Source organism: Rhizobium fabae (assembly GCF_003985135.1).
Taxonomy (GTDB): Bacteria; Pseudomonadota; Alphaproteobacteria; order Rhizobiales; family Rhizobiaceae; genus Rhizobium; species Rhizobium pisi.
Genome location: NZ_ML133659.1, coordinates 109628 through 151789, shown reverse-complemented (window position 1 = coordinate 151789; position 42162 = coordinate 109628). Strand labels below are relative to the sequence as shown.

General features: G+C 61.3%; 39 protein-coding genes and 3 pseudogenes (1 of these 42 running past the window's edge). 12 read left to right on the top strand and 30 right to left on the bottom strand.

What is annotated here, in order from left to right; translation table 11 throughout:
• From EFB14_RS27305 to EFB14_RS27285, 4 genes are all read right to left on the bottom strand, one after another.
• On the bottom strand, positions 1–507 hold a 507-nt coding region (locus EFB14_RS27305; protein ID WP_164737593.1), incomplete at its 3' end, for a porin.
• Positions 508–1190: 683 nt separating this feature from the next.
• Positions 1191–1679, bottom strand: coding sequence for an Lrp/AsnC family transcriptional regulator (locus EFB14_RS27295; RefSeq protein WP_004678404.1), 489 nt, complete (start codon positions 1677–1679; stop codon positions 1191–1193).
• 70 nt (positions 1680–1749) lie between these two features.
• Positions 1750–2382, bottom strand: a complete 633-nt coding sequence (locus EFB14_RS27290) for a uracil-DNA glycosylase family protein (protein ID WP_126829609.1) — start codon at positions 2380–2382, stop codon at positions 1750–1752.
• A 4-nt stretch (positions 2383–2386) separates the two neighbouring features.
• Positions 2387–2944 (bottom strand): thermonuclease family protein, encoded by a 558-nt coding sequence (locus EFB14_RS27285; RefSeq protein WP_126829608.1) that lies wholly within the window; start codon positions 2942–2944, stop codon positions 2387–2389.
• Positions 2945–3050: 106 nt separating this feature from the next.
• Here EFB14_RS27285 and EFB14_RS27280 point away from each other — a divergent pair, with 106 nt between their 5' ends.
• Positions 3051–4586 carry a sensor histidine kinase gene (locus EFB14_RS27280; RefSeq protein WP_125848033.1) on the top strand — a complete coding sequence of 512 codons (1536 nt, stop codon included), beginning with the start codon at positions 3051–3053 and terminating at the stop codon, positions 4584–4586.
• A gap of 48 nt (positions 4587–4634) precedes the next feature.
• Here EFB14_RS27280 and EFB14_RS27275 read toward each other — a convergent pair whose 3' ends face one another.
• Both EFB14_RS27275 and cobT read right to left on the bottom strand, forming a co-directional pair.
• Positions 4635–5024: a diacylglycerol kinase gene (locus EFB14_RS27275; protein ID WP_126829607.1), complete on the bottom strand. Its 390-nt coding sequence runs from the start codon at positions 5022–5024 to the stop codon at positions 4635–4637.
• Between the two features lie 99 nt (positions 5025–5123).
• Positions 5124–6140: a nicotinate-nucleotide--dimethylbenzimidazole phosphoribosyltransferase gene (cobT, locus tag EFB14_RS27270; protein ID WP_125848037.1), complete on the bottom strand. Its 1017-nt coding sequence runs from the start codon at positions 6138–6140 to the stop codon at positions 5124–5126.
• 174 nt (positions 6141–6314) lie between these two features.
• On the opposite strand from cobT, the gene EFB14_RS27265 reads away from it, so the two are divergent.
• From EFB14_RS27265 to EFB14_RS27255, 3 genes are read left to right on the top strand one after another with little or no spacing between them, the layout of a single operon-like run.
• Positions 6315–7097 carry an adenosylcobinamide-GDP ribazoletransferase gene (locus tag EFB14_RS27265; protein WP_126829606.1) on the top strand — a complete coding sequence of 261 codons (783 nt, stop codon included), beginning with the start codon at positions 6315–6317 and terminating at the stop codon, positions 7095–7097.
• A gap of 18 nt (positions 7098–7115) precedes the next feature.
• Entirely contained in the window at positions 7116–7334 is a 219-nt protein-coding gene (locus EFB14_RS27260; RefSeq protein WP_126829621.1) for a DUF1289 domain-containing protein, read from the top strand.
• Positions 7331–8032, top strand: coding sequence for a TIGR02281 family clan AA aspartic protease (locus EFB14_RS27255; RefSeq protein ID WP_126829605.1), 702 nt, complete (start codon positions 7331–7333; stop codon positions 8030–8032). The genes EFB14_RS27260 and EFB14_RS27255 overlap by 4 nt, the downstream gene beginning before the upstream one ends.
• Positions 8033–8039: 7 nt before the next feature.
• Here EFB14_RS27255 and EFB14_RS27250 read toward each other — a convergent pair.
• The 7 genes and pseudogenes from EFB14_RS27250 to EFB14_RS27220 all read right to left on the bottom strand — a co-directional run.
• Positions 8040–9320 (bottom strand): annotated as a pseudogene (locus EFB14_RS27250) (MFS transporter); the annotation flags it as partial.
• A 358-nt stretch (positions 9321–9678) separates the two neighbouring features.
• A complete protein-coding gene (locus EFB14_RS27245; RefSeq protein WP_164737592.1) occupies positions 9679–10440 on the bottom strand; it encodes an aspartate/glutamate racemase family protein in 762 nt (253 codons plus the stop codon).
• A gap of 45 nt (positions 10441–10485) precedes the next feature.
• Positions 10486–11718 carry a MalY/PatB family protein gene (locus EFB14_RS27240; protein WP_126829603.1) on the bottom strand — a complete coding sequence of 411 codons (1233 nt, stop codon included), beginning with the start codon at positions 11716–11718 and terminating at the stop codon, positions 10486–10488.
• Between the two features lie 157 nt (positions 11719–11875).
• On the bottom strand, positions 11876–13015 hold the full coding sequence (locus EFB14_RS27235; RefSeq protein ID WP_126829602.1) for an amino acid ABC transporter permease: 1140 nt from the start codon (positions 13013–13015) through the stop codon (positions 11876–11878).
• A 1-nt stretch (position 13016) separates the two neighbouring features.
• Positions 13017–14204: an amino acid ABC transporter permease gene (locus EFB14_RS27230; protein WP_126829620.1), complete on the bottom strand. Its 1188-nt coding sequence runs from the start codon at positions 14202–14204 to the stop codon at positions 13017–13019.
• 55 nt (positions 14205–14259) lie between these two features.
• Positions 14260–15273, bottom strand: coding sequence for an amino acid ABC transporter substrate-binding protein (locus tag EFB14_RS27225; protein ID WP_126829601.1), 1014 nt, complete (start codon positions 15271–15273; stop codon positions 14260–14262).
• A gap of 202 nt (positions 15274–15475) precedes the next feature.
• Positions 15476–16441 (bottom strand): LysR family transcriptional regulator, encoded by a 966-nt coding sequence (locus EFB14_RS27220; RefSeq protein ID WP_125848055.1) that lies wholly within the window; start codon positions 16439–16441, stop codon positions 15476–15478.
• Between the two features lie 144 nt (positions 16442–16585).
• Between EFB14_RS27220 and EFB14_RS27215 the strand changes: the two genes are divergently transcribed.
• The gene (locus EFB14_RS27215) at positions 16586–17509 is read left to right on the top strand and encodes a LysR family transcriptional regulator (RefSeq protein WP_125848057.1); all 924 of its coding nucleotides are present in this window, start codon (positions 16586–16588) and stop codon (positions 17507–17509) included.
• Here EFB14_RS27215 and EFB14_RS27210 read toward each other — a convergent pair.
• From EFB14_RS27210 to EFB14_RS27155, 12 genes are all read right to left on the bottom strand, one after another.
• A complete protein-coding gene (locus tag EFB14_RS27210) occupies positions 17472–18209 on the bottom strand; it encodes an SDR family oxidoreductase (protein ID WP_125848059.1) in 738 nt (245 codons plus the stop codon). The two genes, EFB14_RS27215 and EFB14_RS27210, sit on opposite strands and share 38 nt — an antisense overlap.
• Positions 18210–18317: 108 nt before the next feature.
• A complete protein-coding gene (locus tag EFB14_RS27205) occupies positions 18318–19079 on the bottom strand; it encodes an ABC transporter permease (RefSeq protein WP_126829600.1) in 762 nt (253 codons plus the stop codon).
• Entirely contained in the window at positions 19076–20002 is a 927-nt protein-coding gene (locus EFB14_RS27200) for an ABC transporter ATP-binding protein (protein ID WP_126829599.1), read from the bottom strand. The genes EFB14_RS27205 and EFB14_RS27200 overlap by 4 nt, the downstream gene beginning before the upstream one ends.
• A 542-nt stretch (positions 20003–20544) precedes the next feature.
• On the bottom strand, positions 20545–22158 hold the full coding sequence (locus EFB14_RS27195) for a glycoside hydrolase family 43 protein (protein WP_126829598.1): 1614 nt from the start codon (positions 22156–22158) through the stop codon (positions 20545–20547).
• Between the two features lie 96 nt (positions 22159–22254).
• Positions 22255–23286 carry an L-glyceraldehyde 3-phosphate reductase gene (gene mgrA, locus EFB14_RS27190; protein ID WP_126829597.1) on the bottom strand — a complete coding sequence of 344 codons (1032 nt, stop codon included), beginning with the start codon at positions 23284–23286 and terminating at the stop codon, positions 22255–22257.
• Between the two features lie 354 nt (positions 23287–23640).
• Entirely contained in the window at positions 23641–24774 is a 1134-nt protein-coding gene (locus EFB14_RS27185; RefSeq protein WP_126829596.1) for a Gfo/Idh/MocA family protein, read from the bottom strand.
• Between the two features lie 8 nt (positions 24775–24782).
• Entirely contained in the window at positions 24783–25544 is a 762-nt protein-coding gene (locus EFB14_RS27180) for a sugar phosphate isomerase/epimerase family protein (protein WP_126829595.1), read from the bottom strand.
• A gap of 38 nt (positions 25545–25582) precedes the next feature.
• Positions 25583–28042, bottom strand: coding sequence for a beta-mannosidase (locus EFB14_RS27175; RefSeq protein WP_126829594.1), 2460 nt, complete (start codon positions 28040–28042; stop codon positions 25583–25585).
• 240 nt (positions 28043–28282) lie between these two features.
• Entirely contained in the window at positions 28283–29389 is a 1107-nt protein-coding gene (locus EFB14_RS27170) for an ABC transporter ATP-binding protein (RefSeq protein WP_126829593.1), read from the bottom strand.
• A gap of 4 nt (positions 29390–29393) precedes the next feature.
• Positions 29394–30338, bottom strand: a complete 945-nt coding sequence (locus tag EFB14_RS27165; protein ID WP_126829592.1) for a carbohydrate ABC transporter permease — start codon at positions 30336–30338, stop codon at positions 29394–29396.
• The gene (locus EFB14_RS27160) at positions 30331–31236 is read right to left on the bottom strand and encodes a carbohydrate ABC transporter permease (RefSeq protein ID WP_126829591.1); all 906 of its coding nucleotides are present in this window, start codon (positions 31234–31236) and stop codon (positions 30331–30333) included. The genes EFB14_RS27165 and EFB14_RS27160 overlap by 8 nt, the downstream gene beginning before the upstream one ends.
• A gap of 162 nt (positions 31237–31398) precedes the next feature.
• The gene (locus EFB14_RS27155) at positions 31399–32634 is read right to left on the bottom strand and encodes an ABC transporter substrate-binding protein (RefSeq protein ID WP_126829590.1); all 1236 of its coding nucleotides are present in this window, start codon (positions 32632–32634) and stop codon (positions 31399–31401) included.
• A 454-nt stretch (positions 32635–33088) separates the two neighbouring features.
• On the opposite strand from EFB14_RS27155, the gene EFB14_RS27150 reads away from it, so the two are divergent.
• The 4 genes from EFB14_RS27150 (at position 33089) to EFB14_RS27135 (ending at position 36527) form a co-directional block, all read left to right on the top strand.
• Positions 33089–34132, top strand: coding sequence for a LacI family transcriptional regulator (locus EFB14_RS27150; RefSeq protein WP_126829589.1), 1044 nt, complete (start codon positions 33089–33091; stop codon positions 34130–34132).
• A gap of 139 nt (positions 34133–34271) precedes the next feature.
• Positions 34272–34886, top strand: coding sequence for a C39 family peptidase (locus EFB14_RS27145; protein WP_126829588.1), 615 nt, complete (start codon positions 34272–34274; stop codon positions 34884–34886).
• A gap of 31 nt (positions 34887–34917) precedes the next feature.
• Positions 34918–35994, top strand: a complete 1077-nt coding sequence (locus EFB14_RS27140; protein ID WP_126829587.1) for a D-alanine--D-alanine ligase family protein — start codon at positions 34918–34920, stop codon at positions 35992–35994.
• 2 nt (positions 35995–35996) lie between these two features.
• Positions 35997–36527, top strand: a complete 531-nt coding sequence (locus tag EFB14_RS27135) for an AAA family ATPase (protein WP_126829586.1) — start codon at positions 35997–35999, stop codon at positions 36525–36527.
• Positions 36528–36549: 22 nt separating this feature from the next.
• Here EFB14_RS27135 and EFB14_RS27130 read toward each other — a convergent pair whose 3' ends face one another.
• The 5 genes and pseudogenes from EFB14_RS27130 to gndA all read right to left on the bottom strand — a co-directional run bounded on the left by EFB14_RS27130 (position 36550) and on the right by gndA (position 40569).
• Positions 36550–37164 (bottom strand): class I SAM-dependent methyltransferase, encoded by a 615-nt coding sequence (locus EFB14_RS27130; protein WP_126829585.1) that lies wholly within the window; start codon positions 37162–37164, stop codon positions 36550–36552.
• 81 nt (positions 37165–37245) lie between these two features.
• Complete coding sequence (locus EFB14_RS27125) at positions 37246–37755, bottom strand: GNAT family N-acetyltransferase (RefSeq protein ID WP_126829584.1); 510 nt, start codon at positions 37753–37755, stop codon at positions 37246–37248.
• Between the two features lie 15 nt (positions 37756–37770).
• Positions 37771–38265 (bottom strand): GNAT family N-acetyltransferase, encoded by a 495-nt coding sequence (locus EFB14_RS27120; protein ID WP_126829619.1) that lies wholly within the window; start codon positions 38263–38265, stop codon positions 37771–37773.
• A gap of 42 nt (positions 38266–38307) precedes the next feature.
• A pseudogene (locus tag EFB14_RS27115) lies at positions 38308–39036 on the bottom strand (carbon-nitrogen hydrolase family protein); the annotation flags it as partial.
• Positions 39037–39117: 81 nt separating this feature from the next.
• On the bottom strand, positions 39118–40569 hold the full coding sequence (gndA, locus tag EFB14_RS27110) for an NADP-dependent phosphogluconate dehydrogenase (RefSeq protein ID WP_183605075.1): 1452 nt from the start codon (positions 40567–40569) through the stop codon (positions 39118–39120).
• 210 nt (positions 40570–40779) lie between these two features.
• On the opposite strand from gndA, the pseudogene EFB14_RS27105 reads away from it, so the two are divergent.
• From EFB14_RS27105 to EFB14_RS27095, 3 genes and pseudogenes are all read left to right on the top strand, one after another.
• Positions 40780–41550: pseudogene (locus EFB14_RS27105) on the top strand (helix-turn-helix domain-containing protein); the annotation flags it as partial.
• Between the two features lie 82 nt (positions 41551–41632).
• Entirely contained in the window at positions 41633–42031 is a 399-nt protein-coding gene (locus tag EFB14_RS27100) for an SRPBCC family protein (RefSeq protein WP_126829581.1), read from the top strand.
• A protein-coding gene (locus tag EFB14_RS27095; protein ID WP_125848103.1) for a VOC family protein crosses the window boundary here: on the top strand, positions 42032–42162 show its beginning. 238 nt of this gene lie beyond the right edge of the window; 131 of the gene's 369 nt are visible here — the first part of the coding sequence; the start codon lies at positions 42032–42034; the stop codon falls past the right edge of the window.

Sequence of the window (42162 nt, the reverse complement as noted above, 5' to 3'; positions counted from 1 at the left end):
GAAGTCGCCGCTTTCATACTGATAGCGGATGGAGTTGTGCAGCGTTTCGACCGAACCGATGTCATCGGTTTCACCCGAGAGGCCATCGTCCCACCAGCTGTAGAACAGACCAGCGCGGAAGCCCGCGATGTCGAGATAAGCGGAGTCGAGCTTGGCTTCCTGAGTCGACGCATTGTCAGCATTGAACTGCATGACGATGACGCCGGTCAGCGGACCATACTCGGTGTCGCTCTTGGCCGTGAACTGAACCTGACCGCGGGTCACTGCATCCCAGTCAGAATCGCCGCCGACGTCTTCGCCAACGTTAACCTGGAAACGGATGTAGCCTTCGATCTTGAGGCAGGTTTCGGTGCCCGGGATGTAGAAGTAGCCGGTGCCGTAAGCGTCGCAGACGCGAACATATTCAACCGGTTCCGGCTCAGCAGCAACAATAGCGTCAGCTGCAAGAACCGGCGTCGATGCAGCAAATGCTGCTGCTGATGCTAGCAAAACCATTCTGATGTTCATTTACCAATCCATTCCTTTGTCGATCGGGGCTAGCTTCCAATCGGGTAGTCGATTTGAAGCCGGCCCAGTTTGAACAGCCATCTCGGCGTGCGGATCGATCGAACCGCCAAACCGTCATCACATACAAGGCGCTATCAAGCAATTCTCGATACACGCCAGACGGGCCTCCCTAGGCAACTTTACCCGACGCCGTGATTTTTATACAACAATATCAGAGAATTAGGCAGAAAACACAACAAACGGCTCCGCGACGGAAATCCTCCATCGCAAGCCGCAACCGCTACACCCATCATCGAATTCTTCACCGTTCGAACCCTGTCGAACACATTGGTGAATGTTCATAAGTTCTACCGCCGGCTAATGAACACAAGCAAGGCGGCGGTTTGGAACACGGTGTTCTAATTTCGGTACCAATGAGACAAAATGATGACATAGCGCCCACTGGTTCTACGCAACATACGCCCGCAATTGTTATCAGGCTATATATTTTTCCAGGATTTCGCCGCGATTGGCGCATTTTTTTGCTGTTTTTGGGGCTTTTCTAGACCGAGGCGGCATATTTCACCCCTCAGCGTGGCAACGTCGGGCGGCATTCCCGCTTGTCATGGGAATGCCGCACGCGATGCTACTCTTCGTCCGATCGTGCTCTCACGCGCCTGGGCAAGCAGGCCGCACGTCGAGACTCAGTCTTCGTTGGACTTGGCGTTCTCAAGGATCATGTAGTCGAGCGGCAACTGAGTCGAATACTTGATCTGCTCCATCGCAAAGGCGGAGGAGACGTCGCGAATCTCGATCTTGGCGATCATCCGCTTGTAGAAGGCATCATAGGCGGCGATGTCAGGCACGACGACTCGCAGGAGATAATCGACATCACCGCTCATCCGGTAGAATTCGACCACTTCGGGGAATTCGGCGACCACCTCGGAAAAGCGCCGCAGCCATTCGATCGAATGGGTTGCCGTGCGAATCGACACGAAAACGGTGACCTTGGTATTGACCTTCTCCGGATCGAGGATGGCGACCCGACGCTTGATGACGCCGTCTTCCTCCATCTTCTGGATGCGCCGCCAGCATGGTGTCGTCGAAAGCCCTACTTTCTTGGCGAGATCGGCAACGGCAAGGGTCGAGTCTTCTTGCAGCAGACGTAGTATTTTGCGGTCGAGGCGGTCCATGCGCACAACAGTCCTTTCGAATTATTTTTCTTTGTATAACGCGATTCCGCGCAACGAAAAGAATTTTGTTTCAGAAAAGCAGCATTCTCGTCCGTTCCCGCAAGACCGGGAGCAATTCTTCCTCAAACCAAGGATTGCGCTTCAGCCAGCCGCTGTTGCGCCAGCTCGGATGCGGCAGCGGCAGCACGGCCGGCGATCGGTTGGAAAGAAGGCTGTCGCGCCATGCCCGCACCGTCTCCGTCATGTTGTCCCGCCTGGCGCCAGCCATATGCCAGGCCTGCGCATATTGGCCGATGACCAGCACCAGCTCGATCTGCGGCATGGCCAAAATCACCCTCTGCCGCCAGATCGGCGCGCATTCGCGACGCGGCGGCAGATCCCCGCCCTTGTCGTCGTAGCCAGGAAAGCAGAAGCCCATCGGCACGATGGCGAATCGGTCGCGGTCGTAGAAACTTGCCCTGTCAACGCCGAGCCATGATCGCAACCGGTCGCCAGAAGCGTCGTCGAACGGCAGGCCGCTCTCATGCACTCGAAGTCCCGGCGCCTGGCCGGCGATCAGGATGCGCGCGTTCGACGAGATCACAGCCACCGGCCGCGGCTCATGCGGCAGTCGATCCTCCGGGCCTCTTGCCGGCGCGTCACGACAGATGCGGCAAAGGGCGATCTCCTGCCGCAGCGCCTCTAGCATGGCTTCGTCGATCATGTCTCTACTCCCATCCGGCAATCTTCTCGAGGAAGCGCAGGGTGCGGTCGAAACCGGAAGCCGCGCGCGCATGGTCGCGCACATCGCGCGGCCGCTCGAAAGTCCCGGCCCAAAGCCCTGCCTTCGCAGCTCTCGCCTCGGTCTCTTCCTTGCCATATCCACCATAGGAGATGGCCATACCCCGGCGCACCATGGCGGCATTGATGTCCTCGCCCGTTCCGCTCCGGCAGACGACGAGCAACCTGTCGTAGCGATCGCGACGGCTGCCCTGACATACCGTTCCCGATGCCAGCACCATGTCCTGGAGTGTCTCGCGCGCCACCCGCCCGCAGGTCCAGGCCTTCCCGTCCCGCTCGCAGCTCTGGTTAAGCTCCGGCGCATCGATGCCTTCGAGACGCAAACGATCTGTTCCCAATGTCAGGCTGTCTCCGTCTGCCGCGCGGAAGGCGCCGGTATGCTCGATTTTATCAGCATCGTTGAGCTTGGCGGCGATCAGTGCGACGAGCGCCAGCAAGGCAAAGGCAGTCACGCCGTCGCGAATCAGGCGCAGGCCCCGTGTCACGCTTTTGCCTCCTTAAAAAACAAATCCTTGGCAAAGATGGCAAACATCTTCTTAAGAATTGTCGGTTAAGCTCTTATCCACCCTGGGATGAAGTTTCAACGTGCACATGAGTACCGGCGTAAGCACATCGACCGACAAGATTATCGTCGACAAGTCGCGCAGCCACCGCAACAAGGCCGTCTCCAAGGCTGTGCGGCAGACGCGCGAACGTCTTCAGTCTGGTCATGCGTCCAATTCCTCCTTCGACCGCGATGTACTTAAAATGTACGTGACGTCGGTGCTGCAGGGCGCGACGATCATGCCGCTCTTCGTCGTCATCATCACCGCGCTCGGCGTTTACTTCACCCAGAACACGCAATTGCTTTTCTGGGCGCTGCTGACGCTCACCTGCCACGCCGGCAACATCCTGCTTGCCCGGCGCGCCCGCAGGCAGGAAATCACCGCCGAAAGCGCTCGCAGATGGCGCCGCCTGCTGCTCTTCGGCCAGTTCCTGCTCGGCTGCTGCTGGGCGATCTTTGCGCTGCAGGGCTGCGACACCTGCGAGCCGTCGAGCTTCATTCTTTATAAGGGCGCGACGCTGTTGATCGCGCTCTCCGTCACGGCGATGTCGAACTTCATGCTGACACCGTCCGTGCTCGTCGCCTTCTCTCCGGCGGTTCTGGCGCTCGGCGCCAAGAGCGGCCTGTCGCGCGACCTTCTCGAAATCAGCCTGACGGCGGTCTTCACCACCACAGTCGTCTTCTTCAGCTACATCAGCGACCGGCTCTTCAAATCGAACCTCATGATCCTCTCCTACCAGTCGGAAAAGGATGATCTGATCGCCGAGCTGGAAGTGGCGAAATCCATGTCGGACGAGGCCCGCCGCCGCGCCGAAGAAGCAAACCTCGCCAAATCCCGCTTCCTCGCCTCCATGTCGCACGAGCTCAGAACCCCGCTCAACGCCATCCTCGGTTTCTCCGAGGTAATGTCGGCCGAAGTGTTGGGCCCGCTCGCCAACCCGACCTACAAGGAATATGCCGGCGACATTCATCGCTCCGGCCAGCATCTGCTCGATCTCATCAACGAGATCCTCGACCTCTCGCGCATCGAAGCCGGCAAATACGAGCTGAGCGAGGAAGCGATCTCGCTTCTCGATATCACCGAGGATTGCATCGGCATGGTCCAGCTGCGCGCCCGCGCCAAGAACATTGCCATATCGGATCAGTTCGAGCGGCAATTGCCGGCCATCTGGGCGGACGAGAAGTCCATGCGCCAGGTGGTGCTCAATCTCCTCTCCAATGCCGTCAAGTTCACGCCGCAGGGCGGGGAGATCCATGTCAAGGTCGGCTGGACCGCCGGCGGCGGACAATATATCTCGATCAAGGACAACGGCCCCGGCATTCCGGAAGACGAGATTCCGGTGGTGCTGTCGGCCTTCGGTCAGGGTTCGATCGCCATCAAGAGCGCCGAACAGGGCACGGGCCTCGGCCTGCCGATCGTCCAGGCGATCCTTGCCAAACATGACGGGCAATTTCTGCTGAAATCGAAGCTGCGCGAAGGCACCGAGGTCATTGCCATCCTGCCGGCGAAGCGCGTGCTCCAGAGCCTGCCGGCCGTGGAAGAAGCACATGCGGTCGCCCGCAAGCGCCGGAGCTTTGCCTGATTCAGCTACAGCATGATGCCGAAAAGTGGGAGCGGTTTTCGGACAACATCATGCGGTTCCAAAGAACAGATGCTTGCCGAGAACGAAGCCGAGATAAAGGCAGCAGGCGGCAATCATGCAGGTCACCGCGAAGGAACCGAGATCCTTGGCATGTTTGCCGACGATCGAAATCTCCGGCGAAATCCGGTCGATCACCTCTTCGACGGCGGTATTCATCGCCTCCATCGAAAACAGCCCGAGAAACAAAAGCACCGCGACGACGAGTTCGCCGGCACTCGCGCCCACCATCGCCAGCGCCGCGATCGAAACGACGAAGAAACCAAGCTCCTGGCGGAAGGCCGCCTCTTTCAGCACGCGCAGGAAGCCTGCCCAGGAATAGCTGGCGGCGGCGATGAAATGCCGAAGTCCGGTCTCCTTCGTCACCGCAGGCTTCGTCAAGACGACCTCTCCTCTTTGATGAGCGAATACGCAAATACAAAATCAGGCTGAGCGGCGCAAGCCGATCCGCCCGCGGCCGGCGCAGCACGCCAGCCGCTCTCAATGCTTGTTGGCCACACCCGCCTGGGCAAACGTCGCCATGCCGGAATGACAAGCGGCGGCCGCCTTGACGATGCCGGCGGCCAGCGCCGCGCCGGTGCCTTCGCCGAGCCGCATGCCGAGCGCCAGTAGCGGCGTCTTGCCGAGCATCTCGATCGAGCGCAGATGCGCAGGTTCCGCAGAGACGTGGCCGATCAGGCAATGGTCGAGCGCCGACGGATTGGCGGCTTTCAGGATCGCCGCTGCCGCAGTTGCGACGTAGCCGTCGATCAGCACCGGAATGCGTTCCATGCGCGCGGCGAGGATAGCGCCGGCCATTGCCGCGATCTCGCGGCCGCCGAGCCGGCGCATGATTTCGAGGGGATCGTCGAGATGGTCGCTGTGAAGCTCCACCGCTCTTTCCACCGCCGCGATCTTGCGCTCCAGCATCTCGCCTTCCGAGCCGGTGCCGGGGCCGACCCAGTCACGCGCAGAACCGCCGTAGAGCGCATAGTTGATCGCCGCGGCGATCGTCGTGTTGCCAATGCCCATCTCGCCGATGCAGAGCAGGTCAGTGCCGCCGGCGATCGCCTCCATGCCGAAGGCCATGGTCGCGGCGCAATCGCGCTCGGAAAGCGCTGCCTCTTCGGTGATGTCGCCTGTGGGATAATCGAGCGCCAGATCGAAAACCTTCAGCCCGAGATCGTAGGCGACGCAGATCTGATTGATCGCAGCGCCGCCGGCCGCGAAGTTCTCGACCATCTGCTGCGTGACAGCGGGCGGAAAGGGCGTGATCCCCTGCTTGGTGACGCCATGATTGCCAGCGAAGATCGCCACAAGCGGCCGGTTGACAGCAGGTGTGCGGCCCGTCCAGGCGGCAAGCCAGAAGGCGATTTCCTCAAGTCGTCCGAGCGCGCCCGGCGGCTTGGTCAGTTGCGCGTCACGTTCGCGCGCGGCCACCAGCGCACGGGCATCCGGCCCCGGCAGGTCGCGGAGCAGGGTACGGAAATCGTCGAACGGCAGGCCTGAAACGCTCATCTGTGCGGTTTTCCTATGAATCCAGGTATTCTTGTTTTCACGCAAACCACTTGTTTGCGTCGCGCAAATCAGCTTCTTTGCGGTGGCAACTCTCTTAAAGCCGCCGGACGAGGCGAACAACACCAAAAGCGCCGCCGCGACCATAAGCCGAGGCCTCCGGCAGAACGAAGCAGAATGAAGATCAAGGACTATGCGGTTGATACCGCCCGCGCCGTCGCCTTCTTGAGCCGTATTCCCATGCCGCAATCGATGTTTACGGGCTATGACGGCAGGCTTGGCCGGCTGGTGCGCGCCTTTCCTTTTGCCGGCATCGTTATCGGCTTTGTTCCCGGCCTCGCCCTCCTCCTGCTTTTGGGCCTGCGTGCCGATCCGTTGATGGCGGCGCTGATCGCTCTTTCCATCCAGGCCCTCGTCACCGGCGCGCTGCACGAGGACGGCCTTGCCGACACGGCCGACGGCATCGGCGGCGGCAAGAGCCGCGAGCAGGCCCTCATCATCATGAAGGACAGCCGGATCGGCACCTACGGCGCGATAGCGCTGATCCTCTCGTTTGCGATCCGCGCCGCCGCGCTTTCCGCCCTTGCCCGCCACTCCTCGCCCCTCGCCGCAGCCCTCGCCGTCCCGGCCGTCGCAGCGCTGAGCCGCGGCACCATCGCCTGGCACTGGCAGCGGCTTCCGGCCGCAAAGCTCGATGGCGTGGCCGCCTCCACCGGCCAGCCGGACGAGGCGGCGATGCAGTTTGCGCTCGTTGCAGCCTGCCTGCTCGCAGCGCTCCTGATCGGGCCGGCATTCGGCCTGCGGCCGCTCGTCGCAAGCCTGCTCGCCACCGGCATCGCAGCGGTTGCCTTCACAGCCTTCATCCGCCGCCAGCTTGCCGGTCACACCGGCGACACGCTCGGCGCGACGCAGCAGATTTGCGAGATCGCCGCCGTCTGCGCCCTTGCCACAGCTCTTTGAAATTCCGATATGTCTTTCATGCAAACACCGTGCATTCACGTCTGCTCCATGGATCCCACCTCCGGATTTTGCGCCGGATGCGGACGGACTCTCCAGGAAATCGGCGGCTGGATGAGCTTTTCCGACGCCGAGCGCCAGCGGATCATGACACTGCTGCCGGCAAGGCTGGCAGGCGCGGTCACGGTGTCAAACCACGCAAAGGCGAATTTCGCCGGCGGGCCGGAGAGGCCTTTATGATCCGTCTCATCATCCTTCTCGTCGTGATCGGCATCGGCCTTGCCGCGCTGATCATCAACAATGATAGCGGCCGTATCCTCGGCCTGCAGAGCGACGAGTTCGGCCGCGCCGTCTATCTGCTGCCGATTGCACTGATGCTGTCGGCCGGCATCTGGGGAAGCCGGCGCAACGTCGGTGAGACAATGCGCCAGATGATGATCTGGCTGGTCATCATCCTCGCCCTCGTCACCGTCTACCTCTACCGCCAGGAGGCGCTCGGCGTCGGCAACCGGCTGCTTGCCGGCCTCGTTCCCGGACGGGCCGTCGTCGTCACGACCAGCGGCGGCGGCCAGGAAATCATCCTTCACAAGCTGCTGAACGGCCATTTCGAAGCCGACGTCAGCGTCAATGGCCGGACGATCGAAATGCTCGTCGACACCGGCTCGAGCATGGTGGCACTCTCGCAGGAGGATGCCAGGCGGATCGGCATCGACCTCTCCCGCCTCACCTATTCCATGACCGTGATGACCGCCAATGGTCGCGGCCGCGCAGCTCCCGTCACGCTCGACCAGGTGGCGATCGGCCCGATCGTCCGCAACAATGTCGCAGCCAGCGTTGCCGAGGACGGCAGGCTCGATCAGAGCCTGCTCGGCATGAGCTTCCTGGAAACCCTCGGCTCCCTGCAGATGCAGACTGACGAACTCCGCATTCGCGATTGAGGCCGCGGCCCGCCTCACCGCTTTCGGCGGGTTCTCCATCAGGAAGCCGGCCCGCGAGCCGCCGGTCGACAAGAGCTGTAAGTAACGCTGCCGACAAGGCAAGCGATGCCGATGTCAGCGACATCAGGAAGAGGCTGGGAATTGCGCCCGCCTCCCGCAGAAACAGTCCGGCAATCGAGGCGATCAACGCGCCGCCGGCGATCGACATTGCGGCGGCAAGGCCCGCCGCCGTGCCTGCGAGATTGGCGCGAACGGACATGACACCCAGATTGGCGGCGGGAAAGGTCAGTCCGTTGCCAATGCCGATGAAGATGCACGGTCCGAAAAACGCCAGGACATGCGTGACGCCTGACATCGAGAGCACCAGCCCCAGCAACAGACCCATGCACGTCGATAGGCGCGCAATGACGAGGGTCGTGCCGAGCGATTTGCCGGTGAAACGGGCGGCGAGATAGCTGCCCAGAATGAACCCTGCCGGAACCATTCCCATGAAGAAGCCCAGTTTCGCACTGGATCCGCCGAGCGAACTGCCAACGGCCAGCGATGCGCCGCCAAGGAAGATATAAAGCGTGCCCATGGAGCAGGCCATGCACCGGGCATAACCCCAGAACCGCGTTGAACTGAGCAACTGCCCATAGGAGACGAAGTAGTTACCCCGCGGCTTCGGCATATGCCCGGACGTTTCCTTCTACTCGCGCATGGATAAGGCGAGGATGGCCGCGCCGAGTAATGCAAGGCTAACGAAGATCGCCCGCCACCCGAACATTTCGTCCAGGACGCCGCCGAAGGTGGGACCGAGCATGGGGGCAATCGCCCATCCCATGGCGGCGTAGCCGATCCTGCTGGCAGCCTGGCGTTCGCCCGCCGTCTCCTTGATAACGACGAGAGCAACACAGAAGCAGGCGGCGATAGAGGCTTGCATCACGCGAAACAGAAGGAAAATGCCGATATTGGGCGCAAGGGCGCAACCGATGGACGCAACGATGAAAATCGAAACGGCCGTCAGCGCGACCGGCCTGCGCCCATATCGATCCGACATCGCGCCAGCGATGATTTCCGTCAGGGCACTGACGATCGCATAGCCCGCAATCGAAAGATAGACGAGCGCGAAATCGGCCCGGAATGCGACTGCGATGTTTGGCAACACGGGCAGATATATGGTGACCGGCAGCACGGAGAGTGCGGTCAGCAGAAGGAGAATCGAGCGTCGGGGAGCCGCCGTCGAAGGCGCGGCCGCTTCCCCGGTCATGCGGCCGGCGGAAGTCTGAACGGAATTATCGCGAGTCATGGTCTTGCCCGTCTTGTCAGCGAGATGGTGTGGGAAATCCGACGGGGGCGAAGCGCAAATTCAGGGCACAAAAAAAGCCCCGTCAGGAGCTTGATTGTCCGCGCATGGGGCTGATCGCCGGATGGTTACACCATCCTGCCCATGCGCCCTATCACCACGACAAGAACCATTGCGATCTTCATGACCGCTATAGCTAGACAGATATTTCCATCTCGTCAACGTGGGGTTTCAGCGCTCGTTGCAATACAAGTCCACGAAGTCAGGCCGCGGGAACGTCTGCGCGATACGGCTTTACGGCAGGTCGACATGGTCAAGCTCGCCGCCGGCACCCTCCTCATCCTGTCGGGCGCCCTCCTGGTCAGCAGTTCCTGACGGAATGCGCATGGCTGGCTGAACGTCCGGCTGTCCGCCTGTCGAGCAGGGTGCAAAGTGCACGAGACAGTCCCACGGGAGTTTGTGGCGATGGTTGCACGGCCTTTGAATGGCCCGCGCTTCTGCCCATTTCAACAGCCTTCCTGATCGCGATGCGGTGCGGATCGAGGACAGGAACCTCTGATGTCGCGATCACCTCCGGAAGGATTCCGATCAGCCCTGCCCCGCCAAGTACGATTCGGCTGGCTCCGATCTCCGCAGCCGTGGCGGCAAGAAACTTCGCGATTGAGCGGCCGTCGTCGAGATGCTCGACGGATCGTATGCCTGCGATTTTATCGCTGATCCCAAGCCCCTGAACCAATTCACCCAACATCTCGCACCATAGGCTTCCCTTTGTGGCAACGAGCGTCGTGCCCGGCTCCGCCGCGGCGGCTCGCAGTCCCGCTTCGGCGAAACCGACGACCGGAAGGCCGGTGAGTTCACTAAGCGCTTCCCTTCCGGGGTCACCAAAGCAGGCCAAGAGAATCGCATCGGGTATGAATTGATCGACGATGAATTTGGCGGCCGCGTCGAGAACGGCATGGGCTGCGATCGCAACGCCGCACCGCGTCGAGATATAGTCGAATCCATAGTCTGAAGTAACGACATGGATCTCGGCCGTCGCGCCGATCTCGTCTCGCACGAGGGCGTCGATTTTCTGGCTTACGCGTGTCGACGTGTTTGGATTAATCACAAGCAAACGGGCCATTGAACCCTCCATGTTTATTCCGGGAACGAGCGGTGAGTTATCGCGCTACAGGGATCTGAGCGCGCTTGTCATCCGTTCCAGCGCTTGCGCAAGAACCGTTCGAGGGCAACCGACATTGAGGCGAATGAAGCCCTCTCCACCGGGTCCATAGACGCGTCCATCATAGAGATTGACACCAGCCCGCTCGACGAAGAAGCGGTGCACCCCGTCAACTCTCGCATCCAGTTCCCGCGCGTCCAGCCACACCAGGAAGGAAGCGTCCGGCCGCATCGGAAGGACACCGGGCAGTGCACTTGCCGCAACGTCGCAGACGAGGCGCACGTTCTCGCGCACATAAGAGGTCAGGGCGTCGAGCCACGGGTCGCCCGAGGTATATGCAATCTCTAGGGCCAATCGCCCGAAGTAGTTCGCGTTCAGCATGAACGATGCCTGCATCACCTGAAACAATTCCTCGCGACGTTTCGGATCGGCAACGGAAAGCGTCGCGGCTGGCACGCCAGCCAGATTGAATGTTTTGGTGGGGGCCGTGCAGATGAAGGATCTCGCCGCCGCCCCGTCACTGATCGAGGAGTAGACAATGTGCGGTCGGTCGTTCAGCCGAATATCGCAATGAATGTCGTCGGAGATGACCAGAATGCCGTATCGCTCGCAGAGAGCGTCGAGACACTCAAGTTCCTCTCGCGTCCAGGCCTTCCCTGCCGGATTATGGGGGTTGCACAGCAGGAATGCCCGTGCGCCACTCGCGGCCTGGCGTTCAAAATCGTCCAGGTCCAGTTCATAGGCACCGTTCACAAGCTTGAGGCGGTTGATAAGAAGGTTCCTGCCATTATCCCTAATGACCTGGAAATATGGCGAATAGACCGGAGCCTGCACGATCACGCCGTCGCCAGGTTGGGTAAATGTGCGCAGAATGGCCGCTACCGAAGGCATGATTGCCGGGGCAGGAAGGAGCGTTTCAACACCCACGCTCCAACCATGACGCCGCTCGAACCACGATTTCACGATGTCGTAATGGGCCGGATCACGCTTGGTATAGCCGTAGATCCCATGGTCGACGGCCTCCCGAAGCCGCGCAATCACCGGCTCCGGTGCGCGGAAATCCATATCGGCCGTCCATAAAGACACCAATCCGTCGCCTTGCACGCGGGGAGAAAATTCGTCCCATTGGTTGGCCCATTTCGCAGATCCGAACTGGCTGCGATCATGGATGGTGTCAAAGCTCCGCTCTTCCGCGGCCAGCTTCCCGGCCGCCGGTACACTTGTCTCAGAGTATGTCATTGCTTCAGTTTCCTAGTAGAAATTCACCATGAACCACCGCGAGCAGGCAGCTGCCACCGCAGGATCCGCCGCAAGAATTGCTGCAATCGCTCTCAACGGGGACTGTTCTGACCCCGCCGGCTGGCGTGTGTTTTGGATTGTTCAACATCGACTTTTCCTATGATTTGTGGCCGCGCGCGAGGTGACGTTCCACCGAATGGGAGTACCGGGACATCCCGAAGCAGAAGATCCAGTAGAGGATCGCGGCGAACAGATAACCGGTTGACGAGATGGTCGGACCGGCCCAGTTTGGATCGATACGGGCGGTTTCGACCGCGCGCAGGAAGTCTGCGATGCCGACGATTGCGACGAGTGTCGTATCCTTGAAAAGCCCGATGAACGTCGAAACGATACCGGGAATGACGATCGTGAGCGCCTGGGGCAGGATGATGAGCCTCATCATCGTGAAATATCCGATGCCGAGGGCCTGAGCCCCTTCATATTGCCCTTTAGGCATGGCCTGCAGTCCGGCTCGAACCACTTCCGCCATGTAGGCCGCCGAAAACAGCGCAGTGCCGATCATTGGCCGCAGAAGTCTGTCCGGCGTCAGCGCCTCGGGCACGAACAGCGGCATCATGAAGTTCGCCATGAAGAGTACGGTGATGAACGGTACGCCCCGGACAACCTCGATATAGAAGACACAGACGGCCTTGATGATCGGGAGCTCGGAGCGTCTGCCGAGTGCGAGAACGATGCCGATCGGCAGCGAAAACACGATCCCGACGACCGACATCAGGAGCGTGATCATCATCCCGCCCCAGAGCGTTGTGTCTATGACAGGCAGACCGATCGTTTCGACGCCGCGAAGCAGCACAAACGCCGCAATCGGGTAGATTCCGAAGAACAGCACCGCCGCCATGTTCCGACGCGGGGCATTCCGCCACAGGAGCCAGCCGACCAGGGCAGCGCCCATCACCTGCGTTAAGTCAACGCGCCAGCGCTCGGATGCCGGATAGGCTCCGTACCGGAGATAGTTCAGCTTGGCGCTGATGAAGGACCAGCACGCACCGTCAGGATTGGCGCGGCAAGTCTCGCTGTCGCCGCTCCACACCGCCTTGATCAGCGCAAAGCCGACGAACTGGGAAATGAGCCATATCGCCAGCGCAGTGAAGCACACCGTCAAAAAGCATGAGAACGGACTTGAGAACAGATTCTCTCGCGCCCAGGATATGGGACCAGGCCGGATGCCCGCCGGCGGGGGAACGGCCGGAAGGTATTCGTATCGATATGTAGCCGCAGCAGGAAGAGTGTCGTTCATCTCATCTCTCCACGAGCGCGAAATACTGGTTGAAGGTGTTCATTGCGGCCGATGTGATCAGGGAAATGACCAGGTAGGCCGCAAGCGTTATGGCCATCACCTGGACTGCCGCGCCCGTTTGATTGAGAACCGATCCGGCAAAGACCTGAACCAGGTCCGGGTAGCCAATGAAGACGGCGAGCGATGAGTTCTTGATCAGGTTCAGGTATTGGCTGGTCAAGGGCGGGATGATGATCCGCAAAGCTTGCGGAACGATCACCAGGCGCAGCGTCTTGCCGTGCGAAAGACCGAGTGCGTGGGCCGCCTCTGTTTGCCCTTTGGAGACGGCCTGGATGCCGCCGCGGACGATCTCGGCGATAAATGACGCCGTGTAAACGGAAAGGCCGATCAGCAGCGCTGCGAATTCAGGATAAATCTGCTGGCCGCCGCGGAAATTGAAGCCCTTCAACTCCGGATAGGAGAAGGTCCACGGGCGACCCGCTGCCAGAGAGGCAAGCAGCGGCAACCCGATGAGAACAACGATGGCGACCCGCAGGACCGGAAGTTGGCGGCCGGTTCGCTTCTGGACGGTCCGGGCGTAGGCGCCAAATGCAACGGCGCCAGCGACCGCGGCAAAGATTGCCGCTCCCACCCAGCCGGCCCCCGCCTGAAACTCGACCGCGGGCATGATGATCCCGCGGTTGTTGAGGTAGATTCCTCCCGGGATGGAGATCGATGCCTTCGGAGCCGGCAGCGGCTTGAGGACCGCGTTGTACCAGAACAGGAGTTGAAGCAGCAGCGGGATATTTCTAACGACCTCGACATAGGAGGTCGCGACCTTGGCGGCGATCCAGTTGTTGGAAAGGCGTGAAATGCCAATCAGGAAACCGATGATCGTGGCAAGCACGATGCCAAAAGCGCTGACCAGCAGCGTGTTCGCAACGCCCACCCAAAATGCCTGTCCATAGGTGGAGAGCGTGTCGTAGGGGATGAGCGTCTGACTGATTTGGAAGCCTGCCGTTTGCTTCCAGAAATCAAAAGTAAGGGGAATGCCGCGCTGTTTCATGTTGGAAACAGTCTGGGTTGTAACTCCCGCGACAATCACCATCAAGCTGACAGCCAGTGCGGTCTGGTAGGCGATTCCACGAACTTTTTTGTCGTAGACCGAGAAGGTGCTGCGCACAGGCGCAGGCTGAGAAATGTCAACCATCCGTTCCTCCCAACAGGAAGGAGGCCGCGCTCCTCGCGACGGCCTCCCCGTCTTATCAACGGATGGGCGGCGCGTACTGGAGGCCGCCGGCGTTCCAGAGCGCATTCACCCCACGTTCTATCTTCAAGGGGGAGTCCTTGCCGATCGAACGCTCGAAAATCTCGGAATAATTGCCGACCTGCTTGATGATGTCCTGAGACCAGGTCTCTCCGAGCCCGATGTCCTTGCTGAAGCTTCCTTCAACGCCCAGCAGGCGGCGGATGTTCGGATTGTCGGAATTCTTCATTTCGTCGACATTCTTCGAGCTGACGCCGAACTCTTCCGCGGCGACCATGACATAGAGCGTCCACTTGGCGATGTTCAGCCACTGATCATCGCCTTGCCGGACCGCCGGCCCCAGCGGCTCCTTCGAAATGATCTCGGGAAGCACGACATTCTCGTCAGGCTTCGCCATGCGGATACGCGCAGCGTTCAGGCTCGAAGTGTCGGCGGAGAAAACGTCGCAACGCCCTTCTTCATAGGCCTTGATGACAGCCTCTTCATCCGCGAAACCGACAGCGCTGTAGGTCATGCCGTTGGTGCGGAAGTAGTCGGCGAGGTTCAACTCTGCGGTGGTTCCTTGTGAAACGCAGATCGATGCGCCATCCAGACCCTTGGCAGACTGAATATTTTCCGACTTGCGGACCATAAAACCTTGGCCGTCGTAGAAATAAGTGCCTGCGAAAAGGATGCCGAGCGAGGTGTCGCGCGAGGACGTCCATGTCGCATTGTGCGCCAGGATGTCGATCTCGCCGGACTGGAGCGCGGTGAACCGATCCTTTGCGTTGAGCGGGATAAATTTGACCTTCGTGGCATCTCCGAGGACGCCCGCGGCAACCGCGCGGCAGTAATCGACGACGAAGCCTGTCCATTTCCCGTCATTGTCAGGAATGCTGAAACCGGCCGTTGCCGGATTGGTCCCGCAGGTCAGGACACCTTTTGCCTTGACGTCGTCCAATGTTCCCGCCCAGACGGTGGACGCATAAGCGGCGAGTGCCGCGCCAAGAACGCCGGTCATTAATTTTCGCATGGAAGGATCCCCTTTTTTTGAAATTTGCAAAAGGAGGGTGGTTCGCGACCCATTAATTTGTCAAATTGATTATCATCATTCACTTTATGAACAGAATTCATTACCCGTTTTACAAGCTATAGCTTGAAACAAACGAAGTGCATTCACCGGACGACGATGGTAATTCCATAGAACAAATCAGATAAATTGCCAAAACAACAAATTAGACGATCACGTCTTTTGCCAATATTACTTCATTCTTTCTGATTTGAGCGGCGTGATATAATTCTGTTATTAAGCGACGCAGCCAAAGGACGCCCTGATCGCCAGCCATTTGCCGATGCATCACGAGATTTGCACTGACGGAAGAAATGGGAATGGGAGGCGAGAGAAGCGTCACCTCGCTTGCTTCATCGAGCATTTGAAAAATGCTGTCGCCGCAATGGGTGATAAGGTCGGTCCCTCTGAGCACCCAAGGCATCACGAGATAATTCGAGATGGTGGCTACCACCTTTCGCTTGAGGCCGCGCTCTCTAAGTGCACCATCGGCCAAACCTTCGGACTGACCATCGGCGGAAATCTGAAGGTGAGAAGCCGCAAGATATGTCTCCAGACTTAACGGGCTTCTGGCGATCGGGCTGCCGCTCCAAACGGCACAGAGCATCCTGTCCTGTCCAAGTTCTATTTTAGTCAGATTGGGGTCATCCTTGAGATTTGCGCCCGTTAAAGTGCAATCGACCTGTCGGAAATAATCCGTGCTTTCGGCCTCGACCCGGTTAGCCGGTATGACATTGAGCGTGGCATGCGGCGCCTGCTTTGAGAATTCGCGAATGAGGCCCGGGATGAAAATCATCGCATGATAATCGGTAAGCCCGACGCGAAACTTTCGCTCGGTCGTCGCAGGATCAAAGATCCTGTACCGCCCGATCGACGCGCGAATCTTTCCGAGAGCATCGGATAAATCCCCGACGAGCTCCAGTGCGCGAGGCGTTGGCCTCATCAATCCGCCGTCACGCGTAAAGAGTTCGTCCTTGAAAAGGATGCGCAATTTGGCAAGTGAGTGACTGACTGCCGATTGGGTCCGCCCCAGATGATCCGCAGCGCGCGTCACGCTCCTCTCCTGCATCAGCACATCGAAGACGCGCAGGAGATTGAGGTCAACCTCGTCTGAGGACATCGCGAACTCCATGAAAATGGCTCATGGAATTCATCGAAGCATGCCGTGTGGCGCATGACAAGAAGATACCGCCGTCGATGCTCCCCACGTTGCCGTCCGATCCGCTTTGTTGATAGTCTTCATCAAGGCCGCGTCCCGGCATAGCGGAATCCCGACATGAACCCACGACAATTGAAGACATTCCTCGCGGTCATCAGACACGGAAATCTCACGCGCGCCGCCGCCGAGGTCAATCTCGCCCAGTCGAGCCTCAGCGACCAGATCCAGGTGCTGGAAGAAGAGCTCGGCACCGAACTCTTCCTGCGCTCCCGACAGGGCGTTGCCCTGACACCGGCAGGCGCGACGCTGAAGACCTATGCGGAAGAGATCCTGGCGCTGAACGACGAGGCAAAGGCTGCCGTCCGTGCGGCCGCCGGCAGCATCGGACAATCCATCACCTTGGGCACGCTCGAAACCATCGCTTCCCAAAGGCTCGCCCCTTGGCTGTCGCTCCTTGGCAAGGAGAACCCGGACATCGGACTGAAGCTCAGGATCGGCGGCAGCGGCGAATTGCTCGGGCAACTGCAAGACGGCTCGATCGATGTCGCCTTCACCTTCGATCGCGGCCAGCAGGATGAGCGCTTCGCCATGCGCCGGATCTCCAGCGAGCCGCTGGTGCTGATCGCCGGCCGCGATTCGCAAGCCCGGCCGGTCGAAAGCCTCGCCGCGCTGGCCAGCATCCCCTTCGTCGCGACGGAAACCGGTTGCGTCTATCGCCACCTGTTTAATACAGCCTTTGCCGAAGCGGGCATGGTGGCGCCGCCCGTCGTGACGGAAGCCGACAGCATCGCGACGATCATCAGCCTGGTTGCCTCAGGCGCGGGCTATGGCCTCGTTCCGCGCCTTGCGGTCTCGTCATGTCAGTTGCTGGGGAATGTCGTCGAACTGCCATGGCCGGGCGAACCGCCAGCCGCCTCGCTGGTGATGATGTGGCGGCGCCGGCGCGTGCAGCCGCCGGCACTCGCTCTCGTGCTGCAATCGGCAAGCCAGCACCTTTCGCCGATCAGATCAGCCGATGCCCGCCTTCAACGTGCAGGATAGTGCCCGTGGTGAAGCCGTTGCCGATCAGGAAGCGGATCGCATCGGCAATATCCTCCGGCTTGCCGACGCGGCCGGCAGGCAGGCGCTCGGCCATCGCATCCATCGTCGCCTGTTTGGCGTCGCCGGCAACGAGGCTCCAGATCGGCGTATCCACCCATCCCGGCGATACGGCATTGATACGGATCGGCGCGAGTTCGACCGCAAGCGCCCTGACGAGGCCCTCGAGCGCGGCATTGACGGCTGCGACCACCGATCCGCGCGCTGCCGGCCGATAGGCCGCAATCCCTGAGGTAAAGGTGATCGATCCCGACAGCGGCAGATGGGCGGCGCCATGCTTCGCTAGGAGCAGCGGCCCGTAGATCTTGCTCTCGACCACCCGTTGCGCCGCCGCAAGTTCGAGCGAGGGCAGCAGCTGATAGGCCCCTTCGATATCGGCCGCAGTGCTGACGATATGGTCCATCGGACCGCTGGTTCGAAACAGTGCGACGACTTCCTCCTCCCGCGATATATCGACGGCGCGCGTTTCAAGTTTCGGATGGTCGGCGAGGTGGTGGCGGGCCGCGGCGAGCCTGTCTTTGCTGCGTCCCGCAATCGTCACCGATGCCCCCTCCTCCAGCAGGCGCATGGCAAGCGCCAGCCCCATGCCGGAACTGCCGCCGACGATCAACACATTCGCATCTTCGATCCTGATAGCTGTCATCTTGCATCTCCATTTGGAATGAGAGAGCAGATGCCGCAGGCCGAAGCGGAAAAAAATCGGAAGAAATCGATGGCATCATCGGATTTTCCGATGATGGCGCTGAAGCGGTCAGTTTCGCAGACGGAAGCCGGTCTTGAAGATCCAGCCGAGCGTTCCAAGGCAGATCGCCAGGAACCCCGTAATCATCGCCAGGCTGATCGCCGGATTGACGTCGGCGATCCCGTAGAAACTCCATCGGAAGCCGCTGACGAGATAGAGCACCGGGTTAAGGTGGCTGACCGCCTGCCAGAAGGGCGGCAGCATGCTGACGGAATAGAAGCTGCCGCCGAGGAAGGTCAGCGGCGGCACGACCAGCATGGGAATGAGGTTCAGCTGCTCGAAATTGCCGGCCCAGATGCCGATCATGAAGCCGAACAGGCTGAAGGTGATCGCCGTCAACAGGAAGAACAGGATCATCATGAAGGGATGCTCGATCCGGACTTCGACGAAGAGATTGGCCGTCAGCAGAATGATGAAGCCGATGATGACGCCCTTGGTCGCGGCCGCCCCGACATAACCGAGCAGGATCTCCGTCATCGCCACCGGCGCGGAAAGCACCTCATAGATCGTGCCGGTGAATTTCGGGAAATAGATGCCGAAGGAGCCGTTGCTGATGCACTGGCCGAGCAGCGTCAGCATGATGAGGCCGGGCGTGATGAAGGCGCCGTAAGACACGCCATCGACTTCCTGGATGCGCGAGCCGACGGCCGCGCCGAAGACGATGAAATAGAGCGAAGTCGAGATGACGGGCGAGATGACGCTCTGCAGTAGCGTGCGGCGCGTGCGCGCCATCTCGAAGAAATAGATCGATTTGACCGCCTCGAAGTTCATTTGTCCGCTCCCACCAGCGCCACGAAGATATCTTCGAGCGAGCTCTGCCGCGTCGAAAGATCCTTGAAATGAATATTGTTCTCGCCGAGCCGGGTCAGCAGCGCCGCGATGCTTTCCTGCTCGTTGTCGGCGTCGAAATCGTAAGTCAGCCGGTTGCCGCCAGCTTCCAGCGTCAGCCCGTTGCCGGCAAAACAGTCCGGCAGGCGGCCGAGCGGTTCGTTGAGATCGAGAATGAGCTGCTTGCGGCCGAGCTTGGCCATCAGCGCCTTCTTGTCCTCGACGAGCAGCAGTTCGCCGCCGTTGATGACGCCGACGCGATCGGCGATTTCCTCGGCCTCTTCGATATAATGGGTGGTCAGGATGATGGTGACGCCGGAGGCCCGAAGCTCTTCGACCACATGCCACATGTCCTTGCGCAGCGTCACATCGACGCCGGCTGTGGGTTCGTCGAGGAAAAGAATATCCGGCTCATGCGAGAGAGCCTTGGCGATCAGCACGCGCCGCTTCATGCCGCCGGAGAGCTGACGCAGCATATTGTCCTTCTTGTCCCACAGCGAGAGCGCCCGCAGCACCTTCTCGATATGAGCGGGATTGGCCTTCTTGCCATGCAGCCCGCGGGAAAAACTCACCGTGTTGAAAACCGTCTCGAACTGGTCCGTCGTCAGCTCCTGCGGCACCAGCCCGATCATCCCGCGGGTCGCGCGAAACTCCTTCACGACGTCGTGGCCGGCGACCAGCACCTTCCCGCCGCTCGGATTGGCGATGCCGCAGATGATCGAGATTAGCGTCGTCTTACCGGCGCCGTTCGGCCCGAGCAGTGCCAGGATCTCGCCCTTTTCGACGTCGAGGTTGATGCCTTTCAGGGCCACGAACCCGTTGGCATAGGTCTTGGTGAGGTTCTGGACGGAAATAATGGGGGCCATGTGGGCTCTTGCGGATTCCAAAGGTGATTTCGTCCCGGTATATAAGCCCTTTGCGACGCTTTGACATCCTGTGGGGCGTGAACACAGCATTCACGCCCAGCTAACACAGTTGTCAGAGGCGCCGCCGCTGCTGCCGGCGACACTCATTTTTCAACGAGATTGGAGGAGCAAGCGCGCCTCCCGGCGCGGTCGAAATAGCTGGCATCCCACGTCTTTGCGGAGGGCCTTCCCTTGGCGAAAAGAAAGGCAGCGGCCGATTTCGGATGTCATCATCCGGTGATATTCATGCCCGATAAGGGAGCCGAGGCAAGCACCGGCATCCGCCCCGCCGCCCATCCCTTTGCGGAGCCGTCTTCGGGTGTTCTCGTTGCGCCCCCATTTTCGCTGCCTCGGCATGTAGTGAAAGTTATTGTCAGTCACCAAGTGCTTGGAACCGGCCAGTATCCCCTGTCCAGCCGCGTTCGTCTTAGCCGGCCTCCGCGCCGGCTTTCTTTTTGTGTCATCGTGAGCATGGGGCATCCGTAGCAAATGGCCGCCCACCCTCACAACTCGTCATAAGCAAACCAGTCGAAATCCGCCGTCTTCCCGCGCCCCGACGTATCGAAGGCAAACATGCCCGCAAAAGCGCCGGTGAAGGAGCCATGTTCGCCGCGCCCGCCCTCGTCGGAAATCACCCCGGCGTCGAGGACCGGGCCGATTGGTTGCCAGGCGCCCTTGCCTTCCGTCTGCCAGAAGAATTGCAGGTCGTTCTCGCGGATTTCCATGGCGAGCTGGACGCGGCCCTCGGCGGCAATCGCCACTCCGCCTTCGGCAGGGAAGCTCAGGCGTCCGTTTGGATAGTCGCCGTTGCAGGAGAGGATGGTGACGCAACGGCCAAGCGTTTCGTGCAGCGTCACTGCAACCGCATGGAACTTATGGCGGTTGTAGTAATGCGTCAGCCCCGCGACCTGCTGATAGGTGTCGGGCGAGAATTCGACCACCGTCTCGGCGCGGAAGCTGTGATGTTCCTGCCGGCGGGCGACCAGCGCCTGTTCGAACCAGGAGCCGATGCTTTCGCGCCCGATCAGGCGCAGATGGCCGGAACGGTCCGTCAGGTTGAAAATGCGCGCGGGCTCGGGCGTGCGCAGCCACTGGAAGTCGGCGGGCAACCTGGCTCCATCGAAGCTGTATTCGCTGCGCATCGGCTTTTCCACCGGCGCCGCGCCGAAGAGACCGGGCACCTCGACATCGGGCACCGAGGTGCCGTTTTCCAGATAGAGCCAATCGTCGTCGCGCCAGACGCATTTCTGCAAGGAGGTCTCGCGCCCCAGCGTGCAGCGCCGCTTCGGCGGCAGCGGTCGGCCGCAGAGATGGGTGTGGTAGGCCTGACCGTCCGGCGTCTCGACGTACTGGCCGTGCCCTGCCCGCTGCAGAATTGCGCCCGGATGATCCTTGGAGGTGATGAGGTGCATGTTCGGATGCATCTCATAGGGGCCTTCGATGCTGCGCGAGCGCGCCATGGTGACGGCGTGGTCGTAGCCAGTGCCGCCCTCGGCAGTCGTCAGATAATACCAGCCGTTGCGCTTGAAGAGATGCGGTCCCTCGACGAGGCCGAGCGGGCTGCCGGCGAAAATGTTGCGGATCGAACCTATCAACGCCTGCGTCGCCGGATCCCATTCCTGCAGGAGGATGCCGTCGAAGGCGGGCGATTTTGGCGAGCCGCCGAAGCTCTCGGTGCGGTGGTTCCACTGCATGTTGACGAACCACTTGCGGCCGTCGTCGTCGTGGAACAGCGAGGGATCGAAGCCCGAGGAATTGACATAGACGGGCTCGGACCATTCGCCCTCGATCGAGGGTGACGTCACGATGTAATTATGCGCATCCTTGAAATTGCCGTCGAAGCGTTTGACGTCGGTATAAACAAGCCAGAACTGCCCGTCGGCATGGGAAAGACACGGCGCCCAGATGCCGCAGCTATCGGGATTGCCGCGCATGTCGAGCTGTGATCTCCGCTCCAGCGGCCGGCGCACCAGCGTCCAGTTCACCAGGTCGCGCGAATGGTGGATCTGGACGCCGGGATACCATTCGAAAGTCGAGGTGGCGATGTAATAATCGTCGCCGACGCGGCAGATAGACGGATCGGGATTGAACCCCGGCAGGATGGGATTGCGGATCATGAGAGCGGCCTCCTCCGAGTGGCGGGTATTTGCTGCACGTACATCAATTTATAGCAGAAAAGAGCCCGGGAGGCTTTCCTCCCGGGCCTGATGTGATTATGCGCGTTCAGCCGACTTGGCCCAGAGATTGATGTCAGCCTCGCGGGCGTAGACGTCGATCTCGGCAAGCTCCTCGGCGGTGAAATCGAGATTATCCAGCGCCTTGACGCAATCGACGATCTGCGATGAGCGGCTGGCGCCGATCAGCGCCGAGGTCACGCGGCCGCCGCGCAGCACCCAGGCGATTGCCATCTGCGCCAGCGTCTGGCCGCGCTTTTCGGCAATCCCGTTCAGCTTCTTGATATTGTCGATGATCGAGGGACGGATGAAGTCGCGCTTCAGGAAGTGGTTCTGCGCAGCACGGCTGTCTTCCGGAATGCCGGCGAGGTACTTCGTCGTCAGCATGCCCTGGGCGAGCGGCGAGAACACGATCGAGCCCATGCCGACGTCATCGAGCGTATCGAGCAGCTTGTCGTCCTCGACCCAGCGGTTGAGCATGGAATAGCTCGGCTGGTGGATCAGGCAGGGCGTGCCGAGAGCCTTGAGGATGGCGGCTGCTTCGCGAGTGCGCTGCGAATTATAGGAGGAGATGCCGACATAGAGCGCCCGGCCGGAGCGGACGATGTAGTCGAGCGCGCCGCAGGTCTCCTCCAGCGGCGTCTCCGGGTCGAAGCGGTGTGAATAGAAGATGTCGACATAGTCGAGGCCCACGCGCTTCAGGCTCTGGTCGCAGGAGGCGATCAGATACTTGCGGCTGCCCCATTCGCCATAGGGTCCTGGCCACATGTCGTAGCCGGCTTTCGAAGAGATGATCAGCTCGTCGCGGAGCCCGGAAAATTCGGTCCGCAGGATCTCGCCGAAGGCCGTCTCAGCGCTGCCGGGAGGCGGGCCGTAATTGTTGGCGAGATCGAAATGGGTGATGCCAAGGTCGAAGGCCGTGCGGCACATGTCGATCTTGCGGTCATGCGGCGTATCACCACCGAAATTGTGCCAGAGGCCGAGGGAGACGGCCGGCAGCTTCAGGCCGGAACGACCCGTGCGGTTATATTTCATTTTCGAATAGCGGTCTGCGGCCGGTTGCCAGCTCATGAAACTCTCCTTCGTATAATATCCGTGTAGTCGTTATGCGACATCCAGGCTTAAGACCGCGTCGGCGCCTGCCCCTCATCCGCCTGTCGGCACCTTTGCCGGGGTCGAGCGCCACTGGTCTCGACCCGTCCCTCGGACCCCCGTAAACGGGGCGAAGGGACATGCCGCCCCGCCTTCCCCAACCTCAACCTCGGCGTTGCGTTTGGCACGTCCCCTCTCCCCGTTTTTACGGGGAGAGGGTTAGGGTGAGGGGCAGCCATCGGCACGAACCGGACGGCCGTGGGGCAGGCCCGAGGATGACGACACTATTGGAGCAAGCGCGCCGACAGGGCAAGCCCACGGCGCGCGTCATCTCTACCGCAACAGCGCCTGCGCTTCTTCGATGCCAAGCGCGGCCGGCTGCGTACAGGTCGTCGTCAGGTCGATGAAACGGCCCTCCTCGCCCGACTTCAGGATCGAGGTCATGACGTCGACGCCGTGCAGCGTGCGGTCGAGCGAGCAGCGGGCGTCGCGGCCCTCGATCAGCGCGGTCACCATGTCGGCAAGACCGGCCGTGCGGTAGTTGGCGCGCGCGCCGTTCGGGTTCTCCTGGTTGATCTTGCCGAACGGATGCTCCCAGGCCTCGAGCGGCTTGATGTCCTTGTCGCGGCCGCTTGCCTCGACGGTGCCGCCGAAGAAGTTCGGGTCCGGCACATAGAGCGAGCCGTCCGTGCCGTAGAGCTCCATATTGGCATGGCGATGCGACCACACGTCCCAGCTCGCCGTCAGCGTCACCGTGGCGCCGCTGACGAATTCGAGCAGTGCCTGGATCGTTGTCGGCGTCTTCACAGGGATGATTTCGCCGTGACGCGGTTGGCTGGTGATCGTCCGGGTTGCCGATGCCATGGAAGTCATGGCGCCGACGCGCTTCACCGGGCCGATCAGGTTGATCAAGTTGGCGACATAATAAGGCCCGAGATCGAGGATCGGGCCGCCGCCGGGCAGGAAGAAGAAATCAGGATTCGGATGCCACATCTCCATGCCGGGGCTCATGACGTAGCAGGCGCCTGATGTCACTCGACCGATGCCGCCGTCGTCGATGAACTTGCGGGCGAGCTGATGGGCGCCACCGAGGAAGGTATCGGGCGCGCAGCCGACGGCAAGGTTCTTCGCCTTGGCGATGCGGCGAAGCTCCTCGCCCTGCTCCAGCGAAAGCACCAGCGGCTTTTCCGAATAGACGTGTTTTCCGGCCTCGAGGATCGCCTTCGACACCGGAAAATGCGCGTCCGGGATCGTCAGGTTGACGACGACGTCGATCTCGTCATTGGCGAGAAGCGCGTCGATCGTCTGCGCCCTGACGCCATATTCCTTGGCGCGGGCCTCGGCGGCCTGCACGTTGATATCGGCGCAGGCCAGCACCTTCAGCCCCTTGAAGAGCGGTGCAAGCGAAAAGTAGGTGGTGGAGATGTTGCCGCATCCGATGATGCCGACGCCAAGTTCCCTGGTCATGATGTGCCTCAATAGGTCTGGAAGGATGCGATCGAGCGGCTGATGTTGCGGTCGATATCATTCGGGTTGTCATGTTCGACGACGTAGTGCTTGGCCTTGGTGGCGCGGAGCGCCGTCATCAGCTTCGCCCATTCGACCTTGCCGTGGCCGACATCGGCCCAGCCGCCCTCATCCGTCGCTTCGCCGGCCGGCGCGATGTCCTTGACATGCACAGCGGTGATGCGCGGCCCGAGCTTCTCGATCCAGGCGAAGGGATCGGCGCCGCCGCGGATGACCCAGGCGATGTCGGCTTCCCAGGAAATGTCGGGCGCGCCTTCGAAGATGCGCTCGATCGGCCGCGAGCCGTCCTGCAGCTTGAAGAATTCGAAATCATGATTGTGCCAGCCGAATTCATAGCCGGCATCCTTGTAGGGCTTGCTCATCTCCTGCAGGCGCTTGCCGAAGGCAACCCAGCCGGCGGCGTCAGCCGGGCGCTCGTCGGCGCCGATATGCGGCGCATAGATCGAATCCATGCCGAGGATCTTGGCAATGTTCAGTGATTTCTGAACTTCCTTCTCCAGGAAATCGGGGCTGAAATGGCCGGTCGCCATGACCAGGCCGTTCTTGTCGAGATCGGCGCGAAGGCTCTTCAGTCCGGCATCGTCGGGATCGGCATAGATGCCGCCGAAACCCTCGACTTCGGCATAGCCCGCCTTGCCGAGCTTTTCGAAAATCGCCGAATAAGGCTGGAAGTTGCGCGCGCTGTAGAGCTGGTAGCTGAGTTTCGTCATTATGGTCTCCTTGGGCCTCGTGCCCATTCTTTCAAGGATCAATTCGCCGACTGGCAGGAATGCAGGTCGTAGAACCGGAATTCCGGCAGCCCGCCGCTTGCAAGCGGCGCTGCCGGGGTGAAGGTGATGCGGCGGCTCTCGTCGGCCGCAAGATCGAAGGCGTTGTCGGAATATTTGCCGTCCGTCTCGCTCTCGATCATCACGAAGAGCGCAAGTCCCCTGGCGGTGACGTTGATATCGACCGCGCCGCTCGCCTCGACATATTCGTGAGTGACACCAAGCCCGGAGGGCTCAAGCTCCAACGCCTTGTAGGTGCCGTTGACATAATGCCCCTCGCCGCCCATGCCGTTCGACGCGGTGAAATTCCAGGCAAGCAGCGTTCCCTCAGGGATATCGGAGATGTCGATCGTCGCAGCCGTTACCGCCGCATCCGGCGAGCACACGGCCTGCACGTCTTTCAGGTGCTTGCGCTCGCCCTTCGTCGTCAGGATCGAGATCGAAAGATCGACGCTGACATCGGCCAACGTGTCGTTGACAAGCGAGAAGCGGATCGTCTTGCCGTCGTCCGAGGGGATGGCAGCGATTGCGACCGGCTGGAAAAAGCGCTTGACGAGATAGTGCATCGCCTTCCAGCGGCCGCCATAATCGAGGCTCGACCAGGAGGCGACCGGCCAGGTGTCGTTGAGCTGCCAGTAAATCGTGCCCATGCAATGGGGTTTCAGCGACCGCCAGTATTCCACAGCCGTCTTGATCGCCAGCCCCTGCTGGATCTGGGAGAGATAGACGAAATTCGGGAAATCCTTGGGAAAGCGGAAATAGCGGAACATCGTGCCGGCGATGCGCTCGTTGCCGCCGGCATTCTTCTGGTGCAGCTCCATCACGGGGGAAGCGACGTTCATGTCTTTCTCCTCGGCATAGGTCCTGATGACGGGCAGCGAGGTATAGGACTGGAAGCCGAACTCCGAGCAGAAGCGCGGGCGCACCGAACGATAATTGTCGAACGATTTGTTCTCGTGCCAGACCGACCAGTAATGCATGTCGCCGGAGCCATCGGCATGCCAGGCATCGCCGAAATCGAGATAGCCGGAAGCCGGGCTCGACGGCCACCAGAGCGCGCCGGGCAGCGCCTTCTTCACCGCCTGCTCGATGGTGCGGTTGAGGCGGTCATAGGAGACGAGGTAGCGGTCGCGATCCTTCCGCGATTCCTCGAACCAGGTCAGCGCGCCCACCAGCTCGTTGTCGCCGCACCAGAGCGCGATCGAAGGATGCGAGGAAAGCCGGCGCACCTGGTAATCGACCTCGATGGTCACATTGTCGAGGAAGTCCTCGGTCGAGGGATAGAGGTTGCAGGCGAACATGAAGTCCTGCCAGACCATCAGGCCCAGCCGGTCGCAGAGATCGTAGAAATGATCCTGCTCGTAGAAGCCGCCGCCCCAGACACGGATCATGTTCATGTTGGCGGCTTTGGCCGATTGCAGCAGGTCCTCGGTCTTTTCAGGCGAAGAGAGCGAATAGAGGGCGTCGGCCGGGATCCAGTTGGCGCCGCGGCAGAAGATCTCGCGGCCGTTGACCTTGAAGGCGAAGCGGCTGCCTGATGCATCCGGCGTGGTGATCAGCTCGATGGTGCGAAGGCCGATCTGCCTGGTCACCACCTCATCGGACAGCTCGACGGAAAGCGCGTAGAGCGCCTGTTCGCCGCTGCCGGAGGGCCACCAGAGCCGCGGCTCGTCGATATGGAAGAGATGGTTGACATCCGTCTCGCCCTTGACGCCGACATCGAGGCGCACGCGCTCGCCGTCGAGGTCGAAATAGACCTGGGCGATGCCGGCATGCTTGGAAAACAGGTTCGCCGTGACCGTAAGATCGACCGAGCCGTCGTTGTTGTGGGTCTGGCGGGTGACGACATGTTCGATGCGCGCCGTTTCCAGCTTGCGTAGCGCAATCGTGCCGTAGAGGCCGAGCGGCGCAATGGCGATATTCCAGTCCCAGCCGAAATGGCATTGCGGCTTGCGCAGCATGTTGCCGTCAGGGATCGGCGAATTGCCGGTGCTGTAGGGAATATAGAAGGGCTGCTGCTTCTGCCGCTCGGCACCAACGGCGACATTCGAGGCAAAGACGATGCGGATGACGTTGTCGCCCGCTTTCAGCATGCTCGATACATCAGGCCGGTAGCGGCGGAAGCTGTTGTCGGCTTCGAGCGCCAGAAAGCCGTTGACGTGAACGCTGGCCACCGTGTCGAGATAGTCGATATCTAGATACCAGTCGCCCTCGGCCTCCTGAAGCGTGAAGCTGCGCTCGACCGCCCATTCGCGCTCGGCGACCCACTGCACCTTCTCCTCGTTGCGACCGAAATAGGGATCGGGAATGAGCTTCGCCCGGTGCAGCGCCGTATGCACATCACCCGGCAGCGCGATCGATGTCCGGATTTCGCCATCGACGGAGGTGAGCTGCCACGAACCGGAAAGGTCGATGCTGGAGGGGGTCGGTTGTTGCGTCACGATGTCATTTCCGATTTACGTTTTTGAAAAGGACGGCGTTTGCTCGCCGTCCGATAGCTGTCGTTGGTCAAAGGCGCCCCCTCGCCCCCGCTCCGTCATCCCAGGGCTTGACCCGAGGATCCACTCCGCGTCCACCTGCAGGCAGGCATAGATCCTCGGCACAAGGCCGAGGATGACGGAGAGCGCGGTTGGCTTTCTCGCCAAACTCGCCCCGGCCCGATGACCCCGCCGCAGAACCTTCTAGAGACGCAACTCGCTCTCGGCATCGAAGACCGAGGCGACAGTCATGTCGAAGCTGAGCTTCACCTTGGCGCCGACATTGAAGCGGCGCGCGCCGTTGACACGTACCGACATCGTGTGACCGGCATGTTTCAGCCACAGAAGATTGTCCGCGCCCATCGGCTCCTCGATATCGACGGTGGCGTCGTGCTCTTCGCCGCCGGTGTTCTCGTTGACCTTGATATGCTCGGGGCGAACGCCGAGCACCACCTTGCGGCCGGGTTGCAGCGTCTCGGAGGCGTCGTAGCCGGCAAGCGAGAAGTTGACGCCGTTGGCCGTAAAGGCAATGCCGTCGCCCGACTGGATGAGTTTGCCGCGCAGGAAGTTCATCGACGGCGAGCCGATGAAGCCGGCGACGAAGAGATTGCGCGGCCGGTTGTAGATCGTCGTCGGGTCGTCGAGCTGCTGGATGATGCCGCTCTTCATGATGGCGATGCGGTCGGCGAGCGTCAGTGCCTCGATCTGGTCGTGGGTGACGTAGATCATCGTATTCTCAAGCGACTGGTGCAGGCGCTTGATCTCGACGCGCAGTTCCGAGCGCAGTTTGGCGTCGAGGTTGGACAGCGGCTCGTCGAACAGGAAAACATCAACGTCGCGCACCAGCGCCCGGCCGATCGCCACTCGCTGGCGCTGGCCGCCGGAAAGCTCGGCCGGCTTGCGCTTCAGGAGCGGCTGGATCTGCAGGATCTCGGCCGCACGCGCCACGCGCTTGTCGATTTCGGCCTGCGGCACCTTGGCGACCCGAAGGCCGAAGGAGAGGTTCTTTTCAACAGTCATCTGCGGATAGAGCGCATAGGACTGGAAGACCATGCCGATGCCGCGGTCCTTCGGCTCTTCCCAGGTGACGTTCTTGCCCTTGATGAAGATCTGCCCTTCGGAAGCGTCGAGCAGGCCGGCGATGCAGTTGAGCAAGGTCGACTTGCCGCAGCCCGACGAGCCGAGCAGCACCAGGAATTCGCCGTCGTTGATGTCGAGATTGAGATCCTTCAGCACGCTGACCGATCCGAAGTTCAGCGACAGATCCTTGATGGAGACGCTCGCATTGGAGACACTGGAATTCATGTTCATGTGATCACCCCTTCACTGCGCCGGCGGCGATGCCGCGTACGAAAAGTCGCCCGGAGACGAAATAGACGATCAGCGGCACCAGGCCGGTGAGGATCGTTGCTGCCATGTTGACGTTGTATTCCTTCACGCCCTGAACGGAATTGACGATGTTGTTGAGCTGCACGGTCATCGGATAGGTATCCGGCCGGGTGAAGACCACGCCGAACAGGAAGTCGTTCCAGATGCCGGTCACCTGCAGGATCATCGCCACGACGAAGATCGGCAGCGACATGGGCAGCATGATCTTCAGGAAGATCTGCCAGAAGCCCGCCCCGTCGACGCGCGCCGCCTTGAACAGCTCTTCCGGCAGCGACACGAAGTAGTTGCGGAAGAGCAGCGTCAGGATCGGCATGCCGAAGATCGAATGCACGATGACGAGGCCGGTCAGCGTGCCATAGATGCCGATTTCGCGCAGGATGATGACGATCGGATAGATCATCACCTGATAAGGAATGAACGCACCGATGATGAGGATCGAGAAGAAGAGCTCGGATCCCTTGAAGCGCCAGTTTGCCAGCGCATAGCCGTTCACCGAGGCGATCGCGATCGAGATGATGACGGACGGCACCGTGATACGCACCGAATTCCAGAAACCGCGCGACAGGCCATCGCAGTTGAGGCCGGTGCAGGCCTCCGCCCAGGCCTTCACCCAGGGTTCGAAGGTGACCTCCATCGGCGGCGAGAAGATGTTGCCGAGACGAATTTCCGGCATGCCCTTCAGCGACGTCACGACCATCACGTAGAGCGGCAGTAGATAATAAAGCGCCGCCACGATCAGCGTGCCGTAGAGCATGATATTGCGCCCCGACAGCGCAGGGCGCGGCCTCGCGCCCCTTGGGCCTTCGCCGAGTTTCGGCGCGACCGCGTCGCTAGCGGCTGCAGTGGTGTTGAGGGTCTCGATATTAGCCACGCTTGCGCCCTCCTCCGAATTCGAGATAGGCCCACGGAACGATGATGATCGCGACCGTGACCAGCATCATGGTCGATGCGGCGAAGCCCTGCCCCAGGTTCTGCGCCTGGAACATGTAATCGTAGACGTATTTGGCCGGCACTTCCGAAGAGATACCGGGCCCGCCCGACGTCTGCGCCACGACGAGGTCGTAGACCTTGACGATGCCGGAGGCGATGATGACGATCGTCGTGATGAAGACCGGCCGCATCATGGGGATGACGATGAAGAGATAGGTTCTCCACATCGGAATGCCGTCAACGCGCGCAGCCTTCCAGATGTCCTCGTCGATGCCGCGCAGGCCGGCAAGCATCAGGCACATGACGAGCCCCGTTCCCTGCCAGAGCGCCGCGATCAGAATGCCGTAGATGACGATCTCTGGCGTATAGAGCGGATTGAAGGTGAAGCTCGTCCAGCCGAGCGAGCGCACGACCGACTGCACGCCGAAATCCGGGTTCAGAATCCATTGCCAGACGAGGCCCGTCACGATGAAAGACAGCGCGAAGGGATAAAGGAAGATGGTGCGGAAGGTGTTTTCGAAGCGGATCTTCTGGTCCATCAGCGCGGCGAGCATAAAACCGATGACCAGGCTGAAGATCAGCGACAGGACGCCGTAGAGCGCAAGGTTCTCGATCGCCGTCACCCATCGCGGCGCCGCCCAGAGGCGCTCATACTGTTCGATGCCGACAAAGCTCAGCCGCGGAAGCAGCTTGGAATTCGTAAAGGAATAAAAGACCGTCCAGAACGTGCCGCCGACAAAAATCACCAGCGCTGTCAGGATCATCGGAATGGACGCAATCTTGGCATTCAGATTGCGCAGTAACTTGTTTGGCCGGCCTGCTTGCGCTTGACCCGTCATGAACACTTCTCCTCACATCGCAGCTGCGACCCGTGATAAAACGGCGTGGCCGCCTTCCACCCCTGTCCCGGGATCCGCCGGCAGTGCCGGAAAGACCACCGAAAAACGTCCGGGAGGATCCGGCTCCGGGGAGCCGGATCGCAAGGGCAGCGAATCTGCCGATCAGTCAGCCGAAGCGATGATCTTGGCAAAACGCTTCTGGGCGTCTTCCGGCGTCATCGACGGATTGGCGAAGAATTCGGAGAAGAGGTCTTCCTTCTGCTTCTGGCTGTCGGCCGAAAGCAGCTGGTCGGTGCCCTGGATCACGTTGCCCTTCGCCAGGATGTCGAGACCCTTCTTCATGCAGTCGTTGGCGGCGGCGAGATCGACGTCGGCGCGAACCGGCAGCGAGCCCTTCTTCAGGTTGAAGGCAACCTGGGTCTTGGGATCGAGCAGGGTTTTGGCGAGCACGGCCTGCGCCTTGGACTTTTCCGGGTCCTTCAGCAGCGGGAAGTAGAAGGCATCACCGTTGGTCGAGATGATCTCGTTCACGCCGAGGCCTGGCAGGCAGGTATAATCCTTGCCGGCAACCTGCTTGGCGACCTGGAATTCGCCCTGCGCCCAGTCACCCATGATCTGGCCGCCGGCCTTGCCCGTAATGACGAGGTTGGTCGCCTGGTTCCAATCCTGGACGTTGCTGCCCTTGGACATCTTGCGGGCGTCGTCGGCGGCCTTGAAGACCTTGGCGATCTCAGGGCCAGCGGCAACTTCCGCGTCCTTGTCCTTGAACACCTTGTTGAAGACGTCTTTACCGGCGACGGCGACCATCAGCACGTCGAAGGCGCCTGTCGCCTGCCACGGCTGACCACCGACGGCGAGCGGAATGATGCCTGCCTTTTCAAGAGCCGGAGCGGCGGCGACGAACTCGTCCCAATTCTTCGGAACCGGGACGCCGGCCTTCTTGAAGGCCGCGTTCGAAAGCCACAGCCACTGCCAGGAATGGATGTTGACGGGAGCGCAGTAGATCTTGCCGTCGATCGTGCAGGAATCGAGCAGGCTCGACGGACGAACGATGTCCTTCCAGTGCTCGGCGGTCGCGACATCGGTCAGGTCGCGCATCAGCCCGGCCTGAACGAGTTCCTCTGCCTGGCGGCCGTGGTTGAACTGGGTGGCGCCCATCGGGTCGCCGCCGGTGATGCGGCTGATCATGATCGGACGCGCGGTGCCGCCGGAACCGGCGATTGCGCCGTCCACCCAGTGGTTGCCGGTGGCATCGAATGCCTTCGCCAGCTCGGCGACGGCTGCGGCTTCGCCGCCTGAGGTCCACCAATGCGTGACTTCGAGATCGGTGGCGCTGGCGGCACCAAGCGGAAGCGCTGCCGAAGCGGCAAGCATGGCCGCCATCATACGGATTTTCATGAGTTCTCCTCCCTCACTGAAACGTTGCCGGAAAAACTTAGATCAATCGATTTCCCCACGCAACTGCCCGCCTGTAAATTTTTCCTTAAAGATCGATATTACTACTTATAACTGTTTCCGTTCGGATCGCCGCGCTCGCCAAACTAGCAGCCGTAAAGGCTACTTCGCATATGCGATATCGATCCAATAAATTGAAAATAAACAATAAATTTTGCAGCGTAACTTCATCCCTCATATTGCCCGTTTCGCAAGTGCAGAAAAACCGGGTAAAAAATCGCGATTCAACCTATGCGGATGATGCTGCGATGCACGCAAGAAAAAACACTCGACATTTCTACTGTATCGTTACAGATTGACCTCCTTAGGGAGGCGCGATTTTGGTAGGCTGCGGGCTTACCGCGCTTGAAAAAGCCTCTATAAGCGAGACCAATTCGCGCGAGGCAGGCCTAGAGGGATGGAAAACAAGGGAAATTTCGGACAAGCGGCATCGGCGCCGGTGACGCGCGAGCGCCCGACACTGAAGACGATCGCCTTCATGACCGGCCTTGGCGTGACCACGGTATCGCGGGCGCTGAAGGATGCGCCCGATATTGGGGCGGAAACCAAGGAGCGGGTGCGCATGGTCGCCCGCCAGCTCGGCTACCAGCCGAACAGGGCGGGTGTGCGCCTGCGCACCGGCAAGACCAACGTCATCGCCCTCGTCCTCAGCATCGACGAGGAGATCATGGGCTTCTCGAGCCAGATGGTCTTCGGCATCTCCGAGGTGCTGTCCGGCACCCCCTATCATATCGTCGTCACCCCGCATTCCCACAGCAAGGACCCCATGCTGCCGGTGCGTTACATTCTTGATACCGGTTCTGCCGACGGCGTCATCATCTCCCGCATCGAGCCGGACGATCCGCGCGTACGGCTCCTGACCGAGCGCGGCATGCCCTTCGCCACCCACGGGCGCACCGATGCGGGTCTCACCCACCCCTTCCACGATTTCGACAACGAGGCCTTCGCCCATCAGGCAGTGGAGCGGCTCGTCAAGCGCGGCCGGCGGCGCATCGCCCTGCTGCAGCCGCCGAGTAAGCTCACCTACTACGCCCATATCCGCATCGGTTTTCAGACCGGCCTGCATGATTACGGCGCCGAAGAAGTTCCGCTACGCGTCAACACCGACGCGCCGCTCGCCGATATTCGCGATGTCGTCGAGGTGATGATGCGCTCGGCGAACGCCCCCGACGGCATCGTCTGTTCAGCCGGCAGCGCGGCCATCGCCGTCAATGCCGGCATCGAGGCCGCCGGCAAGGCGGTCGGCCGCGATCTCGACATGGTCTCGAAGCAGTCCGTGCCGATCCTCAACTGGATCCGCCCCGAGATCATCACTGCCCAGGAAGACGTGCGCCAGGCCGGCCGCGAAATGGCCAAAGCCGTCATCGCCCGCATCGACGGGGTGGAGCCGGAACTGCTCCAGAGCATCAGCCAGCCGGTCTGGCCGGAGGGCGGCAGGTAGCGCGATCGTAGGAAGCGTCTAAGCCGGACGGCAACTGACGAAACAACGCTACCGGCAGGCGATGGCGCGAGCGGCATCGGCTCGAAAAAGCCAAGATTGCCCCACATCTCATAAGGAGAATAACGGGGATATCGACGGGATGCAGCAGAGCGGCGTGCCTTATTTCAGCCAGTGGGAAACACCCGGCATGACGCTGCCGGTGCTTGCCGAGGGAACGCAGGCGCTGCTCGGCGATCCGCTCTGGCGCCATTCGGGAGCCGACACGATCGAGGAATATGCGCGCTGGGCGGTGAATGTCTGCGGCATGGCCTGCCTGAAGATGATCCTTGCCGCCCGCGGCGAGATCCATCCGACCCTCGAGCTTGCCCGCGCCTGCACTGCCTATGGCGGTTACGTCGTCAACGAAATCGACGCCTCGATCAAGGGGCTGATCTATGCACCCTTCGTTCGCTTCGCGAGCGAGCGCTTCGGGCTCGGCGCAGAGATAATGACCGGGGTTACGACATCCGCCATTCCCGATCTCCTGTCGAAGCGGCGCTTCTTCATCGCTTCAGTGAATTCGGGCATCCGCTGGCCGGAGCGCGAGCCGCCATCGAAAGGCGGGCATCTCGTGCTGGTGACATCAGCCTCACCGGAGACGATCCGCTTCCACAATCCGTCCGGCCATGACGAGGCGAGCCAGGCCGACGTCACCCTTCCCCTTGCCGTCTTCGATCGTTTCTTTGCGGGTCGCGGCATATCGATCGAAGCCTGACCCTTTCAACTGCAGATCATCAGGAGGTTTCATGACCCCTTCCCCCAACAGGCTGCGCATCGCCGTGCTTTTCGGCGGCCGCTCGGCCGAGCACGAGGTTTCCATCCTTTCGGCGACCAATGTCATGGGCGCGCTGAATCCCGAAAGATATGACGCCGTTCCCATCTTCATCACCCGCGAGGGGCAATGGCTGCTGAGCAGCTTCGAGGATGGCGCGTTGGCGACACCTTCGTCAGGCACGGAAGTCTGCCTCGTCCCGGGCGGCCGCGGCCGAATGCTGGCGATGTCAGCCTATGGCGCGCCGCATGAGCTTCGAGGGATCGACATCCTCTTTCCCGTACTCCACGGCCCGCACGGCGAAGATGGGTCGGTGCAGGGTGTGGCGGAGGTGGCGCGCGTGCCGCTCGCCGGCTGCGGCATCCTCGGTTCGGCCGCAGCGCTCGACAAGGATATCGCCAAGCGCCTGCTGAGGGCGGCGGGCCTGCCGGTGGCACGCGCCGTGACGATCCATCAGGGTGCCGTTCCTCCGCTCGCCGCGCTCGACGCTGAACTCGGCCTGCCGCTCTTCATCAAGCCGGCGCGACAGGGTTCGTCCGTCGGCGTCGCCAAGGTCCATGCCAGCCAGGAGTTCGCGGCAGCGCTGGAGCAAGCCTTCCGCCATGATCGCACCCTGCTGGCCGAGGAATTCATCGCCGGCCGCGAGATCGAATTCAGCGTGCTGGAGGCGACCGACGGAAAGCTCTTCGTCTCACGCCCGGGCGAAATCGTACCGGCGGAAAGCCACGGCTTCTACAATTACGACGCCAAATATATCGACGAGAATGGCGCCGCATTGAAAGTGCCCGCCGACCTGCCGCCGGAGGTCGAGGCCGACATGCGTGATATGGCCGCCAAGGCGTTCCGGGCCGTCGGCTGCGACGGCATGGCGCGCGTCGATTTTTTCCTGACGTCCGACATGCGCTTCGTCATCAACGAGCTCAACACCATTCCCGGCTTCACCGATATCAGCATGTATTCCAAGGCGATGGCGGCAAGCGGCATCAGCTACGCCGAGATCATCGACCGATTGGTGGACCACGGCATGGCGCGCGCCGACCGAGCAGGCTGATCATGAACAGGCTGGTCCTGATTTCGGGATGCTCCGGCGGCGGAAAATCGACGCTCCTTACGGAGCTTGGCCGCCGTGGCCATACGATCGTCGAAGAGCCCGGCCGGAGGATCGTCAAACAGGAGCTCGAGAGCAATGGCACCGCCCTGCCCTGGGTCGATTCGGCGGCCTTCGCCCGCCGCGCGATCGAGATGGCGATAGCCGATCACACGGCGAGCGGAAGGGCCGGCTGGACGTTTTTCGATCGCGGGCTGATTGATGCTGCCTCAGCGCTTCAGTATCTGACAGGAGAACCGGCCCTGGAAAGACTGAGCGCTGCCCACCGCTATAACAGAAGCGTTTTTCTCACGCCGCCATGGCCCGAGATCTACACCACCGATCCCGAGCGCCGCCATAGCTTCGAAGAAGCGGTTGCGGAACATGACCGGCTCCTCGCGACCTATCCGGCACTTGGCTACGAGGTTGTCGTGCTGCCGAAAATCACGGTCGCCGACCGGGCGGATTTCATCCTCGATCGCTTGAGGGCGAATTAGTCGCGTTTAGGCAGCTGGCCTATCAGCGCCGGCGAAAGACGCACCACTGAAACGACTGCCGGCCCCTGCCGGGCGTCGTATGCTCTTCCCGCCAGTCGCGTTCGAGCGCGAAGGCGGAGCCGAATTCCACCGCGAGGGCGGCTGCGTCGTAACGCTGGACCGGCAGACCGCTGCAGCGTTCAGGCCCGTCAGGTGCGAAGGTCGCGATGATGACGACGCTGCCCGGCGCCGTACCGGTTTCGAGCGCATGGCGATAGGCGAGCCGCTGCTGCGGCTCGGTGAGGAAATGAAAAACGGCGCGGTCGTGCCAAACATCGTAGCGCCGGCCGGGTCGCCATTCGGTGACATCAGCCACGATCCAGGCGACCCGGGTGGCATCACCCTGCAGCCGCCCCTTGGCGACATCCAATGCCGGCGCGGCAATATCGAGAACGGTGAGGTCGGCCCAGCCGCGTTCGATGAGGCAGTCGACAAGGCTCGACGCGCCGCCGCCGACATCGATCAGCGCTACCGTCGCCGGCAGTTGCAAATCCTCAAGCGCCCGCAGCGAAGGCTCCGGCGTCGGCTGATACCAGCTGACACAGTCATTGGCTTTCGTGCGGTAGACCTCGTCCCAATGTTCCCGCTTCGTGACCATCGTCCGCTGTCCCTATTTCTTGATCAACATATAGGGGTTGAGCCATCTGCCACCAACCGCTCGCCGCCCGCGACCATGGCCTCAGGAAGCGAGGTGACGGTAGACGAGATCGTTGGGATCGGTTCGTGGCGCTGCGGGATCGAGACGCGCCCCCAGCCGTTCCGCAACGGCGATCGAGGCAGCGTTATCAGGCGCGATATAACTGACGAGCGACGGCAGCTTGAGCGTCGCGAAAGCCCAGCTACGCAACGCGGAGGCCGCTTCCGTCGCGTAGCCGCGGCCCTCATACCCGTCGTAGACGAACCATCCCAGCTCCTTTGCCGGAAAGAGCGGCCCATGATTGATCCCCACCTGGCCGACGCATTCGCCGGTTTCGGCAAGGTCGATCATCAGCGCCCCATGCCCGAAAAGCTGCCAGAGAGCGACATCATGGCAGAACATCCCCCAAGCCACACGCAGATCAAACGGGCCGCCCATGCCGACGGATCGCGGCGAGGCCATCAGCCGAGCATAAGCCTCGAAGTCGCCGATTTCGGGCATGCGGAGCGTCAGACGCTCGGTCCGGATGGTGATCGCACCGGTTTCGGACATGTCGTCGCCTTTCTGCTAGTTTTCGAACGCCGGAGCGAACCGAAGCATCCCGCTCGGTGCCGGCCCTCGAAAAACGATCCGCTGCACGAGCCGCGTTTCGAGATCGTGATATGTCAGCTGTCCGTCGCTGCTGAAACCCGCACCGCCGTAAACGTCGGGATTGCCGATCAGCGCGCATCCGCTCGCACCCATCTCCCGCAGCAATTCGAGCCCTCTGGCAATCAGCGCCCTGCCGATCCCCCGCCGCTGTCTCTCCGGCTTCACCGATATCGGACCCAGCCCGAACCAGCCGTCATGCACCCCGTCGATCGTCACAGCCGAATACGCGACATGCCCCAGGATCTCGCCCGCCTCTTCGGCAACCAGCGATATCGTCAGGTCGCCGCTCAAGCGAAGCCGCCGGATGATCTCCGCTTCTGTACCCTCGCTGTAGGGCATCGGCGTGAAGGCAGTCGTGGTCAGATCGTGGATCGCGTCGACATCTGCCGGCGTCTCAGATCGGATATGCATCTCTATCAACTCCTCGGCGCGATAGTCTGCAGATGCTATGCTGGGAAAGTCGAAGACCAACAAGCCAAGTTCTTCTAGCGGCAGCTGTGCCGCGACGCGACCTTCCGGGCTCCGCACGGCCGTCGGTCCCCAGGCGATGCGTCCGTCGCGCTCGCCCGTCACATCGGCCGATATCAGCCATAGGCCTGTTTCACGGCACCTTTCACCACGAACCGCGTTATGCCGCTCCTTCAATGTTTCCGCCCTGTCCCTTGGCATCATATTGTTGGAAAGGCACAGGATCAGGGATGCGCCGAGCGCGGCGATCTTCGCCGCCGCTTCGGGGAAGTTCGTGTCGTAACAGATGTTGATGCCGAAGCGGAGGCCATCGACGGCAAAAAGCGGGCTCTCCTTCCCGACTTGGAAGGCATGTTCGCCGCGCAACAGATGAGCTTTCCGATAGCGGCCGATGAGAACGCCACGCTCGACGACAACTGCTGTGTTGAACAATCGCCCCTCATCGATCTCGATCACCCCGAAGACCAACACCGGTCCCGATTTCGGCAACCGATCCAGGATCGCCGCGAATTCGGCCGATGCGAGATCGAGCGCAACGCGGCGCGCCGATGGTTCATCGGTGAGATAGCCCTGGAGAAATGCCTCGGGAAAAAGCAGCAGGGCAACGCCATCGGCCTCGGCAAGCGCCGAGACTTCAATGGCGTGATCCAGGGCCGCGTCGATATTCTCCCGGAATTCCAGCGTCTGCGCGGCAGCTATCCGAACGCTCCTCACCTTGATCTCCTTATTTGCGACGCACCCCACGAAAAAGCCCGGCGCGACGGCCGGGCTTCCTCGATGTCTTTTCAGCAAACCTCAGAAGGTCGAAGCACCGCTGCCCCAGGGGCCGTGGTGGAAGTCCTTGCCGTCCAGGCGGTCGAAGCCGTGGGCGCCGAAGAAGTCGCGCTGGGCCTGGATGAGGTTGGCGGTTCCCCTGCCCTGGCGGTAGGCGTCAAAATAGGTGAGCGCCGAGGTCAGCGCCGGCACCGGCAGGCCAGCCGAAATGGCGGCGGCGACGACGCGGCGCAGCGCCGGGATCGATTCCTTGACCATTTCCGAGAAGGCGGGCGTCACGATCAGGTTGGCAGCATCCGGCGCCTTGGTGAAGGCCGAGGTGATCTCGTCGAGGAACTGCGAACGGATGATGCAGCCGGCGCGCCAAATACGGGCGATCGTCGGCATCGGCAGCGACCAGTTGAACTCGCGCGATGCTTCCGCCATCACGGCAAAGCCCTGCGCATAGGCGCCGATCTTGGCGGCGAAAAGCGCCAGTTCCAGGTCCTTGTTGAGTTCTGGGCCGTAGGCGATCGGGAAGGATACGGCCTGCGTGCCGAAGATCTTCTCGGCGGCTTCGCGCTCAGACTTCATCGAGGAGAGGCTGCGGGCGGCGACCGCGGCTTCGATCGCCGTTGCCGGAATGCCCATGTTCTGCGCCTCGATCGCCGACCACTTGCCGGTGCCCTTCTGACCCGCCTTGTCGAGGATCATGTCGACCATCGGACCGCCGGAGACGGGATCGGTCGCCGCAAGCACCTTCTCGGAAATCTCGATCAGGTAGGAGTTCAACCGGCCCTTGTTCCACTCGCCGAAGATGCCGGAGATATCAGAGGCGCTCTTGCCGAGGCCGTCGCGCAGGATGCCGTAGATTTCGGCGATCATCTGCATGTCGGCATATTCGATGCCGTTATGGATGGTCTTGACGAAATGGCCAGCGCCGTCATTGCCGAGCCAGGCGACGCAGGGCTCGTCATTGTAACGGGCGGCAATCGAGGTCAGCACCTTTTCGACGCGCTTCCAGGATTCCTCGGTGCCGCCGACCATGATCGAAGGCCCATGGCGCGCACCTTCCTCGCCACCGGATACGCCCATGCCGATGAAGGTCAGATCGGTATTCTTCAGGCGGTCGAAGCGGGCGACGGTGTCGCGGAAATTGGCGTTGCCGGCATCGATCATGATGTCGCCCTTGGAAAGATGCGGGCGCAGCAGCTCCATCTGCTGGTCGACGGCGTCGCCGGCCTTGATCATGATGATGATCGGGCGCGGCGGCCGGATCGCCTCGACGAATTCCTCGATGGTCTTGCAGGGAATGATCTGCTTTTTCAGATCGCCGGCGCTTTCGTAGAATTCGTCGGTTTTCTCCGGCGTGCGGTTGAAGACCGCGATTTTATTGCCTTTCTCCGCGATGTTGAGCGCCAGGTTGGAGCCCATGACCGCAAGGCCGATCAGTCCGATTTCTGCCTTTTCCACGACAAACCTCCGATGTGTCATTTGGACCGGTGTTGTGGCACTGTCTCGATCAAACGGCAAGTCTGGCAAGGGTCTAATCGGTTCGCAAAAACCGATGAAATGCAGCTTTGATGACCGGACTTGTCCGACAACCGCCGGCCGCAGCGTGATCGGCAGGCAGCAAATTTTCGCAAGCGACGTACCCGCAATGCCTTGTCGCATGTTATCATCAGCGCCTCGGGAGATCTCGCATTGGCATCGGGAAAATCAAAAGAAATGGCGATGCTCGCGGCCAGCGCCGGCCGCTACAGCGAATTCGCCCCGCCGCCGGCGCTGCGATGCCATTTCAGCCGCCTCTGGTCACACACGCTCCGCGACGGACCGCCGGCAAAGGTGGCGATCGTGCCGGACGGTTATTGCGACCTCCTCTGGATCGGCGGCCGCCTTGTGGTCGCCGGCCCCGACAGGACGGCGGCTTTTCCTGTCATCCGGCCGGGCACGACGGTCATCGGCGCACGGTTTGCGCCCGGCGCCGCAGCATCCTGGCTGAAGACGCCGCTTTCGGCGCTGGTCGGCCTTTCGGTGCCGCTCGCCGATATCGGTCGGAAGGACACGGCCGAATTCGAGGCGCGGCTCCAGGATTGTCCCGATCCAGCCGCCGCGGCGATGCTGTTTGCCCGTCTGCTCGAAGAGGCCGCAGGCGATGAAGAGGCGCCCGCCCGCGACGCCGCGGTGATCTTTGCCGCCGCCGACACAGGCCGCCAGGCCTCCGGCCTGCTCGGCATCAGCGAAAGGCAGCTGCGCCGCCGCTGCCACCATCATTTCGGTCACGGCGCCAAGACGCTGGAACGGATCCGCCGGTTCCAGCGTTTCCTCGATCTATGCCGCAGTTCGGACACGATGCCGCTTGCCTGTCTTGCGCTTGAAGCGGGCTTTGCCGACCAGGCCCATATGACGCGCGAGGTCGGCGAGCTCTCGACGCTGACGCCCACCGTCATTCTCGATCAGCTCGGCATGCGGAAAACATCCGGCGGACCGTTTTGTTCAAGACGCCGCCGGCCGGTCTGTTATTCCAGGGAAACGAGTTGCGAAGGACCTGCGAGCCATGCCGACAATGCCTGCGAAAATCGTCCACCGCTCCATCGAGCGCGATTGGCGCGACGTCTATGAGTTTGCCGGCAAGCCCGAGAACATGCCGCTCTGGGCCTCCGGTCTTGCAAGCGGTCTCGATCCCGACGGCGCCGACTGGATCGCCCACGGCCCGCTCGGCTCCGTCAAGGTGAGCTTCGTGCCCGCCAATGAATTCGGCGTGATCGACCACACGGTGACCATCGCGTCCGGCATAAGGGTTTATAATGCACTCCGCATCGTCCCGAACGGCGATGGCTGCGAGGTCATGTTCACGCTGCTGCGCCTGCCCGGCATGACCGACGCGCAGTTTTCCGCCGACGCCGCCCATATCGAGAAAGACCTCGCGATGCTGAAAGCCCTGATGGAGAGATAGATGGCCGAAAAATCAGAAAACCCCGAACACAACGACCGCCGCATCGATTATGTCGAATTCAACGTCGCCGACATCGCCGCCGCCAAAGCTTTCTACGGCTCGGCCTTCGGCTGGCGTTTCACCGATTACGG

What these genes read in the sequence shown, in the direction of transcription:
- EFB14_RS27290 (WP_126829609.1), bottom strand. Translation starts at nt 2,382, where the DNA reads ATGATCGACGAAGCCATGCTAGAGGCGCTGCGGCAGGAGATCGCCCTT.
- EFB14_RS27280 (WP_125848033.1), top strand. Translation starts at nt 3,051, where the DNA reads ATGAGTACCGGCGTAAGCACATCGACCGACAAGATTATCGTCGACAAG.
- EFB14_RS27170 (WP_126829593.1), bottom strand. Translation starts at nt 29,389, where the DNA reads ATGAACATGAATTCCAGTGTCTCCAATGCGAGCGTCTCCATCAAGGAT.
- EFB14_RS27200 (WP_126829599.1), bottom strand. Translation starts at nt 20,002, where the DNA reads ATGGCCCCCATTATTTCCGTCCAGAACCTCACCAAGACCTATGCCAAC.
- EFB14_RS27255 (WP_126829605.1), top strand. Translation starts at nt 7,331, where the DNA reads ATGATCCGTCTCATCATCCTTCTCGTCGTGATCGGCATCGGCCTTGCC.
- EFB14_RS27225 (WP_126829601.1), bottom strand. Translation starts at nt 15,273, where the DNA reads ATGCGAAAATTAATGACCGGCGTTCTTGGCGCGGCACTCGCCGCTTAT.
- EFB14_RS27100 (WP_126829581.1), top strand. Translation starts at nt 41,633, where the DNA reads ATGCCGACAATGCCTGCGAAAATCGTCCACCGCTCCATCGAGCGCGAT.
- EFB14_RS27130 (WP_126829585.1), bottom strand. Translation starts at nt 37,164, where the DNA reads ATGGTCACGAAGCGGGAACATTGGGACGAGGTCTACCGCACGAAAGCC.
- EFB14_RS27120 (WP_126829619.1), bottom strand. Translation starts at nt 38,265, where the DNA reads ATGCATATCCGATCTGAGACGCCGGCAGATGTCGACGCGATCCACGAT.
- EFB14_RS27145 (WP_126829588.1), top strand. Translation starts at nt 34,272, where the DNA reads ATGCAGCAGAGCGGCGTGCCTTATTTCAGCCAGTGGGAAACACCCGGC.
- cobT (WP_125848037.1), bottom strand. Translation starts at nt 6,140, where the DNA reads ATGAGCGTTTCAGGCCTGCCGTTCGACGATTTCCGTACCCTGCTCCGC.
- EFB14_RS27245 (WP_164737592.1), bottom strand. Translation starts at nt 10,440, where the DNA reads ATGGCCCGTTTGCTTGTGATTAATCCAAACACGTCGACACGCGTAAGC.
- EFB14_RS27210 (WP_125848059.1), bottom strand. Translation starts at nt 18,209, where the DNA reads ATGACAGCTATCAGGATCGAAGATGCGAATGTGTTGATCGTCGGCGGC.
- EFB14_RS27180 (WP_126829595.1), bottom strand. Translation starts at nt 25,544, where the DNA reads ATGACGAAACTCAGCTACCAGCTCTACAGCGCGCGCAACTTCCAGCCT.
- EFB14_RS27140 (WP_126829587.1), top strand. Translation starts at nt 34,918, where the DNA reads ATGACCCCTTCCCCCAACAGGCTGCGCATCGCCGTGCTTTTCGGCGGC.
- EFB14_RS27220 (WP_125848055.1), bottom strand. Translation starts at nt 16,441, where the DNA reads ATGGAGTTCGCGATGTCCTCAGACGAGGTTGACCTCAATCTCCTGCGC.
- EFB14_RS27265 (WP_126829606.1), top strand. Translation starts at nt 6,315, where the DNA reads ATGAAGATCAAGGACTATGCGGTTGATACCGCCCGCGCCGTCGCCTTC.
- mgrA (WP_126829597.1), bottom strand. Translation starts at nt 23,286, where the DNA reads ATGAGCTGGCAACCGGCCGCAGACCGCTATTCGAAAATGAAATATAAC.
- EFB14_RS27230 (WP_126829620.1), bottom strand. Translation starts at nt 14,204, where the DNA reads ATGGTTGACATTTCTCAGCCTGCGCCTGTGCGCAGCACCTTCTCGGTC.
- EFB14_RS27215 (WP_125848057.1), top strand. Translation starts at nt 16,586, where the DNA reads ATGAACCCACGACAATTGAAGACATTCCTCGCGGTCATCAGACACGGA.
- EFB14_RS27195 (WP_126829598.1), bottom strand. Translation starts at nt 22,158, where the DNA reads ATGATCCGCAATCCCATCCTGCCGGGGTTCAATCCCGATCCGTCTATC.
- EFB14_RS27185 (WP_126829596.1), bottom strand. Translation starts at nt 24,774, where the DNA reads ATGACCAGGGAACTTGGCGTCGGCATCATCGGATGCGGCAACATCTCC.
- EFB14_RS27295 (WP_004678404.1), bottom strand. Translation starts at nt 1,679, where the DNA reads ATGGACCGCCTCGACCGCAAAATACTACGTCTGCTGCAAGAAGACTCG.
- EFB14_RS27235 (WP_126829602.1), bottom strand. Translation starts at nt 13,015, where the DNA reads ATGAACGACACTCTTCCTGCTGCGGCTACATATCGATACGAATACCTT.
- EFB14_RS27240 (WP_126829603.1), bottom strand. Translation starts at nt 11,718, where the DNA reads ATGACATACTCTGAGACAAGTGTACCGGCGGCCGGGAAGCTGGCCGCG.
- gndA (WP_183605075.1), bottom strand. Translation starts at nt 40,569, where the DNA reads ATGACACATCGGAGGTTTGTCGTGGAAAAGGCAGAAATCGGACTGATC.
- EFB14_RS27135 (WP_126829586.1), top strand. Translation starts at nt 35,997, where the DNA reads ATGAACAGGCTGGTCCTGATTTCGGGATGCTCCGGCGGCGGAAAATCG.
- EFB14_RS27260 (WP_126829621.1), top strand. Translation starts at nt 7,116, where the DNA reads ATGCAAACACCGTGCATTCACGTCTGCTCCATGGATCCCACCTCCGGA.
- EFB14_RS27125 (WP_126829584.1), bottom strand. Translation starts at nt 37,755, where the DNA reads ATGTCCGAAACCGGTGCGATCACCATCCGGACCGAGCGTCTGACGCTC.
- EFB14_RS27155 (WP_126829590.1), bottom strand. Translation starts at nt 32,634, where the DNA reads ATGAAAATCCGTATGATGGCGGCCATGCTTGCCGCTTCGGCAGCGCTT.
- EFB14_RS27150 (WP_126829589.1), top strand. Translation starts at nt 33,089, where the DNA reads ATGGAAAACAAGGGAAATTTCGGACAAGCGGCATCGGCGCCGGTGACG.
- EFB14_RS27160 (WP_126829591.1), bottom strand. Translation starts at nt 31,236, where the DNA reads ATGACGGGTCAAGCGCAAGCAGGCCGGCCAAACAAGTTACTGCGCAAT.
- EFB14_RS27205 (WP_126829600.1), bottom strand. Translation starts at nt 19,079, where the DNA reads ATGAACTTCGAGGCGGTCAAATCGATCTATTTCTTCGAGATGGCGCGC.